Annotated in this window: 50 protein-coding genes (1 of these 50 only partly in view); 26 read left to right on the top strand and 24 right to left on the bottom strand. The window is 74.2% G+C overall.

From position 1 onward, the window contains the following. The 7 genes from ACIRPK_RS04215 to ACIRPK_RS04185 form a co-directional block, all read left to right on the top strand. Positions 1 to 473 carry the final stretch of a cytochrome P450 gene (locus ACIRPK_RS04215; RefSeq protein ID WP_403032649.1) on the top strand. 883 nt of this gene lie to the left of the window's left edge, so 473 of the gene's 1356 nt are visible here — the last part of the coding sequence; its start codon lies beyond the left edge, outside the window; the stop codon is at positions 471 to 473. Positions 474 to 715: 242 nt separating this feature from the next. Next, complete coding sequence (locus tag ACIRPK_RS04210) at positions 716 to 1498, top strand: MHYT domain-containing protein (protein WP_403032647.1); 783 nt, start codon at positions 716 to 718, stop codon at positions 1496 to 1498. A gap of 56 nt (positions 1499 to 1554) precedes the next feature. Further along, positions 1555 to 3999 carry a nitrate- and nitrite sensing domain-containing protein gene (locus ACIRPK_RS04205; protein WP_403032645.1) on the top strand — a complete coding sequence of 815 codons (2445 nt, stop codon included), beginning with the start codon at positions 1555 to 1557 and terminating at the stop codon, positions 3997 to 3999. Then, positions 3996 to 4406, top strand: coding sequence for a roadblock/LC7 domain-containing protein (locus tag ACIRPK_RS04200; RefSeq protein WP_403032642.1), 411 nt, complete (start codon positions 3996 to 3998; stop codon positions 4404 to 4406). The genes ACIRPK_RS04205 and ACIRPK_RS04200 overlap by 4 nt, the downstream gene beginning before the upstream one ends. A gap of 5 nt (positions 4407 to 4411) precedes the next feature. After that, positions 4412 to 4840 carry a DUF742 domain-containing protein gene (locus ACIRPK_RS04195; RefSeq protein WP_403032639.1) on the top strand — a complete coding sequence of 143 codons (429 nt, stop codon included), beginning with the start codon at positions 4412 to 4414 and terminating at the stop codon, positions 4838 to 4840. Then, positions 4821 to 5426, top strand: a complete 606-nt coding sequence (locus tag ACIRPK_RS04190; RefSeq protein WP_403032636.1) for a GTP-binding protein — start codon at positions 4821 to 4823, stop codon at positions 5424 to 5426. Before ACIRPK_RS04195 ends, ACIRPK_RS04190 begins: the two co-directional genes overlap by 20 nt. Before the next feature lie 76 nt (positions 5427 to 5502). After that, entirely contained in the window at positions 5503 to 6471 is a 969-nt protein-coding gene (locus tag ACIRPK_RS04185; RefSeq protein ID WP_403032633.1) for a hypothetical protein, read from the top strand. An 84-nt stretch (positions 6472 to 6555) separates the two neighbouring features. Here the strand turns inward: ACIRPK_RS04185 and ACIRPK_RS04180 are convergent, their stop codons facing one another. Then, positions 6556 to 7914, bottom strand: a complete 1359-nt coding sequence (locus ACIRPK_RS04180; RefSeq protein WP_403032630.1) for a cation:dicarboxylate symporter family transporter — start codon at positions 7912 to 7914, stop codon at positions 6556 to 6558. A 172-nt stretch (positions 7915 to 8086) separates the two neighbouring features. Here ACIRPK_RS04180 and ACIRPK_RS04175 point away from each other — a divergent pair, with 172 nt between their 5' ends. Continuing rightward, on the top strand, positions 8087 to 9700 hold the full coding sequence (locus tag ACIRPK_RS04175) for an ATP-binding protein (protein ID WP_403032627.1): 1614 nt from the start codon (positions 8087 to 8089) through the stop codon (positions 9698 to 9700). After that, positions 9697 to 10392 carry a response regulator gene (locus ACIRPK_RS04170; protein ID WP_403032624.1) on the top strand — a complete coding sequence of 232 codons (696 nt, stop codon included), beginning with the start codon at positions 9697 to 9699 and terminating at the stop codon, positions 10390 to 10392. The genes ACIRPK_RS04175 and ACIRPK_RS04170 overlap by 4 nt, the downstream gene beginning before the upstream one ends. 208 nt (positions 10393 to 10600) lie before the next feature. Here ACIRPK_RS04170 and ACIRPK_RS04165 read toward each other — a convergent pair whose 3' ends face one another. After that, the gene (locus ACIRPK_RS04165; protein ID WP_403032621.1) at positions 10601 to 11200 is read right to left on the bottom strand and encodes a class I SAM-dependent methyltransferase; all 600 of its coding nucleotides are present in this window, start codon (positions 11198 to 11200) and stop codon (positions 10601 to 10603) included. Between the two features lie 183 nt (positions 11201 to 11383). Here ACIRPK_RS04165 and ACIRPK_RS04160 point away from each other — a divergent pair, with 183 nt between their 5' ends. The 5 genes from ACIRPK_RS04160 to ACIRPK_RS04140 all read left to right on the top strand — a co-directional run bounded on the left by ACIRPK_RS04160 (position 11384) and on the right by ACIRPK_RS04140 (position 17070). Next, on the top strand, positions 11384 to 12727 hold the full coding sequence (locus ACIRPK_RS04160) for a diaminobutyrate--2-oxoglutarate transaminase family protein (RefSeq protein WP_403032618.1): 1344 nt from the start codon (positions 11384 to 11386) through the stop codon (positions 12725 to 12727). Then, positions 12724 to 14208, top strand: a complete 1485-nt coding sequence (locus ACIRPK_RS04155; protein ID WP_403032616.1) for a pyridoxal phosphate-dependent decarboxylase family protein — start codon at positions 12724 to 12726, stop codon at positions 14206 to 14208. The genes ACIRPK_RS04160 and ACIRPK_RS04155 overlap by 4 nt, the downstream gene beginning before the upstream one ends. Positions 14209 to 14258: 50 nt before the next feature. Further along, positions 14259 to 14717, top strand: a complete 459-nt coding sequence (locus ACIRPK_RS04150) for a peptidylprolyl isomerase (RefSeq protein ID WP_403032614.1) — start codon at positions 14259 to 14261, stop codon at positions 14715 to 14717. A 394-nt stretch (positions 14718 to 15111) separates the two neighbouring features. Then, on the top strand, positions 15112 to 15843 hold the full coding sequence (locus ACIRPK_RS04145) for a tRNA-dependent cyclodipeptide synthase (RefSeq protein WP_403032611.1): 732 nt from the start codon (positions 15112 to 15114) through the stop codon (positions 15841 to 15843). 30 nt (positions 15844 to 15873) lie between these two features. Next, on the top strand, positions 15874 to 17070 hold the full coding sequence (locus ACIRPK_RS04140; protein ID WP_403032608.1) for a cytochrome P450: 1197 nt from the start codon (positions 15874 to 15876) through the stop codon (positions 17068 to 17070). Between the two features lie 19 nt (positions 17071 to 17089). Here the strand turns inward: ACIRPK_RS04140 and ACIRPK_RS04135 are convergent, their stop codons facing one another. The 10 genes from ACIRPK_RS04135 to ACIRPK_RS04090 form a co-directional block, all read right to left on the bottom strand. Further along, positions 17090 to 17887 (bottom strand): inositol monophosphatase family protein, encoded by a 798-nt coding sequence (locus tag ACIRPK_RS04135; protein WP_403032766.1) that lies wholly within the window; start codon positions 17885 to 17887, stop codon positions 17090 to 17092. Positions 17888 to 18006: 119 nt separating this feature from the next. Then, positions 18007 to 19179, bottom strand: coding sequence for a type III PLP-dependent enzyme (locus tag ACIRPK_RS04130; protein WP_403032605.1), 1173 nt, complete (start codon positions 19177 to 19179; stop codon positions 18007 to 18009). Further along, a complete protein-coding gene (locus tag ACIRPK_RS04125) occupies positions 19179 to 20888 on the bottom strand; it encodes an IucA/IucC family protein (RefSeq protein WP_403032602.1) in 1710 nt (569 codons plus the stop codon). Before ACIRPK_RS04125 ends, ACIRPK_RS04130 begins: the two co-directional genes overlap by 1 nt. Continuing rightward, positions 20888 to 22078 carry an MFS transporter gene (locus ACIRPK_RS04120; RefSeq protein WP_403032599.1) on the bottom strand — a complete coding sequence of 397 codons (1191 nt, stop codon included), beginning with the start codon at positions 22076 to 22078 and terminating at the stop codon, positions 20888 to 20890. Before ACIRPK_RS04120 ends, ACIRPK_RS04125 begins: the two co-directional genes overlap by 1 nt. Continuing rightward, positions 22078 to 23766 carry an IucA/IucC family protein gene (locus ACIRPK_RS04115; protein ID WP_403032596.1) on the bottom strand — a complete coding sequence of 563 codons (1689 nt, stop codon included), beginning with the start codon at positions 23764 to 23766 and terminating at the stop codon, positions 22078 to 22080. The genes ACIRPK_RS04120 and ACIRPK_RS04115 overlap by 1 nt, the downstream gene beginning before the upstream one ends. Further along, positions 23763 to 24959, bottom strand: coding sequence for an acetyl-CoA carboxylase biotin carboxylase subunit family protein (locus ACIRPK_RS04110; protein WP_403032593.1), 1197 nt, complete (start codon positions 24957 to 24959; stop codon positions 23763 to 23765). Before ACIRPK_RS04110 ends, ACIRPK_RS04115 begins: the two co-directional genes overlap by 4 nt. 70 nt (positions 24960 to 25029) lie before the next feature. Continuing rightward, on the bottom strand, positions 25030 to 26034 hold the full coding sequence (locus ACIRPK_RS04105) for an ABC transporter substrate-binding protein (RefSeq protein WP_403032590.1): 1005 nt from the start codon (positions 26032 to 26034) through the stop codon (positions 25030 to 25032). A 133-nt stretch (positions 26035 to 26167) separates the two neighbouring features. Continuing rightward, positions 26168 to 27007 (bottom strand): ABC transporter ATP-binding protein, encoded by an 840-nt coding sequence (locus ACIRPK_RS04100; protein WP_403032587.1) that lies wholly within the window; start codon positions 27005 to 27007, stop codon positions 26168 to 26170. Beyond that, positions 27004 to 28071: a FecCD family ABC transporter permease gene (locus tag ACIRPK_RS04095; protein WP_403032584.1), complete on the bottom strand. Its 1068-nt coding sequence runs from the start codon at positions 28069 to 28071 to the stop codon at positions 27004 to 27006. The genes ACIRPK_RS04100 and ACIRPK_RS04095 overlap by 4 nt, the downstream gene beginning before the upstream one ends. Beyond that, positions 28068 to 29033 (bottom strand): FecCD family ABC transporter permease, encoded by a 966-nt coding sequence (locus ACIRPK_RS04090; RefSeq protein WP_403032763.1) that lies wholly within the window; start codon positions 29031 to 29033, stop codon positions 28068 to 28070. Before ACIRPK_RS04090 ends, ACIRPK_RS04095 begins: the two co-directional genes overlap by 4 nt. 188 nt (positions 29034 to 29221) lie before the next feature. On the opposite strand from ACIRPK_RS04090, the gene ACIRPK_RS04085 reads away from it, so the two are divergent. Further along, a complete protein-coding gene (locus ACIRPK_RS04085; protein ID WP_403032582.1) occupies positions 29222 to 29980 on the top strand; it encodes a (2Fe-2S)-binding protein in 759 nt (252 codons plus the stop codon). A 7-nt stretch (positions 29981 to 29987) separates the two neighbouring features. Here ACIRPK_RS04085 and ACIRPK_RS04080 read toward each other — a convergent pair whose 3' ends face one another. Together ACIRPK_RS04080 and ACIRPK_RS04075 are read right to left on the bottom strand one after the other, a co-directional pair. Further along, entirely contained in the window at positions 29988 to 31214 is a 1227-nt protein-coding gene (locus ACIRPK_RS04080) for an MFS transporter (protein WP_403032579.1), read from the bottom strand. A gap of 298 nt (positions 31215 to 31512) precedes the next feature. Beyond that, entirely contained in the window at positions 31513 to 32253 is a 741-nt protein-coding gene (locus tag ACIRPK_RS04075) for a MerR family transcriptional regulator (RefSeq protein WP_403032576.1), read from the bottom strand. Positions 32254 to 32412: 159 nt separating this feature from the next. Between ACIRPK_RS04075 and ACIRPK_RS04070 the strand changes: the two genes are divergently transcribed. The 3 genes from ACIRPK_RS04070 to ACIRPK_RS04060 are packed head-to-tail and all read left to right on the top strand — an operon-like array spanning position 32413 to position 35746. Continuing rightward, entirely contained in the window at positions 32413 to 33945 is a 1533-nt protein-coding gene (locus ACIRPK_RS04070) for a flavin-containing monooxygenase (RefSeq protein WP_403032573.1), read from the top strand. Continuing rightward, the gene (locus ACIRPK_RS04065) at positions 33942 to 34865 is read left to right on the top strand and encodes an alpha/beta fold hydrolase (RefSeq protein ID WP_403032570.1); all 924 of its coding nucleotides are present in this window, start codon (positions 33942 to 33944) and stop codon (positions 34863 to 34865) included. Before ACIRPK_RS04070 ends, ACIRPK_RS04065 begins: the two co-directional genes overlap by 4 nt. Continuing rightward, entirely contained in the window at positions 34862 to 35746 is an 885-nt protein-coding gene (locus ACIRPK_RS04060; RefSeq protein WP_403032567.1) for an SDR family oxidoreductase, read from the top strand. The genes ACIRPK_RS04065 and ACIRPK_RS04060 overlap by 4 nt, the downstream gene beginning before the upstream one ends. Positions 35747 to 35828: 82 nt before the next feature. Here ACIRPK_RS04060 and ACIRPK_RS04055 read toward each other — a convergent pair whose 3' ends face one another. From ACIRPK_RS04055 to ACIRPK_RS04030, 6 genes are all read right to left on the bottom strand, one after another. Then, positions 35829 to 38048, bottom strand: a complete 2220-nt coding sequence (locus ACIRPK_RS04055; protein ID WP_403032564.1) for an NADP-dependent isocitrate dehydrogenase — start codon at positions 38046 to 38048, stop codon at positions 35829 to 35831. A 35-nt stretch (positions 38049 to 38083) separates the two neighbouring features. Beyond that, on the bottom strand, positions 38084 to 39034 hold the full coding sequence (locus ACIRPK_RS04050; protein ID WP_403032561.1) for a serine hydrolase domain-containing protein: 951 nt from the start codon (positions 39032 to 39034) through the stop codon (positions 38084 to 38086). Then, positions 39031 to 39963: a DUF6895 family protein gene (locus ACIRPK_RS04045; protein WP_403032559.1), complete on the bottom strand. Its 933-nt coding sequence runs from the start codon at positions 39961 to 39963 to the stop codon at positions 39031 to 39033. Before ACIRPK_RS04045 ends, ACIRPK_RS04050 begins: the two co-directional genes overlap by 4 nt. Next, positions 39960 to 40631, bottom strand: coding sequence for a hypothetical protein (locus tag ACIRPK_RS04040; RefSeq protein ID WP_403032556.1), 672 nt, complete (start codon positions 40629 to 40631; stop codon positions 39960 to 39962). Before ACIRPK_RS04040 ends, ACIRPK_RS04045 begins: the two co-directional genes overlap by 4 nt. 87 nt (positions 40632 to 40718) lie before the next feature. Further along, positions 40719 to 40907, bottom strand: a complete 189-nt coding sequence (locus ACIRPK_RS04035) for a hypothetical protein (protein ID WP_403032553.1) — start codon at positions 40905 to 40907, stop codon at positions 40719 to 40721. Positions 40908 to 40921: 14 nt separating this feature from the next. Next, positions 40922 to 41107, bottom strand: a complete 186-nt coding sequence (locus ACIRPK_RS04030) for a hypothetical protein (RefSeq protein WP_403032550.1) — start codon at positions 41105 to 41107, stop codon at positions 40922 to 40924. A gap of 159 nt (positions 41108 to 41266) precedes the next feature. Here ACIRPK_RS04030 and ACIRPK_RS04025 point away from each other — a divergent pair, with 159 nt between their 5' ends. Continuing rightward, positions 41267 to 42034, top strand: a complete 768-nt coding sequence (locus ACIRPK_RS04025) for an SDR family NAD(P)-dependent oxidoreductase (RefSeq protein ID WP_403032547.1) — start codon at positions 41267 to 41269, stop codon at positions 42032 to 42034. Between the two features lie 120 nt (positions 42035 to 42154). Then, complete coding sequence (locus tag ACIRPK_RS04020) at positions 42155 to 44011, top strand: ABC transporter ATP-binding protein (protein WP_403032544.1); 1857 nt, start codon at positions 42155 to 42157, stop codon at positions 44009 to 44011. On the opposite strand, the gene ACIRPK_RS04015 is transcribed toward ACIRPK_RS04020, so the two are convergent. After that, positions 43984 to 44652 (bottom strand): lysophospholipid acyltransferase family protein, encoded by a 669-nt coding sequence (locus tag ACIRPK_RS04015; protein WP_403032541.1) that lies wholly within the window; start codon positions 44650 to 44652, stop codon positions 43984 to 43986. The genes ACIRPK_RS04020 and ACIRPK_RS04015 overlap by 28 nt on opposite strands. 372 nt (positions 44653 to 45024) lie before the next feature. Continuing rightward, positions 45025 to 47199 (bottom strand): CDP-glycerol glycerophosphotransferase family protein, encoded by a 2175-nt coding sequence (locus ACIRPK_RS04010; RefSeq protein WP_403032538.1) that lies wholly within the window; start codon positions 47197 to 47199, stop codon positions 45025 to 45027. A 616-nt stretch (positions 47200 to 47815) separates the two neighbouring features. Between ACIRPK_RS04010 and ACIRPK_RS04005 the strand changes: the two genes are divergently transcribed. The 3 genes from ACIRPK_RS04005 (at position 47816) to ACIRPK_RS03995 (ending at position 48849) form a co-directional block, all read left to right on the top strand. Further along, complete coding sequence (locus ACIRPK_RS04005) at positions 47816 to 48082, top strand: hypothetical protein (RefSeq protein ID WP_403032535.1); 267 nt, start codon at positions 47816 to 47818, stop codon at positions 48080 to 48082. A gap of 103 nt (positions 48083 to 48185) precedes the next feature. Continuing rightward, positions 48186 to 48611: a YjbQ family protein gene (locus ACIRPK_RS04000; protein ID WP_403032532.1), complete on the top strand. Its 426-nt coding sequence runs from the start codon at positions 48186 to 48188 to the stop codon at positions 48609 to 48611. 37 nt (positions 48612 to 48648) lie between these two features. Continuing rightward, the gene (locus ACIRPK_RS03995) at positions 48649 to 48849 is read left to right on the top strand and encodes a hypothetical protein (protein WP_403032530.1); all 201 of its coding nucleotides are present in this window, start codon (positions 48649 to 48651) and stop codon (positions 48847 to 48849) included. 9 nt (positions 48850 to 48858) lie between these two features. Here the strand turns inward: ACIRPK_RS03995 and ACIRPK_RS03990 are convergent, their stop codons facing one another. Together ACIRPK_RS03990 and ACIRPK_RS03985 are read right to left on the bottom strand one after the other, a co-directional pair. Further along, positions 48859 to 51864, bottom strand: a complete 3006-nt coding sequence (locus tag ACIRPK_RS03990) for an AAA family ATPase (RefSeq protein ID WP_403032527.1) — start codon at positions 51862 to 51864, stop codon at positions 48859 to 48861. Then, positions 51861 to 53030 carry an exonuclease SbcCD subunit D gene (locus tag ACIRPK_RS03985; RefSeq protein WP_403032524.1) on the bottom strand — a complete coding sequence of 390 codons (1170 nt, stop codon included), beginning with the start codon at positions 53028 to 53030 and terminating at the stop codon, positions 51861 to 51863. Before ACIRPK_RS03985 ends, ACIRPK_RS03990 begins: the two co-directional genes overlap by 4 nt. Before the next feature lie 172 nt (positions 53031 to 53202). Between ACIRPK_RS03985 and ACIRPK_RS03980 the strand changes: the two genes are divergently transcribed. The 3 genes from ACIRPK_RS03980 (at position 53203) to ACIRPK_RS03970 (ending at position 55823) form a co-directional block, all read left to right on the top strand. Continuing rightward, positions 53203 to 54078 (top strand): hypothetical protein, encoded by an 876-nt coding sequence (locus tag ACIRPK_RS03980; protein ID WP_403032521.1) that lies wholly within the window; start codon positions 53203 to 53205, stop codon positions 54076 to 54078. Between the two features lie 172 nt (positions 54079 to 54250). Next, positions 54251 to 54847, top strand: coding sequence for a hypothetical protein (locus tag ACIRPK_RS03975; RefSeq protein WP_403032518.1), 597 nt, complete (start codon positions 54251 to 54253; stop codon positions 54845 to 54847). A 178-nt stretch (positions 54848 to 55025) separates the two neighbouring features. Continuing rightward, positions 55026 to 55823 carry an SGNH/GDSL hydrolase family protein gene (locus ACIRPK_RS03970; protein WP_403032516.1) on the top strand — a complete coding sequence of 266 codons (798 nt, stop codon included), beginning with the start codon at positions 55026 to 55028 and terminating at the stop codon, positions 55821 to 55823. The last annotated feature ends 134 nt before the right edge of the window (positions 55824 to 55957 follow it).

The following is a 55957-nucleotide window of genomic DNA, read 5'->3' as shown; positions in this document are numbered from 1 at the left end:
TGTTCGCCGACGGGCACCGGCCGACCGCCGCCGACTACAACGACCTGCCGTACCTGACCATGGTGCTCAAGGAGGCGATGCGGCTCTACCCGGCCGCGCCGGTGATCGGCCGGCTCGCGGTCGCGGAGTGCGTGATCGGCGACACCGTGATCCCGGCCGGGGCCAACGTGATGGTCGCCCCGTACGTGGTGCACCGGCACGCCGGGCACTGGAAGGACCCGGAGGGCTTCGACCCCGAGCGGTTCACCCCGGAGGCGGAGGCCGGCCGGCACCGGTACGCCTGGTTCCCGTTCGGCGGCGGGCCGCGCGCCTGCATCGGCCAGCACTTCTCGATGCTGGAGTCGGTGCTCGGCCTGGCCGGCGTGCTGCGGACCTTCGAGGTGGAGGCGCTGGACGCCCGCGAGGTGCCGCTGAGCCACGGCATCACGCTGGAGGCGGCCGGGCCGGTGCGGATCAGGCTGACCCGGCGGTAGGCCCGGAGTGCGGAGTGCCGTCCCGACGGTCGTGGTCGGGGCGGCGCACGGGGCGGGTGTGACGGCTGGTCAGTCGTGCGCCCGGCGCACAACACCCGCTCCAGTGCAGCACATTCGAGCTCCGGCGTGGGCTGTTTTTCACATCTTCGCGTAACCGCCTGTGATCGATCGGTAGCGTCCGGCGCATCCGCATTCGACATCGCACAGGCGACCGGCACCCGGCCGGGTCGTCCGGAGGCCCGATGGGACACCTGGACCACTTCAGCTTCGGCTGGCCGACCCCGGCCATCTCCTACGCGATGGCCTGCGTCGGCGCGGCGCTGGGCCTGCGCTGCACCCTGCGGGCGCTCTCCGCCACCGGCGCCTCCCGGCGGAACTGGCTGATCACCGCCGCCGCCGCGATCGGTTCGGGCATCTGGACCATGCACTTCATCGCGATGTTCGGCTTCACGGTGGACGGCACCGAGCTGCGCTACAACGTGCCGCTCACCGTGCTGAGCCTGCTGGTCGCCGTCCTGGTGGTCGGGCTCGGCGTCTTCGCCGTCGCGTACGGGCGGCACCGGGGCCGGTCGCTGCTGCTCGGCGGGCTGATCACCGGGGTCGGGGTGGCGGCCATGCACTACCTCGGGATGGCGGCCGTCCGGCTGCACGGCACGGTCGACTACGACCTCGGCACGGTCGCGCTCTCGGTGCTGATCGCGATCGGGGCGGCGACCGCCGCGCTCTGGGCCGCCGTCACCATCCGCAACGTATACGCGGCCGGGGCCGCCGCGCTGGTGATGGGCATCGCGGTGAGCTGCATGCACTACACCGGCATGGCCGCCGTTCAGGTCGAACTGCACCCGTCCCGGGCCGAGTTGGGCGGGGCGACGCCGATGCAGTTCATCTTCCCGCTGGCGGTCGGGCTCGGCTCCTTCCTGTTCCTGACCTCCGCCTTCGTCGCGCTCTCGCCGACCGCGCAGGAACGCGCCGCCTACCGGGAGGCCGGCCGGCTGGCGAGCGAGGAGCTCGACCGGGCGGCGTGAGCCCGCCGCCCCGGCCACGTCCGTCGACCACCCACCACCGAAAGGGCCCTGAGCACATGGGAACCCACGCGGGCCCGCCCGCCCGGGAGGCCGCCGCCGTCCCCCGACCCGCCGCGCACGCGCTGCTGCGGCGGCTGCGCCCCCGCACCGTACGCGCCAGGATCGTCGCCCTGCTGATGGTCCCGGTGGTCTCCGTGATGGCCCTCTGGTCCTTCGCCACCGTGACCACCGCGCAGCAGGTCTGGGACCTGCTGCGGCTCCAGCAGGTGAACGGCGAACTGCTCGACCCGGTGAACGCCACCGTGGCCGGCCTTCAGGCCGAACGGGTGGCCGCCGGACTGCAGTTGGCCGCGCCCGGGGCCGGCCGCGAGGCGGCGCTCCGGGAGGCCGCCGAGGCCACCGACCGGGCGGTCGCCCCGCTCGGGATCGGCGTCGGCTACAACCGGGCCGACGCCCGGGGCCTCGGCGCCGAGGCGGCCGACCGGGTGGACGCGCTGGGTGCGGCCGTCAGCGGTCTGACCGAGCTGCGCCGCCGGGTGACGGAACGTTCCGTCAGCTGGGCCGAGACCTATGCCGCGTACACCGCCGCGATCGACCGTGCCTTCGAGGTGACCGGTGCCACCACCTCGCTCCAGGACCACCGGGTGGCCTCGGACGGCCGGGTGCTGCTGGAGTTCGCCCGCTCCCGCGAACTCCTGGCCAGGGAGGACGCGTTGCTCCGCACCGGCCTGCGGACCGGCCTGCTGCTGGAGTCCCAGCGGGTCGAGTTCGCCGCCGCGGTCTACGCCCGCCGGCTGTTCGAGCAGACCGCCGCCCCCGACCTGCGCCCGGCGGACCGGGCCGCGCTGCTCGCCGTCCTGAACGGCACCGACCACCGCGGGCTGGTCCGGTACGAGGACACCGTCCGCTCCGCCGTGGACGGCCGGGCCGCGGTCGACGCGGTGAGCGCCGAGCAGTGGTCGGTGGCCGCCGACAACGTGGCCCGCACCCTGCGCGCGGTGGAGACCAACGCCGGTACGGCCGCCGCCGTGCAGGCCCACCCGTACGGGCTCGGGCTGTTCAGCTCCTCCGGCGCCGCCGTGCTGCTCGGCCTGCTCGCGGTGGTCGCCTCGCTGCTGATCTCGGTGCAGATCGGCCGTGGTCTGGTCACCGAGCTGATCGGGCTGCGGAACTCCGCGCTGGAGCTGGCCGGCCGCAAACTCCCGGGCACCATGCGGCGGTTGCGCGCGGGCGAGGAGATCGACGTGGAGACCGAGGCGCCGCTGCGCCGGCACGGCGCGGACGAGATCGGGCAGGTGCACGGTGCGCTCGGCTCGGTCCAGCGGGCGGCGGTGACCGCGGCGGTCGAGCGGGCCGAGGTGCTCTCCGGCGTCTCCGGGGTCTTCGTCAACCTGGCCCGGCGCAGCCAGGTGCTGGTGCACCGTCAGCTCACCCTGCTGGACACCATGGAGCGGCGTACCGAGGACCCGGCCGAGCTGGAGGACCTGTTCCGGCTGGACCACCTGACCACCCGGATGCGGCGGCACGCCGAGGGCCTGATCATCCTCTCCGGGGCGGCCCCGGGCCGGGGTTGGCGCAATCCGGTGCCGCTGATGGACGTGGTGCGGGCGGCGGTCTCCGAGGTCGAGGAGTACGCCCGGGTCGAGGTGCACCGCCTCCCGTACGCGGCGGTGGCCGGGCAGGCGGTCGCCGACCTGACCCACCTGGTGGCCGAACTGGTGGAGAACGCCACCGGGTTCTCGCCCCCGCACACCAAGGTGCACGTCCGGGGCGAGCAGGTCGGCAACGGCTACGCGCTGGAGATCGAGGACCGGGGCCTCGGGATGGGTCCGGAGGCACTGGCCGACGCCAACCGGCGGATCGAGGCGGCCCAGCAGGTCGACCTGTTCGACAGCGACCGGCTCGGCCTGTTCGTGGTCAGCCGGCTGGCCCGCCGCCAGGACGTCCGGGTCTCGCTGCGGACCTCCGCGTACGGCGGCACCACGGCGGTCGTGCTGCTGCCCAACGCCCTGTTGGAGAACCCCCGTCCGGAGCGCGAGGCGATCGGCTCCGGGCCGGCCGGGGCCGCTCCGCCGGTGCCTTCGGCAGCGGTGCCCGCGGTCTCCGCGCCGCCGGGCCGGGACGCCTTCGGCGCCGGGCTGCTGCGGCCGACCCCGTTCCCGGCCGTCGCGGCGGCGGTGCCACCGCCGCCGAGCGCGCCGCCCTCGCTGCGCGCCGTACCGGACCCGGCGCCGCGCCCCCGGCCGGGTCGGCCTGCGGTCACCGAGCCGGCGCCGGCGCCGGAGTCGGAGGACCTGCCGCGCCGGGTCCGGCAGGCCAGCATGGCGCCGCAGCTGCGGGAGGCCCCGGAGCGCCCGCAGACCCGGCCCCGCCCGGACGGCCCGCCCCGGCTGGGCCGCAACCCCGAGGAGGCCCGCGCCGCGATGTCCGCCTACCAGCGCGGGTGGGCCCGGGGCAAGAACCAACGGACCGTCGACAGCACCGAGGGAGAGACCCGATGACCAACGCTGCGGCCCGACCGGGTGAGTTCAACTGGCTGCTCGACGAGCTGGTCTCCCGGGTGGCCCAGATCAGATTCGCCGTGATGCTCTCGGCCGACGGCCTGGCGGTCGGCACCTCGGCCGGGATCGGCCGGGAGGACGGCGAGCACCTGGCCGCCGTCGCCTCCGGCTTCCACAGTCTGGCCAAGGGGGCCGCGCGGCACTTCGAGGCCGGTGAAGTCCGGCAGACCATGGTGGAGTTGGAGCACGGCTTCCTGTTCGTCGCGGCGGCCGGCGAGGGCAGCTGCCTGGCCGTGTTCGCGCAGGCCGACGCCGACCTCGGGCTGATCGCCTACGAGATGGCCCGGCTGGTCCGCCGGGTCGGGGAGCACCTGTACACGCCGCCGCGCGCCGGTCGGGGGCGGTGAGCCCGATGCCCTACCCGCAACGCCGCCACCTGCCCGACTCCCCGTTCGGCTTCCCGGCCCCGGCCGAGCCGCACACCCACTGGTACGACGGCGCGGCCGGCCCGATGGTCCGCCCGTACGCGCTGACCAAGGGCCGGACCAGGCCCACCGGGCGGGAGTTCGACCTGATCGCCTTGGTGGTCAGCGACGTCCCGGACAGCCCGGAGCTGCCGATCGGCCCCGAGCACGGCGCCATCCTCGACCTCTGCCGGGACAACGCGCTCTCGGTGGCCGAGATCGCCGCCGAGACCGACCTGCCGCTCGGGGTGGTCCGGGTGCTGCTCGGTGACCTGCTGGACGCCGAGTTCATCCGGGTCAGCCGCCCCGTACCGCCCGCCATGCTCCCCGACGAGCACATCCTCCGTGAGGTCATCAATGGACTCCGCGCGCTCTGAACGCCCCGACGACAGCCCGGCGCTGACCCTGAAGATCCTGGTCGCCGGGGGGTTCGGGGTCGGCAAGACCACCATGGTCGGCTCGGTCAGCGAGATCCGGCCGCTGCGCACCGAGGAGCAGCTCAGCCTCGCCGGGGCCGGGGTGGACGACCTCGGCGGGGTGGAGCAGAAGACCACCACCACGGTGGCGATGGACTTCGGCCGGATCACCATCCGGGACGGGCTCTCGCTCTACCTGTTCGGCACCCCGGGACAGGACCGGTTCTGGTTCCTCTGGGACGAGCTGGCCACCGGTGCGCTGGGCGCGGTGGTGCTGGCCGACACCCGGCGGCTGACCGACTGCTTCCCGGCGGTCGACTTCTTCGAGCACCGGGGCATCCCGTTCGTGGTCGCGGTGAACCGCTTCGCGGGCACCCGGGAGTTCCACCCCGAGGAGGTGTCCCGGGCGCTCGACCTGGACGCCGAGACACCCGTGGTGATCTGCGACGCCCGGCGGCGGGAGTCCGGCAAGGAGGTGCTGATCAACCTGGTCGAGCACGCCGGCCGGGTGCACGCGGCCCGGCTGCTCGCCGAGGTCGGCGGCTGAGCGTCCCCGACCGGGGCGCGCCGAGCCCGCTCGTGGCGTTCCGCTGACGGAGCGTCACGGGTCGTACGCTGAAAATGTGATCACCTACGAGTGCCGCAGACTGCGCACCCTGGCCGACGAGGAACGCTGGCCCGAGCTGCTCGGGTTCTACCGCGAGTCCCGGGCGGTCGGCGTCGCGCTGCGCGGCGAGGCCCAGGGTGCGGCCGAGACCGGGCCGCTCGGCCACCTGATCGCGTACGGGGCACCGCCGGAGCTGGCGGCCCGGCTGTTCGACCCGGACGGCGGCCCCGGCTCCGCCGCCACGGTGGCCGACCACGACGCCGGGCCGCTCTGGGAGGTGCTGGCCACCCGTCACTCCTGGCGACGGCTGGCCCCGTTGCTCGGTCCCGCGCGAGTCCGGCGGCTGGTCCAGCACACCCGGGTGCTGCTCGGCGAGGAGCTCGACCACGGTGCCGAACCGGACCGGGACGGCGTCCCGCTGACCCTGGAACCCTGGGAGCTGGCGGGCTGGGAGCCGGGCGCCCGGGTCCGCGAGTACCTGCGCACCGGCGGGGCCAGGCGCTCGCTGCTCAGCCTCCCGGCCGGCCGGGAGGGGCTCGGCCCGGTCGAACTGCCGGAGCCCGGCACGCTGGTCCGCGAACTGGCGGCGACCAGGCTGCTGGCCGCCGCGGTGCCCTGGGCCACCGCCCGCTGTGTCCGCGGCTCCGGCCCGGCCGCCGCCGCCCGACTCGCCACGTCCCGTCGGGTGACCGGCGGCTACCTCCCGCTCGGGGCGGTCTACCCCGCCCTGCTGCAGGCCGCCTCGGACGGCCCGGCCCGGGGCAGCGCCCAGGGCCGGATCGCGGTCTGGCGGCTGCTCGCCGCGATGACGGGCGAGTCGGCGGTCGGTGAGGTGGAGACCCTGGTGTCCCGCCTGCGCTGCTTCACCTGGCACGAGCCGACGGACGAACTCCGCTTCGTCCACCTGGCTCTGGAGGATCCGGCCACCGGCCTGGCCTGGGCGCTCAGCGGCGCGGTGCACGAGGGGGTCCGCGCCGGACGGTGACGGTGCCGGGTCGGTGCGGGCATGGAGCAGGCCCCCGCTCGACCGGGGGCTACCGGGCGGGGGCCTGCCGTTCGAGGGGGTGGGTCAGTGCGTCTTCTCCAGCGCGGGGGCGTCCGACTGGGCGGGGACGGCGGAGGTGTGACTGTCCACCAGGGTGGTCTCGTCGAAGGGGAGCCGGCCACCGAGGACCTGGTCGAGGCGCTCGCGGTCGAGCTCCTTGGTCCAGTGGCCGATCAGCACGGTGGCGACGGCGTTGCCGGCGAAGTTGGTGAGCGCGCGGGCCTCGGACATGAAGCGGTCGATGCCGACGATCAGGCCGACGCCGTCGACCAGTTCGGGGCGGTGCGACTGCAGGCCGCCGGCCAGGGTGGCGAGGCCGGCGCCGGTGACGCCGGCGGCGCCCTTGCTGGCGATGATCATGAAGAGCAGCAGGCCGAGCTGCTGGCCCAGCGACATCGGCTTGTCGAGCGCCTCGGAGATGAAGATCGAGGCCATCGTCAGGTAGATCGCGGTGCCGTCGAGGTTGAAGCTGTAGCCGGTGGGGACGGTGATGCCGACCACCGGGCGGCTGACGCCGAGGTGCTCCATCTTGGCGATCAGGCGGGGCAGGGCGCTCTCGGAGGAGGAGGTGGAGAGGATCAGCAGGAACTCGCGGCCGAGGTAGCGCAGCAGGGCGAAGATGTTGACGCCGGCCACCAGCCGGAGCAGCAGGCCGAGCACCACGACGACGAAGAGCGCGCAGGTGAGGTAGAAGCCGATCATGATGACGGCGAGGCTCTTCAGGGCGGCGGTGCCGGTGGCCCCGACCACCGCGGCGATCGCGCCGAACGCACCGACCGGCGCCAGCCACATGATCATCGACATGATCCGGAAGACCAGGCGCTGCAGGTGCTCCACCCCGCGCAGCACCGGAGTGCCGGCCGGCCCCATCGCCTGCAGCGCGAAGCCGGCCAGCAGGGCGACCAGCAGGGTCTGCAGCACCTTGCCCTCGGTGAGGGCGGAGAAGACCGTGGTGGGGATGATGCCGAGCAGGAAGTCGGTGGTGTCCTGGGCGTGGCCGGCGGTGGCCTGGGCGTGCCCGGCCTTGGCGAGCGCCTGGGTGAGGTGCAGGCCGGAGCCGGGCTCCAGCAGGTTGCCGACCAGCAGGCCGATGCCGAGCGCGACGGTGGACATCAGCAGGAAGTAGCCGAGGGCGAGGCCGCCGACCCGGCCGACCTTGGCGGCCTTGGTGACGGAGCCGATGCCGAGCACGATGGTGCAGAAGATCACCGGGCTGATCATCATCTTGATCAGGTTCACGAAGCCGGTGCCGACCGGCTTCAGGTCCACCGCGAAGTCCGGCGCGGCCAGGCCGACCGCGATACCGGCCAGCACCGCCACGATCACCGCGAGGTAGAGGTAGTGCGTCCGGTCCCGTCTCGGGGCTGCTGTGCTGGTCGTCATGGTGCGGCTCCTTCGCCTGCGGGTGCTGCGGCCCCGGGTGGTTGGGCCGATCCGACTATGGGCTCCGGAGTGACCGGGGTCACGTTTGAGTTCATAGAGTTCACGTCGCCCGGGCCGGATCTTGGGCCGCCGGGAGGACCGGTCCCCGGCCCGGCAGGGCACACTGGCTGGCATGGACGCGCACCCCGACCTCCCGCCGCCCCGGCGCGCACGCAGCCTGGCGGGCCAGCTCTTCGTGCTCCAGGTGGTCATCGTGGCCGCCGTGGTGGCCGGCGGCGCGGTGCTCGCCTACCTGTTCACCACCGGCCGGGCCGAGGACGCCGCCCGCCGGCAGGTCACCGCGGTGGCCCGCTCGGTGGCCGACACCCCGAGCGTCCGGGACGCCGCGCTCGGCCCCGACCCGTCCGCCGAGCTCCAGCCGTACGCGGAGCGGGTCCGCCAGGACACCGGGGTCGACTTCGTCACGGTGATGGGCACCGACGGCATCCGGTGGACCCACCGCGACCCGGCCCAGATCGGCCGCCCCTACCTCGGGCACACCGAACAGGCACTGGCAGGGCGGGTGTTCACCGAGACGTACACCGGCACGCTCGGCCCCTCGGTCCGGGTGGTGGCCCCGGTGCTGGACGGCGGCCGGGTGGTCGGGCTGGTCAGCGCGGGCATCACGGTGCAGTCGATCAGCGCCCAGCTGCGCGGCCCGCTGACCGCGCTGGGCGGGGTCGCGCTCGGCGCGCTGCTGCTCGGCGGGGCGGCCACCTACCTCGCCAACGCCCGGCTGCGGCGGCACACCCACGGCATGGGCGCGGCCCAGCTGAGCCACCTGTACGACTACCACCAGGCCACCCTGCACTCGGTCCGGGAGGGCCTGGTGCTGCTGGACGGCGCCGGGCGGGTGGTGCTCTGCAACGACGCGGCCCGTGAACTGCTGGGCCTGTCGGGTCACTTGGACGGCGTACCGGTCCGGTCGCTCGGCCTGCCGCCCTCGCTGGTCCGGGCGCTCGGCTCGGCCGAGCCGGTCCGGGACGAGCTGCACCTGACCGCCGAGCGGGTGGTGGTGCTGAACACCTCGGCGGTCGGCCCCGGCCTCGGCACCGTGGTGACCCTCCGGGACCACACCGAACTCCAGGGGCTGGTCGGCGAGTTGGACTCGGTACGGGGCTTCGCCGAGGCGCTCGGCGCGCAGGCGCACGAGGCCGCCAACCGGCTGCACACGGTGGTCTCGCTGATCGAACTCGGCCGGCACCGCGAGGCGGTGGAGTTCGCCACTGCCGAACTCGAACTCGCCCAGCAGCTCACCGACCGGGTGGTGGCGGCAGTCGCCGAACCGGTGCTGGCCGCCCTGCTGCTCGGCAAGACCGCCCAGGCCGCCGAGCGCGGCGTCGAGTTGACGCTGACCGAGGACAGCCGGATCGACGACGGCGTGCTGCCGCCCGGCCTGACCCCGCGTGACCTGGTCACCGTGCTGGGCAACCTGGTGGACAACGCGGTGGACGCCGCGATCGAGAACGCCGCCGCCCGGGCCCCCGAGGTCAGCGTCACCGCCCGGGTGGACGGCGCCGAACTGCTGCTCCGGGTCGCCGACTCCGGGGCCGGCATCGAACCGGACGCCGCCGCCGAGGTGTTCGGCCGGGGCTGGACCACCAAGGCGGCCGTCGGCGGCCGGGGGCTCGGGCTGGCGCTGGTCCAGCAGACCGCCCGGCGCAACGGCGGCACGGTGCAGATCGGCCGCTCGGACGGCGCGGTGCTCACCGTCCGGCTGCCGCTCCAGCGGGAGGCCGCGCGATGATCTCGGTCCTGGTGGTCGAGGACGACCCGGTGGCCGCCGCGGCCCACGCGCTCTACGTCGGCCGCACGCCCGGCTTCGTGGCCGACGGCACCGCGCACAGCTGCGCGGAGGCGCTCCGGCTGCTGGAGCGGGCCCGGGCGGCCGGCCGCCCGGTCGACCTGATCCTGCTCGACCTGCACCTGCCCGACGGCCACGGCCTCCGGCTCTGCCGCACCCTGCGCGCCGCCGGGCACACCGCCGACGTGATCGCGGTCACCTCGGCCCGCGAACTGGCCACCGTCCGGCAGGCGGTCTCCGCCGGGGTGGTCCAGTACCTGCTGAAGCCGTTCGGCGCGGCCGCCCTGCACGACCGGCTGGACCGCTACGCCCGCTACCGCTCCACCCTCGGCCGGACCGGCGAGGCGACCGGTCAGGACGAGGTCGACCAGGCCTTCGCCGCCCTCCGCACCCCCGACCGCACCGCCCTCCCGAAGGGCCTCAGCGCCGCGACCCTGGACACCCTGGCCACCGTCCTGCGCACCACCCCCGACGGCCTGTCCGCCGGCGCGGCCGCCACCGCGACCGGTGTCTCCCGGATCACCGCCCGCCGCTACCTCGAACACCTGGTCGCCACCGGCCTGGCCGACCGCGAGCCCCGGTACGGCCAGGTCGGCCGCCCGGAGCTGCACTACCGCTGGCGGACCGGACGCTAGGGCCGGTCGTCGGACTCCCGCCTGCCCCACGACGTCTGGCACGCACTCTCGCCGCACCGGACGAAAGCCCGGGTACGACCCAGCTCCAGTCAGGCGCGTCGAGCGCACGCACCGGACGCCGCAGGGCCGCCCTCCGGGCGACGACGGGAGTTCGACGACAGGCCCTGGCGGCCGCACCCGCCGGTCGCGGCGCGCGGCGGGCGGTCGGTCACCGGGCCCGCTCGGCCACCGCGAGGAAGCGGTCGTCGGTGTCGGTGTAGCTGACCAGCCGCCAGCCGTTGGCGGCCAGCAGCGGGCGGAGGTTGGGCTCGGCGCGGCGGTCGTCGGGGGTGAGTTCGCGGCCGTGCCGGGCCGCCAGCACGGCGCGGCCGATGGGGTGGAAGAGCGCGAGGCGGCCGGTCGGGCGGCTCACCCGGGCGAGCTCGGTGAGGCCCAGGCCGGGATCGGGGAGGTGGTTGACCAGGCCGGCCGCGAAGACCAGGTCGACGGTGCCGTCGGGCAGCGGGAGGTGGGCGCAGTCGGCCAGGGCGACGGCGGCCACGATGGCATGGGCCTGGGCCCGGGCCACCATCTCGGGGGTCACGTCCACCCCGAGCACCCTCCCGGTGGGGCCGACCGCCGCCCGCAGCAGCGGCAGCGCCCGGCCGGTGCCGCAGCCCGCGTCGAGTACGAACGCGCCCTCGGCCGGGCCTAGTTCGGCGATCGCGGCGGCGTAGCGCGGGCTGTCGTCCGGGTACTTGGAGTCCCAGGTGGCGGCGCGGGCGGCGAAGAACTCACGGGTGGCGGCCAGTTCGGCTTCGTACGACATACGGGCAGCCTACGACCCGGGGGCCGGCCGGTGCGTTCACCTTCGCGCGGCCCGTTTCCCCGGCGGCCGACGCTCGTTGATGGGGTGTCGGGTTCACTCGGACGGGTGGAAAGCGGGCCCGAGGCGGAGCGCGCGATTCCAGAGCGGTAAAGTTAGGCTTACCTAACCAAAAGGGAGTCTGCCTTGGCCCTCACCGCCGCCCCCTCGGCCGGCGACGCGATCCTGCGCCGCCAGCGCATCCGCGAGTCGGCTGCCCGCACCTACGCCCGTTCCTTCCCGATCGTGCCGGTCCGGGCTCACGGGATGACGGTGGAGGGCGCGGACGGCCGCCGCTATCTGGACTGCCTGTCCGGCGCCGGGACGCTGGCGCTCGGCCACAACCACCCGACGGTGCTCACCGCGATCCGCCGCACCCTGGACAGCGGCGCCCCGCTGCACCTGCTCGACCTGGCCACCGCGGAGAAGGACGACTTCACCACCGCGCTGTTCGACAGCCTGCCGCCCGGCTTCGGTGACCGCTCCCGGGTGCACTTCTGCGGGCCGGCCGGCACCGACGCGGTGGAGGCGGCGCTCAAGCTGATGCAGACCGCCACCGGCCGCCGCGGCGCGCTCGCCTTCACCGGCGCGTACCACGGCATGACGGCCGGCGCGCTGGCCGTCACGGGCGCCGTCGAGGTGAAGTCCCCGCTGCCCAGCGGGGGAGAGGTGACCCGGCTGCCCTACCCGTACGCCTACCGCTGCCCGTTCGGCGAGGGCGCGCGCGGGGCCGAGCTGTCCGCGACGTACGTGGAGCGGCTGCTCGACGACCCGTCAGGGGGCGTGCTGCCACCGGCCGCGATGATCCTGGAGGTGGTCCAGGGCGAGGGCGGGGTGGTCCCCGCGCCGGACGGCTGGCTGCGCGAGATGCGGCGGATCACCGCCGAGCGCGGCATCCCGCTGATCGTGGACGAGGTGCAGACCGGGGTCGGCCGGACCGGCGCGATGTGGGCGGTCGAGCACAGCGGGATCGTGCCGGACGCGCTGGTGCTGTCCAAGGCGATCGGCGGCAGCCTGCCGCTCGCGGTGGTGGTCTACCGGGAGGAGTACGACGGTTGGCTGCCCGGCGCGCACACCGGCACCTTCCGGGGCAACACGCTGGCGATGGCGGCGGGCGCGGCCACCCTGCGGTACGTCGCCGAACACGGCCTGGTCGAGCGGGCCGAGCTGCTCGGGGCCCGGCTGACGAGCCGTCTGGACGCGCTCAAGGGGCGGCTGCCGGTGATCGGCGACGTGCGGGGCAGGGGCCTGATGATCGGCGTCGAGCTGGTCGACCCGAGCGGCGAGCCGGACCGCTGCGGCGCCCACCCGGCCGACCCGGAGCTGGCCCGCCGGGTCCGGGCGGCCTGCCTGCAGCGCGGCCTGATCGTGGAACTCGGCGGCCGCCACGACGCGGTGCTCCGGCTGCTGCCCCCGCTCACCGTCACCGACGAACAGGTCGAAGCGGTGCTGGAGCGGCTGGCCGACGCCATCGAGGCCGCCTCCCGATGACCGGCGGCCCGGCGGAGCCGGCCCGGCCGGCGGCGCTCGCCCGCCCGGCGGCGCTGCGCCCGCTGCTCGACCTGGTGCTGACCGCGATCGAGGTCGGCACCGCGCACCGGGGCGGGCCGCTGCCGCCCGGCGGCCCGGGCCCGATCGCCGATCGGACCCGGCTCGCGCTCTCGGTCCGGGACGACCCGGACGCCCTGCTCCGGCTCACCGAGTTCCTCGCCTTCGGCACCGCCGACCCGGCCGACCCGGCCTGCGCGGCGCACCTGCACTGCCCGCCGCTGGCCGTCGCGGTCGCCGCGGACCTGGCGGTCAGCGCCCTCAACCCCTCGCTCGACTCCTGGGACCAGGCCCCGGCGGCCACCGGCCTGGAGACCGCCCTGATCGCCGAACTCGCCGAGCTGGTCGGCTTCGACCCGGCACCGGCCGCCGGGGTGCTGACCACCGGCGGCACCGAGTCCAACCTGATGGGCCTGCTGCTGGCACGGGACCAGGTGCTGGGCGGCGAGGTCGGACTGCACGGCCTGCCGCCCGGCGTCCGCCCGGTGATCCTGGCCTCCGAGGCCGCGCACTTCTCGGTCCAGCGCGCCGCCGCCCTGCTCGGCCTGGGCGAGCGGGCGGTCCGTACCGTCCGGGTCGACCGCGAGCTGCGGATGGACCCGGACGCGCTGGCGGCGGAGCTGCGCGCCGCCGTCCGGGCCGGGCAGCGGCCGATCGCCGTGGTGGCGACCGCCGGCACCACCGACACCGGCGCCGTCGACCCGCTGCACCCGGCCGCCGAGCTGGCCGCCGAGTACGGCGCCTGGCTGCACGTGGACGCCGCGTACGGCGGCGGGGCCCTGCTCAGCGACCGGCTGGCCCCGCTGCTGGACGGCATCGCCCGGGCCGACTCGGTCTCGCTGGACTGGCACAAGTTCGGCTGGCAGCCCGCCGCCGCCGGGGTGTTCCTGGTCCGCCGGGCCGAGTCGTACGGGTCGCTGGCCCGCCGGGCGGCCTACCTCAACCCGGCCGACGACGAGCGGGCCGGGTACCCGAGCCTGCTCGGCCGCTCGCTGCGCACCACCCGCCGGGCGGACGCGTTCAAGCTGCTGGTCACGCTGCGCACGCTGGGCCGGGCCGGTCTGGGCGCGCTGGTGGACGCCTGCCACCAGCTCGCGCTGGCCACCGCCGAGTCGGTCCGGCAGGCGGACGAGCTGGAACTGCACTGCCCACCGGTGCTCAGCACGGTGGTGTTCCGCTACCGCCCGGCCGGGGCCGGGCCGGAGGAGCTGGACCGGCTGAACGCCGGGCTGCGCCGCGCGCTGCTCCGATCCGGCCGCGCGGTGGTCGGCCGGACCGAACTGCCGGGCCGCGGCCCGGGCCGGGTCCGGCTCAAGCTCACCCTGCTCAACCCGCACAGCACCCCGGCCGACACCCGGGCCCTGCTGGCCGCGGTGCTGACAGCCGGACAGCGCGTCAGAGACCGGGGCGGCGAAGAACAGTGACGTAGGGTGACAAATCAGGACAACCCTCCAGTGAGGACAGGCGGTCAACAGTGGCAAACCGAACCGTGGTGATCGAGACCACCAAGGGCGCGATCACGGTCGAGCTGTACGAGGACAAGGCTCCGATCACGGCCGGGAACTTCGCCGACCTGGTCGAGCGGGGCTTCTACGACGGGCTGAAGTTCCACCGCTACGAACCCGGCTTCGTGATCCAGGGCGGCGACCCGCTGGGCAACGGAACGGGTGGATTCATCGACCCGGAGACCAAGCGCGAGCGGACCATCAAGCTGGAGGTCACGCCCGAACTCAAGCACGGCGAGGCGGGCGCCCTTTCGATGGCGCGCAGTCAGAACCCGAACAGCGCCTCCAGCCAGTTCTACATCACGCTCGGCCCGGCGGACTTCCTGGACATGAACTATGCGGTCTTCGGCCGGGTCACCCGGGGTCTGGACGTGGTCCAGCAGCTCAGGGCCGGTGACCAGGTGACCAGCGCCAAGTTCGCTGCCTGAGAAGCGATGTGGCGAATCTGACAGCCGGATTCCCGGTCCGGCTGTCAGAATTCGTAGGAAAGCGCGAGCGGAGCGCGCCCCGTGGTGATGTCCGGGGCCGTTCCGGGAAGCCTCCGTGGACATACCGTCCCGATGCTGTCCAGCTGTTTTCGGCCGCTGTACGGCGCGATCTCGCCAACCACCGGGCCATGGTTGCGGATCGGACGAAGCGCGGCGGTAACTTCTAGTAGCCGCCGCCACACCAGGAGCACACGGCTCCTCGGGACTCGCGGCGCGAGGGAGTAGTGAACCCGCCGTCATCCGGCGTGGCCTCTCCTGTCGCCTCTGTGGCACGAACTCCTTTGGTATCGACACCACTTCCCTGTACTCAGTCCTGCGACGCGGAGGCCGCGGCATGACCGAAACACTCCTGAGCTCCACCTTCAGCACCTTCCAGGCGCTGCCGTTCTCCGACCGCTGCCACCTGGTCTGGCAGCGCGGCGACCATCTGCTGATCGGGGTCAGCCCGGGCAACAGCTACTTCAGCCATCTCCGGATCGCCCAACTCGTGCGCTGGGGGCGCCAGTTCTTCGAATCGGTGGACTTGGTCCACGCCGATCTGCACGTGGACACCCAGTTCGCCGCCTTCGGTTACCCGGCCGACCAGGCCCGGCGGCGGGCGGCCAAGGAGACCAAGACCACCCGGCGGCGGATCGAGCGCGGCGTCGAGCTGGCCGGCCGCTCCGGGGTCGGGGTGCACGCGCTGTCCGAGTTCGCGGACACCCCCGCCTACCGGCGGCTGTCCGCCGAGGTGGCCCAGGCGCTGGCCGAGGACGAGGACTTCCGGCTGGCCACCGAGGGGATGGCGGCCGGCTTCCTGGCGGCCCGGCTGCCGGCGGGCCAGGCCCCCTCGGCGGAGCAACTGGCCGCCGGGGTGGCCTACATAGCCGCCGAGCTGCCGTTCTTCCTGGACACCCCCAGCCTGCTGGAGGTGCCGACCTCGGTCTCCTGCTACCACGTCGAACTGCCGCTCACCCCGGTGCTGTTCGGCCGCGACCGGGGTCTGCGGGCGGCGCCCGGACAGGGTTACGCGGTGGTCCGGCCGAGGGACGTACCGCAGCTGCCCCGGGTCGCCACCGCCGCCTGACCCCTTCCACCCTCACGAGGAGCGAGCCCGATGACCACGAGTGCACAGCGCGAGTTCACCTTCCCCCTGTCCCGGCGCGGCGACGTGCTGCCCGAGGAGGCCACCCTGCTGCGCGAGCAGCAGCCGGTCGCCAGGGTCCGCACGCTGACCGGTGACCCGGCCTGGCTGGTGAGCAGCTACCAGCTGGCCAAGCAGGTGCTGGAGGACGAGCGGTTCAGCCTCAAGGACACCGCAAACCCGGGCGTGCCACGCCAGTACGCGCTGACCATCCCGCCCGAGGTGGTCAACAGCATGGGCAACATCAACAGCGCCGGGCTGCGGGACGCCGTGATGAAGACCCTCTCCCCGCGCGCCGACAAGGAGCTGGCCGGCTGGCTGGAGGCCGAGGCGCACCGGCTGCTGGACGAGCTGGAGCGGCAGGGGCAGCCGGCCGAGCTGCGGGACGGTTTCACCGAGCCGTACTCGGCCGCGCTGCACTGCCGGCTGCTGGGCATCCCGACTGACGACTGGCGCCGGCTGATGGGCGGCATCGACGTCGCCTTCCAGACCAGCCCGGTGCCGTTCGAGGGCTCGACCCCCAACTGGTACAAGGACCTCGGCTACATGCTGGACCGGCTGAACGCCGACCCGGCCCCGACCGAGGGCTTGCTCGGCCGGTTCGTCCGGCTGCGCGCCGAGCGGGCCGAGCTGGAGGACGACGAGCTGCTGGCCACCGTCGCGCTCTCGCTGTTCGGGGCCGGGGCGGTCTCCACCTCCTCGTTCCTGCTGCACGCCGTCATCGCGCTGGCGCAGCGGCCGGAGCTGGCCGAGCGGCTGCGCAAGGAGCCCGAGCTGATCGGCCGGGCGGTGGACGAGCTGCTCCGGTTCAACCTGTCGATCGGCGACGCGCTGCCCCGGATCGCGCTGACCGACGTCCAGGTCGGCGAGGTGCTGGTCCGTCAGGGTGAACTGGTGCTGGTGCTGATCGAGGGCGCCAACTACGACCCGGCGGTCTTCCCCGACCCGGAGCGGATCGACTTCGACCGGGCGGAGAACCCGCACCTGGCCTTCGGCGCCGGGCGGCACTTCTGCCCGGCCTCCGCGCTCGGCCGCACCCACGCCGAGATCGCGCTCCAGGTGCTGGTCGAGCGGCTGCCCGGGCTGCGGCTTGCCTTCCCGGCCGAGCAGCTGGCCTGGCGGCCCGGCTTCATCAAGCGGCTGCCGGAGCGGCTGCCGGTGGTCTGGTGAAGCGGGGCCGACGTCGGCCTCAACCGCCCAGCAGCACCGCTCTGACCCGCTCCCAGACCGCCGGATCGGCCGCCACCAGCAGCCCGTCCGGACCACCGGGCGGCTCCGGCCGGTAACCGGTGCCGTCGAGGCGGGCGGCGACCCCGCCCGCCTCGGAGACCAGCAGCGAGCCGGGGGAGTGGTCCCACGGCAGGGTGCGCCAGTAGAGGATGAACTCGCTCTCCCCGTCGGCGATCTGCGGGTACTCCATGCCCGCCGAGCGCAGGCCGTCGCCGGTCTTGCCGAAGACCCGGACGGCGGTCTGCATCCGGTGGTGCTCGGCCGGGGCGAGGTAGCGGCTCTTCACCGAACCGCGCCACTTCTCGGGCGCGTCGGTGACGGCCGGCCGGGCCAGCCGGTGCCCGTCCCGCCAGGCGCCGGAGCCCAGCTCGGCGGCGTACGCGGTGCCGGTGACGGGCTGCCAGATCCAGGCGGCGACGGTCTGTCCGGCCCGCACCAGCGAGGCCATCACGGCGAAGTCGGGGCGGCCCGCGACGAAGTTCGAGGTCCCGTCCACCGGGTCGACCAGCCAGACGGCCGGTTCGGAGCGGAGCGCCTCGGCCAGCGCCGGGTCGGCGGCCACCGCCTCCTCACCCACCACCGGGACGGGCAGCAGCTCGCGCAGCCGACGGGAGATGATCACCTCGGCCTCCCGGTCGGCGATCGTGACGATCTCCCCGGGGGCCTTCTCGATCACCTCTCCGGCGGCCAGTGCCCGGAAGCGCGGCTCGACCACCTCTGCCGACGTCTCGGCGAGGATCTCGGCCACCTTCTCCATCAGCACGTGCGCGCTCCCTTCGCTGGGTACCACTCTCGCACGTCCCTCCGGCCCCGACCTGCGGCGCCCCACCGACAGGGGTGGGCTGCGGCAGGTCGGGGCCGGCCCGGTGCCCGGGGTCAGCCGAGGAAGTGGAAGCCCGGCCGAGGGTGCATCAGGAACTCGTGGTGCGAGATGTTCCAGGCGTAGGCCCCGGCCATCGCGAACACCACCCGGTCGCCGGCCCGCAGCTCCGCGACCGGGACGCCCGCCGCCAGCACGTCCTTGGGCGTGCAGAGCTGCCCGGCCACGGTCACCCGCCCGGTGGTCACGGCGGGCCGTTCCCAGGGGTGCGGCCAGTCGGCCACCGGGAGCACGCCGAACGGCTGGTCGTGGCCCCGGGTGGCGGGGGTGCGCAGGTGGTGGGTGCCGCCCCGGACGATCGCGAAGTCCTCGCCGTGGCTCTGCTTCACGTCCAGCACCTCGGTCGCGTAGTGGCCGCAGTACGAGGTGAGCGCCCGGCCCGGCTCGATCCGCAGGGTCAGCCCGGGGTGCCGGTCCAGCAGCTTCGCCAGCCCGGCGCCGAAGGCCGTCCAGTCGAAGCGGGCCGCCGGGTCGGCGTAGTCCACGGCCATCCCGCCGCCGACGTTGACCTCCGCCAGGGTGATCCCGTGCCGTTCGGCCAGCGCCACCGACCACGCCACCACCTGCTCGGCGACCGCGAGTTGGGCCTCGGCGGCCAGGCCGCTGGCCAGGTGGGCGTGCACGCCCGCCAGCCGCAGCCGCTCGAAACCGGGCTCCGCCAGCAGTTGTACGCAGCGCGAGACCAGCGCCGGGTCCAGCCCGAACGAGGTCGGCCGGCCGCCCATCGCCAGCGGCACCGTGTCCAGCGAGCCGTCCGTCACCGGCAGGTTGGCCCGCAGCAGCACGTCCACCGGGCCGTCGGCGAGCGCGGCCAGCAGGCGCAGTTCGTGCTCGCTCTCCACGTGCCAGCGCCGTACCCCGAGCCGTAGCGCGGCGGCGATCTCGGCCGGGGTCTTGCCCGGTCCGCCGAAGGCCAGCGGGTGGTCCGGAACGGCCGCCCGGACGTGCGCCAACTCGCCTCCGGAGGAGACCTCGTAGCCGTCCACGGCGGGGCCGAGGGCGGCCAGGATCTCCGGCTCGGGGTTGGCCTTGGCCGCGTAGTACAGCTCGACCCGCTCCGGCAGCGCGGCCCGGACGGCGGCGGCGTGCGTGCGCAGCGCGGCCAGGTCGTAGACGTAGACCGGGAACTGCTCCGGCGTCAGCGAGGCGATCAGGGCGGTGACGGACATCAGGCGCTCCAGCTCAGGGCCAGCACGGACTCGCCGAGCGGCGAGGGCAGCGGGACGTACCCCGCCTCCCGGTCGGCCTTGCGCTCCCAGCGGGTGAGCAGGTTGGCCTTGGCGGGCAGCGGGACGCCCGCGAGCAGCGCGGCCAGCCGGGGCGGGCAGCCGTGCGCGTCGCCGAACTCGCCCAGCACGGTGCGCAGTTCGTTCCAGAACGCGGCCTCCAGGGCCGGGTGCTGGTCGGCCAGGGCGGAGACCAGCTCGGACAGGTGGTTGACCACCAGGCAGTACACCACCCGGTCCCAGCCGCGCTGGGCGTCGTAGGACATCGGCCCGGCCACCTCCGGGGGCAGGCCGGCCAGCAGCTCGGCGTTCCGCTCCGGCAGCAGCTTGGTGCCCTCCAGGTCGCGGAACAGCACCTGGGCCGGGCGGCCCCGGTCGTCCACCCCGAGCACCACGTTCTGCAGGTGCGGCTCCAGCACCACGCCGTGCTCGAAGTAGGCGGCCAGCACCGGCGGCACCACCAGCCGCAGGTACGCACCCCACCAGTCGAGCGCCCCGGTCGGGCCCGAGTCGCCCAGCAGCTCGGCCAGTTGGGCCGAACTGGTCGGGTACTCGTCGGCCACCGCCGCCGCCAGCAGCGCGGTGACGCCGGGCCGGAGCTTCTGCTCCAGCCCCTCCCGGACGATCAGGCCGAAGCCCTCGAAGAGCGAGTTGTCCAGCACGCCGTCCGGGCCCGGCAGGGCCAGGGTACGGAAGGCGGGCTCGCGCAGCATGGCCGCGTCGGGGTACTGCTCGGCCAGCGTGGCGAAGGGCTCGGCCAGCAGCCTGGTCATCGAGACCGCGCCGGTCAGCTCGTAGGCGGAGTTCTTGCGCAGGCAGTTGGTGATCCGGACGTTCAGGCTGAACTTCAGGAAGGCGCCGGCACCGTGCAGGGTGCGCACCGAGGCGGTGGCGGTGAACGGCACGCCCCGCTCGCCGAGGTCGAGCACGTCGCCGCGCTCCAGCGCGGCGGTCAATCCCGGGTGGTCGCACAGCAGCTCGTACTGCCAGGGGTGGGCGGGCAGCAGGGTGTAGCCGGCCGGCACCTCGCCCAGCGAGTCCAGCAGGGCCAGCGCGTCCGGGTCGGTGGTGTCCTGCGCGACGTACTCGGAGCGCACCGCGAGGTGGCGCAGCCGGAACGCGGCGCGGGCCTCGGGGGCGTAGTCGTCCCAGGAACCGCGCTCGGCGTAGCGGGACTTGGGGGCCGGGTGGAAGCGGTGGCCGAACAGCAGGGCCTGCTCGGACTCCAGGTAGCGGTCCGGCCCCGGGGCGGACCGGCGGTCCAGTCCGTGGGACACCCCGGCGTGGCTGGAGGTCAGCTGGGTGAGGAACTCCTCGTTCCGCACCCCGGTGCGCAGCGTCAGCTCGGCCTGGACGTGCTCGGCCAGCTCCCGCCAGCCCAGTTCCCGCCAGCCGTCCGGGCCCTCCTCGAAGACCGGGCCGGTGAAGCGGTGCGCGCCGGTGAGCGAGGTGCGGCGCAGCGTGATCCGCAGCGCGACGCCCCGGCGGGGCAGCTGCAGGTGCAGCCGGCCGTCGGCGATCGCGGTCTGGTGCTCGGGTCCTGAGACCTCGCGGAGCAGGCAGTTGAGCAGGGTGTGGGTGACGGCGTGGTCCGCCGTGGGCAGCGTGCTGGGCCCGGCGTCGGCCGGGGCGATGTCGATCGGTGAAGGCATCAGTTGCTCCTGCGGGAGAGGAGGACGAGGGAGGCGGCGGCGAGTGCGACGGCGGTGCCCGCCAGCACGGGGGCGGTCGGTCCGAAGGCGCTGTTGACCAGCGCGGCGACCACCCCGGCGGCGACCGCGCCGCCCTTGGAGACGAATTCGAGCGAGCCGAACATCCGGCCCGGGGCCCGCCCGCGGCACGCGTCGGCGGCGAGCACCGAGAGGCAGACCAGACCGAGGGTCAGGCCGATGCCCAGCAGCAGCCGGGCGAGGGTGAAGGTGAGCAGCGAGGCGGCGGGGCCGTGCGCGGCCAGACCGAGCGCGACGAAGCCGAAGCCGATCGCCAGGCCGGTGCGCGGCCGCTCCAGGAAGCGGGTGTGCACCCGTCCGGCGGCTGCCAGGTAGCACAGGTGCGGCAGCGCGAAGAGCAGGCCGGTGACCGTGCCGGAGACGCCGGGCAGCTTCTGCTCCACCAGCGCGACCAGGTACGGGAAGGAGATCACGGTGGCGAAGACGAAGGCGAACTCGACGGTGTAGAGCAGCTTGAGCGACCCGGGCACGACGTCGGTGGGCTCGGCCTCCGTGGTCGGCCGGACCGGCCGGGACGGTTCGGGCAGCAGGGCGAGCAGCCCGGCGGCGAGCAGCGGGAGGACGGCCATCACCAGATACTGCCGGTGCGGGGATATCCAGGGCGAGAGGGCGCCCACCAGGATCGGCGCGGCCACCAGCGAGGCCCGGGCGCTGCCCTGCATCAGGGTGAGCGCCCTGGACAGCCGGGGTCCCTCCAGCGCGGCGGCCAGATAGCCGTTGGTGGCGGCGAAGGTGCCGCCGAGGAAGCCCTGCAGCACCAGCGCGACCGTGAAGGCCGGCAGGCTCTCGGCCCAGCCGGCGATCAGGAACGAGACGGTGAGCCCGAGTTGGGCCCGGAGCAGCAGCCGCTTGCGGCCGAACCGGTCGGCCAGCCGGCCCCAGAGCGGGGCACCGAGGCCGCTGAACACGGTCGGCACGATGTACAGCACCCCGGCCCAACTGCCGTCCTGGTCACCCAGTCCGGGCAGGATCCGGGTCAGGAACGGCGGCAGGCCGAGCGCCGCGAACGAGGCGACGAAGTAGCAGGCGGCGATCGCGTGCACCTGGCGGCGGTCCAGCCCGGCCGGAGTCGGGGCGGCGGTCACCGTGCGCTCGGCTGCTGCGGTGCTCATCAGACCTCCAGGCGAAGGTAGTTCGGGCCGCTGGTGTAGTGCTTGTTGATGTCGGTGGCGCCGGAGCGCTCCTTGCTGAGCAGCGACCCTGCGGTGACCATCGCCTTCACCGGCAGCCGCTCGGCGTCCAGCAGGGCGGCCCGCAGCGGGTCGCCGGCCGGGCCGAGCCGCCCGATCGAGCGCTCCAGCTCGGCCCGGAGCAGGCCGAGCAGCTCGGCCAGCGGAGCCCGGCCGTGGGCGGCCAGCCCGAAGGCGAGCGAGGCGGTGCACAGGTGGCCGGTGATCGTGGTGAACAGGTCGGTGAGCGCCAGGTCGCTCGACGAGAAGACCCGGGCGTCGTCGAACTCGCCGACGAAGGAGCCGAGTCCGCCGAGCCGCTCGGTGTTCACCCGGGGGCCGTCGTTGTCCTTGTAGAGCAGCCGCAGCCGGGTCGCGCCGTCCACCCGGTCGAGCACCAGCGAGGTGTTCTGCTGGTGCGACTCCAGGGCGACGCCGTACCCGAACAGGGTGGTCTGCCAGTCCAGCAGCAGCGCCAGCAGGTCCCGGTAGAGGGCGGTCACCGAGCCGTCGTAGAACCGGTCGGCCAGCAGGTCGACGACCAGGCCGCCGGGTGCCGGGGCGAGCAGCGCGGCCAGCGGCACGGTCAGGGCCCGCTCCAGGCCGGCCGGGTAGCGTCGGACCAGGACCGCCAGCAGCTCGTGGCCGGTGTGCGCGTAGCCCTGCTCGTCGGCGTGCAGGATCCGTCCGGCCAGTCGCGGTTCGCGGGCCAGGACGGCTTCGAACAGCCGCTGCCCGGCCGCGCCGTCCTCCAGGGTGCCCGGCTTGATGGTGCGCCGGTTGCGCAGCCCCAGGGTGGCGGTGGTCAGCGGCAGCTTGAGGTGCCACTCGGGGTGCTCGGCCAGCGCGACGGTGCGCATGGACAGGGTCGGCACCACCGTCAGGTACGTGACCTCGGCGAGCACCGCGCCCGGCGCCGCGAGCAGTGCCTCACCCGCGCTCAACGGGTGCACCGGGAACAGCACATGGCTGTCCGTCAGGTCGGCCAGCCCCAGCTGTGCCGGGCTCGGCCACCAGTCAGGGCGCGGCCCGATGGTGTCGACGGCCGGCGCCCCGGCCGGTACGGCCAGCCAGTTCAGTTCGAAGCTCGGGTGGAACTCCGGTGCGTAGGAGCGCAGTTCGTCCTGGCTCAGACCGGACCGGCCGCGCGCGGTCGGGTACACCGGGTGGTCCAGGAAGGCGGCCAGGGTGTCGAAGCCGAGCGAGCTGCCCAGGCCGGTCCAGTCGGCGGGGTGCCCGCCGTACCGGAGCGCCAGCAGGTCGTGCACCCGGTCGCTGATCTCCGCGTGCAGCTCCATGGTGGCCAGGGTCTGCCGGCACTCCTCGGCGAAGGCGAGGTAGCCGTCCCGGTCCTGCGGATCGGCCAGCTCGGTGAGGTGGGCCAGGATCTCCGGGAGTCCGTCGAGCGGCTTGTCGTCCACCGTCAGCAGCGGGAGCCGGGCGGTCAGTTCGCTCTGGAAGCCGTCGGCCTCGACCGGCAGCGCGAGCGCCCCGACCCGCAGCCAGCGGCCGTCCGCCCGGTCCTCCACGGTGCTCGCGGTGCGCAGGCCGAGCACGTCCTCGCGGAGCAGGGCGCCGAGCACCCGCAGGGTCAGCTGCCCGGCCTGGGCGGAGCGGGAGTCGACGCTCATGCGGAGATCTCCCAGCGGTTGGCCGCGATGAACCCGGCGACCGCGCGGTCCACCGCGTCCTGGTCGGTGCCGACCGCCCAGATCACGCCCAGGTAGTCGCGGTTGGTGCCGTAGTGGTCGTGCCGCTCGCCGACCGAGCGGAACGGCCGGTAGCTGAGCCGGACGCCGTCCCGGTCCTGGTCGAAGGCCTCGGGAGCGGCGCTGAGCACCCCGGCCCGGTCGGCGCAGACCGCCTCGTTGCGGGCCCGGCGGTCGGTCCGGGCACCGAGGTCGGCGGGCAGCGGCACCCCGAGGTGGGCGCGGAGCACGTGCTCGAAGAACGGGATCTCCAGCAGCTGGGCCAGCATCAGGTCGCACTGGTCCCCGATGGCCCGGTAGTTGATCTCGATGATCCGGGCCCGGCCGTCGGCCTGCAGGACGAACTCGGTGTGGCAGGCGCCGAGTCCGACGCCGACCGCGTCCAGCTGGGCGAGCACCTGCTCGGTCACGCCCTGCGGGTGCGCGGGGACGAACTCCAGCACCTCCTCGATGAAGTTCGGCGGTGGTGAGAGCCGGGTCCGGAAGCCGCCGAGCACGTGCCGGACGGTGCCGTCGCCGAGCGTCTCCAGGGTGTGCAGCTCGCCGGCCAGGAACTCCTCGACCACCAGCGCCGTACCGGCCCGGCGGGCCCGGATCGCCGCCACCCGCTCGGCGAGTTCGGCCGCGTCGGCGACCAGGGCGACGTCCTCGCTGGCCACGCCCTCGCGGGGCTTGACCACACAGGGGAACGGCGGGTCGAGCTCGGCCGGGTCCTGACCGGGCGCCAACTCGCCGGACCAGACCGCGTCCAGCCCGGCGGCGGCCAGGTGACGGCGGAACTGGGCCTTGTTCTTGGCCCGCAGGGTGGCCTTCCAGTCCTTTCCGGGCAGCCCGAAGTACTCGGCGGCCAGCGCGGTCTGGGTCTGCAGATGGTCGCTGTTGCTGAACACCGCGTCCGGGGCTTGGAGTTGCGAGATCAGGCCGATCACCTCGCGATGGTCGTGCACCGCGCACTCCACCACCTCGGGCACGAAGTCCCTTCCGGCGTAGGCCTTCCGGTGCGCCTCGGGGGAGTCGGTGAGCACGGTCACCGACAGGCCGAGCCGCCCGGCGGCGGGCAGGAAGCCGTCGGTGACGGAGTCGGTGGGGTTGAGCGCGAGCAGGTACATCCGCATGGCGAGGTGTCCTCTGTGTGATGCAGGAGGGTCGAGCGGGCCGGGGCGCCGTGCGCCCCGGCCCCGGGGACTACTTGGGCGCGTCGACGCCGGCTGCCTTGGCGATGTCGCCGAGCATCTGCTCGGCGGCCTGCACACCGATACCGGACATCCAGGTCTCGTCCGGCACGTTGAAGACCTTGGCGTTCTTGACCGCGGTCAGGCCCTGCCAGACCGGGGTGGCCTGGACCTCGGCCTGCTTGGTCTTGGTCGGGTCGGTGGCGACGGTGACGAACACCAGGTCGGCGTCGGCCTGGTTGATCAGCTCCGGGCCGACCTCCAGCATCGCCTTGTCGACGTCCTGCGGCGTCGGGCGGGCCAGTCCGGCGTCCTTCAGCACCACGCCGCTGAACGAGGCCTTGGCGTACAGCCGGGTCGGACCGGCCACGAAGCGGACCACCGAGACGGTCGGCGCCTTGCCCGCGTTCTTCTCGGCCACCGCCTTGCCGAGCTTGGCGGCCTTCGCCTCGTAGTCGGCCAGCGCCTTCTTGGCCTCGGCCTCCTTGCCGAGCGCCTGGGCGTGCAGGGCCAGGTTCTCCTTCCACGGGAAGCCCGTGGTCTCCGACATCACGGTCGGCGCGATCGCGTTGAGCTTGTCGTAGACCTTCTCGTGCCGGACCTTGGAGGTGAGGATCAGGTCGGGCTTGAGCGAGGCGATCAGCTCCAGGTTGGGCTCGGCGCTCGGGCCGACGTCCTTGGTGCCGTCCACCTTGCCCTTGAGATAGGCCGGGAAGCCGCCCTCGGTCTTCAGGTGCGGGGCGACCGCGCCGACCGGTGTGATGCCCAGCAGGGTGACGTCGTCCAGCTCGCCGCTGTCCAGCACCACGACCTTCTTGGGCTGGGCCTTGATCTCGGCGGTGCCCATCGCGTGCTTGACGCTGCGCGGGAAGACGGCGGCGTCGGCGGCCTTCGAGCCCTCGGCCGGCTTGGCGTCCGAGGAGCTGCCGCTGCTGCCGCAGGCGGCCAGCGAGACGGTCAGCGCGGCGGCCAGCAGGACGGCGGGGATTCTGCGCAGGTGGGTGGTGGGCTGGGACATGGTCGGGTCCTTGCTGTGGGAGGTGCGGGCAGGGTGGGGCGACCGGCGCCGCGGTGCGGTCCTCGGGACGGTCCGCCGGGTCGGCGGTCGGTGCTCGGGGCGGAGGGGCCGGAAGTCGGAGGGTGAGGGGGCGTCAGACGCGCGCCGGGCGGCGGCTCCTGGCCCGTGGGACGACCAGCGGGGTGCCGGTCTCGGGGTCGGGGATCACCTGACAGCGGACCTGGAAGACGGCCTCCACCAGCTCCGCGGTGAGCACCTCGGCGGGCGGCCCGGCGGCGGCCAGCCGGCCGCCGTCGAGCACCACCAGGTGGTCCGCGTACCGGGCGGCCTGGCCCAGGTCGTGCAGCACCATGACCACGGTGCGCCCGGCCTGGTCGTGCAGGTCCGCGACCAGGTCGAGCACCTCCAGCTGGTGCCGCAGGTCGAGGAAGGTGGTCGGCTCGTCCAGCAGCAGCAGCTCGGTGTCCTGGGCCAGCGCCAGTGCTATCCAGGCGCGTTGGCGCTGGCCGCCGGAGAGCTGGTCCACCGGGCGGTCGCGCAGCTCGGCGGTGCCGGTGCGGGTCAGCGCGTCCTCCACGGCCGCCTGGTCGGCGGCCGACCAGGGGCTGAGCATCCGCTGGTGCGGGAAGCGGCCGAGCCGGACCAGCGACTCGACGGTGATCGCCTCCGGGGTGACCGGCTGCTGCGGCAGCAGGCCGAGCCGCTTGGCCAGCGACCGGGCGGTCATCCGGTGGATGTCGGAGCCGTCCAGCGTGACGGTGCCGGCCGCCGGGGCGAGCAGCCGGGTCAGGCCGCGCAGCAGGGTGGACTTGCCGCAGGCGTTCGGGCCGACGATCGCGGTCACCGAGCCGCCCGGCAGGGTCAGGTCGAGCCCGGCCACGATGGTCCGGTCGCCGTAGCGCAGGTCCAGTCCGGTGGCGGCGAGCTGATTGCCGGTCGGTGCGGCGGTGGCGGTCGGCTGGTCGGCGGTCACGACTCACTCCTCTGGGGCGGCCGCCCCTGGCGGATCATCAGGACGAGCAGCCAGGGCGCTCCGAGGGTGGCGGTGACGGCGCCCACCGGAAGGCCGTGGACCGGCAGCAGGTTCAGTACGGCGTAGTCGGAGCCGAGCAGCAGCAGGGCGCCGGTGAGCGCGGTCAGCGCCAGGGTGCCCGGGGTCGGCGGTCCGGCCAGCAGCCGGACCAGGTGCGGGACGGCCAGGGCGACGAAGGCGACCGGGCCGCACAGCGCGGCGGCCATCGAGGCCAGCACCACGGCGAGCAGCAGCAGGCCGAGCCTGGCCCGGTTCGGGTCGAGGCCGAGGCCGCCCGCCGAGTCGTCGCCGAGGTCCAGCACCGCGACCCGGCGGTACAGCGCGAAGACCGCGAGCACGGTCAGCACGATGGCGGCGCCGCCGATCCTGACCTCGGTCCAGTTCCGGCCGTAGAGCGAGCCGGTGGTCCACTGGAGCGCGGAGGAGGCGAGTTCGGCCGGGAACCGGACGATCATCAGGTTGACCGCCGCGGCCAGCCCGGACTGGACGGCCAGGCCGACCAGCACCAGCCGGTTGACGGCCATCCGGGAGCGCCAGGCGAAGGCGCCGAGCAGCAGCGCCGCCAGCACCCCGCCGCCGAGCGCGGCCAGCGGGATGAACGCCTGGCTCGCGCCGAGCGCCAGCATCAGCACCGCGCCGAACGAGGCGCCGCCGGTCACCCCGACCACGTCGGGGGAGGCCAGCGGATTGCGGAAGAGCCGCTGCAGCAGGGTGCCGGCGACCGCCAGCCCGGCCCCGGCGATCAGCGCCGAGACCACCCTGGGCGCCCGGAACTCCTGCACCACCAGGACGTCGCCGGGGTCGCCGAGGCCGATCAGGGCGCGCAGTGCGTCGAGCAGCGGGAGTTGGAGCTGACCCGTGCTCAGCGCCAGCCCGGTGAGCAGCAGCAGAGCGAGCGTCAGGCCGAGGCCGAGCAGCAGCGAACGGCGCCGCCGCCGGGCGATCGCGCCGGTCCCGGTCCCGGTCCCGGTCCGGAGGCCGGTGACCGGCAGGACGGCGGTCACCGGGCGGCCTTCCGGGCCAGCAGGGCGAGCATCGGGGCGCCGAGGAAGGCGGTGACGATGCCGACCTCGATCTCGGACGGCCGGACCACCAGCCGGCCGAGCACGTCGGCGGCCAGCAGCAGCACCGCGCCGCCGAGCAGGCAGCCGGGGATCAGCCAGCGGTGGTCGTGGCCGAGCAGCGGCCGGACCAGGTGCGGCGCGGCCAGCCCGACGAAGGCGATCGGCCCGGCCACCGCGACCGCGCCGGCGGCCAGCAGCACCACCGCGAGCCCGCCGAGCACCCGGATCCTGGCCACCGGCACGCCGAGCGCCTGGGCGGCCTCGTCGCCGAGCGCCAGTGCGTTCAGGGCGGGCGAGACCAGCAGCGCGAGCAGCAGGCCGGTCAGGATCAACGGCAGGACGGGAGTGAGCACTTCGAGGCTTCGGGTGCCGATCGAACCGGCCAGCCAGAACCTGGCCTCGTCCAGCGTGCGGTGGCTGGCCAGCATCACCGCGGAGGTCCAGGAGGTCAGCACGGCGGTCAGCACGGTGCCGCCGAGGGCGAGCCGGACCGGGTCGAGGTCACCCGAACGGCGGGCCATCGCGTACGCCAGCACGGCGGCGGCCGCGGCACCGACGACGGCGAACCAGACGTACTGCAGCGGGTGGGTGAGCCCCAGCGCGAAGATCGCCACCACCACGGCGAGACTGGCGCCGGCGTTGATGCCGAGGGTGGTCGGCGCGGCCAGCGGGTTGCGGGTGACGCCCTGGGCGACCGCTCCGGCCACGCCGAGCGCGGCCCCGACGGTCACCCCGATGATGGTGCGCGGCACCCGAAGGCCCGTCACGACATCGGCGTCCCCGCCGGTCAGTCGCCCCGAGAGGGCGTCAAGAACGGTCCCCAGCGGGATCGGACGCGATCCCAGGGCCAGGCTGAGCGCCGCGCACAGTGCGAGCGCCGCGAGCCCGGCGAGCAGCAGCAGGGGCTGTCTGTACGTCGCCGTGGTCCGCCGCGCCGGGGCTGTGGACTCCGGCTGTTCGGTGGTAAGCACGAGATGGAAGCTTAGGTTAGGTTGCCCTAAGTTTTCAACCCGCCCCCCAAGTGGGCAACTTCCCCGGCTCGCTATAAGGTGAGCCTCACCTTATTCGATCGAGAGAGTGGGTGTCCCGGATGACGGCCGTGCTGGTCTCGCCGGACGAGCGGTTGGCCGAAACCTATCGGTCGGTGATCAGTGCCTGCGGCACGCTCCGCGTCGCCCTGCAGCACGGCCCGACGCCCGGTCAGGGCTGGCTGCGGCTCAGCGAGCTGGGCTCGGGCCTGGACGCGCTGGTGGCCGCCGAGGCGGCCCGGATCGAGGCCGCGCACGGCACCGCCCCGCGCGCCCATGTGGCGGGTTCCCGGCTGCTGCACCACTACCTGTGGTCGGCCGGGCTGCTGTTCAGCGGCCCCTGGTACCTGACCGGTGAGCTGCCGGTGCTCCGGCCCGAGGACGTCTGGATCGAGATCGCCACCGGTGACCTGCTGGTCCGTCCGAGCGGTTCGGCCCCGGCCGACGAGGCCGGCCTGCGGGCCGCCGTGGCGGCGCACGTCGAGCCGGTGCTGACGGCGTTTCAGCCCATCGTGAAGCGCGGACCTCGGGCGCTCTGGGGCATGGTGACGGACGATCTGGTCTCCGGGATCTGGTACCTCGGCCGGATGCTGGGCGAGGAGGCGTACGCCGTCCGGGTGGCCGAAGCCGTCCTTCCGGGTGACACCGCGCCGTTCCCGGGCGCCGCCGACTTCCGCCGGCTGGCCGGCACCGAGGGCCGCAGTCATCTGACCAGGACCAGGCTCGGCTGCTGCCTCTACTACGCGGTCCAGCCGCCGGACGCCTGCGTGACCTGCCCGCGCACCTGCGACGCCGACCGGGTGCGCCGGCTGGAGGTCTGACGGCCGGTCAGGCGACCGTGACCGGCTCGGCCGCCGGTGCGCCCGCCGGAACGCGCCGGTAGCGCCGTCCGGTGGCGGTGCCGGCGGCCAGCGCGCAGGCGGCCAGCGCGGCCGCGCAGGTGATCCAGAACGGCGCGGTGGTGCCGTGCCGCTCGGCCAGCAGACCGGCCAGCAGCGTGCCGCCCGCCTGGGCCAGCGTGATGCTGGAGACCAGCGCGGCCATCGCCTCGCCCAACCGGGCGGCCGGGACGGTCCGTTCGACCAGGCCGAACATCGTGATCATCTGCGGTGCGACCGCCAGCCCGAGGCCGCCGATGGCCAGTGCCAGGCCGCCGACGCTGCCGACCGCGAGCAGCGGCAGCGAGACCGCGAGCAGCAGCGCGGTGCCGACCCGCAGCCGCAGCGGCAGGTCCCAGCGGGCCGGCAGGGCGACGGTGGCCAGTCCGGCCAGTGCGCTGGTGCCGCCCATCAGCCCGTAGATCAGCCCGGCCGCGCCCGGCTGCCCGAGCGCCCCGGTGGTCGCGGTGACCCCGACCTGGACCGAGCCGAAGCAGGCGCCGAGCAGCGCCATCCCGGCCAGCAGCAGCACGTACGGCGTGGTCAGCAGTCGTCCGGCGGCGCGTTGTTGGGCCGGGTTCCCGGGTGCGGCGGTCGGGTGCAGGGCGAACAGGGTGGCGCAGACCGCGACCAGGGCGGCGCCCACCAGCAGGCCGGCCGCCGGGTCGACCAGGGTGGCCAGCAGGCCGATCACGGCCGGTCCTGCGGTGAACGAGATCTCGTCCACGGTGCCGTCCAGCGAGAGCGTGGCAGTGGTCAACTCGGCGTCGCCGTCCGCCAGTCGGATCCAGCGGCTGCGGGACAGCGGCCCGACCGCCGGGACCGACAGGCCGATCAGGGCGGCGGCGACCAGCTGTTCGGGCAGCGGGCGCCCGGTCTCCGAGGCGCCCACCAGGGTCAGGATGGCCAGCGTGTTGACGACGGCGGTGGCCAGGCCGATCCGGCGCTGCCCGTGCCGGTCGGCGAGCCGTCCGACCAGCGGGCCGCCGACCGCCTGGCCGATCGCCAGCAGTCCGGTGGCGGCCGAACCGCGCCAGACGCTGCCGGAGTTGTGGGTGACCAGCAGCAGCACCCCGATCGGGCCCATCGCGTTCGGCAGCCGCCCGAGCGCGGACCAGAGCAGCACCCGCCCGCCGGTCAGTCCGGCGGCGGTCCGGAACGCGGTGAACACGGCCATGCTGGCTCTCCCGTACGGGCCGGGCTCGGGGCGCCCGCCTCCCGTCCGCCGGCCCTGACAGGTGATCGTCCCGCGGGTGGGTCTCGACCGTACGGTGTGCCCGGCCCGGCCCGGAAGGGTGGCTTCGCCCAGGGTGGCGGTGCGGTCACGGTGTGACACCTGTAGGACCACCCAATGCGCCGCGCCCTCCTGATGGACCGTCATCAGGAGGGCGCGGTGGGTGTGCGGCGCCGAGGCGAGACCCCTCACGCTTCGACTTAGGTAAGCCTAACTTGAAGCACGGGAGGGGTGCAAGGGGTCAGAGGTGCTGTTCCAGCACGGCCCGGTACTCCGTGGTCACCCGCCGGTCCATCGCCAGCGTGAACTGCGCGTCGGCCACCGTCCGGGCCAGCGGCCGTACCCGCTGCACCTGTTCGGTCAGCCGGGCGGCCTCGGCGGGGGTGAGTTCCCCGGCCTGCTCCAGTGCGCCGAGCAGCTGCTCGCGGATCAGCGAGGTGAACACCTCGGCGACCGCGTCGGCGTACTCCTGCGATCTGCGGCTGGCCGCCAGCACCGCGCCGAGCGGGATGCCCTCGGCCACCAGGGCGGTGGTGGCGTCCATCAGCCGGCGGCTGACGTGGGTGATGCCGTCCTCCTCGACCGTGATGTAGCCCTGGTCGATCGACTCGGCGGTGTTGCGCTCGGTGAGCTGGTCGCCGAACGCCCGCTCCAGCTCGGCCCAGCTCAGGTGCACCGGGGTCTCGTCCGACCAGGGGGCGGTGATGGCGGCCTTCAGGCCGATCAGCCCGGCCACGTCCTGGCCGTTCTCGCCCGCGCCGATCAACTCGGTGATGCCGCCCAGGGTGTGGCCGCGCTCCAACAGCTCGCCGATCATCCGCAGCCGGGTCAGGTGCCGCTCGCCGTACCAGGCGATCCGGCCCTCCCGGCGGGGCGGCTGGAGCAGCTTGCGCTCGCGGTAGAAGCGCAGCGTCCGGGTGCTGATCCCGGCCGCCTCGGCCAGCTCCTCTGCCCGGTACTCCCGGTGCTCCTCGATCTCCACGGCGCCCAGCATAGGACCGACCGGCCGCAGGGGAGCCGGGAGAACCGATCCGGTCGGGCTTCTTCCACTCGGTGTCAGCAAGGACTACCCTGCCAATCGCGCCAGCAATTACTGGCGCGGTTCTAATGGACAGGACCCAGCCCCCCAGGAGGCCGACGCATGGCAGCCAGCCCCAAGCGCACCAAGCAGCGCCCGACCGAGGGGACCCCGCACGTCCGGGTCGCCGTGGTCGGTTCCGGATTCGGCGGCATCGGCGCCGGGGTCCGGCTGCGCCGGGCCGGGATCACCGACTTCGTGATCCTGGAGCGGGCCGACGCGGTCGGCGGGACCTGGCGGGACAACAGCTACCCGGGCTGCGCCTGCGACGTCCCCTCGCACCTCTACTCGTTCTCCTTCGCGCCCAACCCCGACTGGCCGCGCAGCTTCTCCGGCCAGCCCGACATCAGGGCCTACCTGGAGCGGGTCACCGACACCTTCGGGCTCCGGCCGCACCTGCGGTTCAACGCCGAGGTGACCGAGCTGCGCTGGGAGCAGGAGCACACCCGCTGGCGGATCACCACCGCCGCCGGGGTGTGGACCGCCGACGCGGTGGTCTCCGCCTCCGGGCCGCTGGCCGACCCGCAGATCCCCGAGCTGCCCGGCCTGGCCGAGTTCCCCGGCAAGGTCTTCCACTCCTCCCGCTGGGACCACGACTACGACCTGACCGGCAAGCGGGTCGCGATGGTGGGCACCGGTGCCTCGGCCGCCCAGATCATCCCGCAGATCCAGCCGAAGGTCGGCAGGCTGACGGTCTTCCAGCGCACCCCCGCCTGGGTGCTGCCGCGCCGCGACCGGGAGATCTCGGCCGCCGAGAAGTGGCTGCACGCCAAGCTGCCGCCGACCGGCACACTCCGTCGGGCGGCCCTGTTCGCGCTCCGCGAGCTCCAGGTGGACGCCTTCGTCCGGCGCCCCGGCACCCTCAGGCTGGTCGAGCAGCTCGCCGTCCACAACCTCCACAAGGGCGTCGCCGACCCGGAGTTGCGGGCCCGGCTGACCCCGGACTACCGGATCGGCTGCAAGCGCATCCTGCTCAGCAACACCTACTATCCGGCGCTGGCCGCGGCCAACACCGAGGTGGTCTCCGCCGGTCTCACCGAGCTGCGCGGCTCCACCCTGGTGGCCGCCGACGGCAGTGAGCACGAGGTGGACGCGATCGTCTTCGGCACCGGTTTCCACGTCACCGACATGCCGATCGCGCACCGGGTGTTCGGCATCGACGGGGTCAGTCTGGCCACCGAGTGGAAGGACGGCCTGGAGGCGCTGCGCGGCTCGACGGTGCGCGGCTTCCCCAACCTGTTCTTCGTGATCGGCCCGAACACCGGGCTCGGCAACAGCTCGATGATCCTGATGATCGAGTCCCAACTGAACTACCTGGTCGACGCGTTGACCACGCTGGCGGCGCTCGGCGGCGGCGCGCTGCAGCCCACCGCCCGGGCCCAGCGGCAGTGGAACCTCGAGCTCCAGCACCGGATGAGCCGCACCGTCTGGTCCACCGGCGGCTGCCGGAGCTGGTACCAGGACGAGGGCGGCAAGAACACCGTGCTCTGGCCCGCCTCCACCAGCAGCTTCCGCCGGGCCACCCGCCGGCTCGACCTGGCCGAGTACGAGGTGGTCCGGCAGACCGCCCCCGTCGCCGAGGAGGCGCTCGCATGACCACCCTGCCCGCCGACTGCCTGCTGCCCGCCGCCGCCGAGGAGTACCGGATCCGCTCGGCCGACGGCCACTGGATTCACGCCGCCGCGTACGGCCCCGAGGACGCCCCGTTGGTGGTGCTGGCCCACGGCTGGACCTGCTCCACCCGGTTCTGGGCCCCCGTGATCCACCAACTGCTGCCCGACCACCGGGTGGTGGCGTACGACCAGCGCGGCCACGGCCGCAGCGACCGGCCGGTCACCCCGGCCGGGTACACCACCGTGAAGCTGGCCGACGACCTGGCGGCCGTGCTCGGCCGGGTCGTCCCGGCCGGCCGCCGGGCCGTGCTGGCCGGGCACAGCATGGGCGGAATGACCATCATGGCCGCCGCCGACCGGGCCGAGGTGGCCGACCGGACCGCCGCCGTCGCCTTGGTCAGCACCGGCGCGGGTGACCTGCTGGCCGAGCTGAAGGTGGTGCCGGACGCCGTCCGGGGCGGCCTGCGCCGTTTCCTGGGGCGGCAGTTGCTGCACTCCCGGCTGCCGCTCGGCCCGGTCACCCCGCTCAGCCGGGCCGCCCTGAAGTACGCCACCATGGGCCCGGCCACCCCCGCCGACCGGGCCGAGGTGAACGCCCGGATCGTGCACGCCTGCCCCGCCGGGGTCCGCCACCGGTGGTCCCTGGTGCTCGGCAGCCTCGATCTGTACGCCCAGCTCGGCAGGTTGGCCGCCCCCACCGCCGTGGTGGTCGGCACCCACGACCGGCTCACCCCGCCGGTGCACTCGCACCGGATCCTTGCCGCGCTGCCCGTGCCCGAGGGTCTGCTCGAACTCCCCGGGGTCGGCCACATGTCCCCGGTCGAACGCCCCGCCGAGGTGGCCGGCGAGATCCGCCGCCTGGTCCGCTCGCACCTGAACACCGCCCGGAAGGTGGCCGAATGAGCCCGCAGCTGACCGGTCAGGTCATCGTCGTCACCGGAGCCGCCCGGGGCGTCGGCGCCCTGACGGCCCGTAAGCTCGCCCAGCGCGGCGCCAGGCTCGCGCTGGTCGGCCTGGAGCCCGAGGAGCTCAAGGCGGTCGCCGCCCAGTGCGGCCCGGAGGCCGGCCACTGGGTGGCCGACGTCACCGACCTGGCGGCGCTGCGCAGCACCGCGCAGGCGATCGAGGAGCGGTACGGCCGGATCGACACCGTGGTCGCCAACGCCGGGATCGCCCTCGGCGGGCCGCTGGTGGACAGCGACCCCGACGCCTTCGACCGGGTGATCCAGGTCAACCTGCTCGGCAGCGTGGCCACCGCCCGGGCCTTCCTGCCCGCGCTCACCAGGAGCCGGGGCTACCTGCTGCAGATCGCCTCGCTGGCCGCGATCACCCCCGCCCCGCTGATGTCCGCGTACTGCGCGAGCAAGGCCGGGGTGGAGGCGTTCGCCCACTCGCTCCGCGCCGAGGTCGCCCACCAGGGCGTCAAGGTCGGTGTGGGCTACCTGAGTTGGACCGACACCGACATGGTGCGCGGCGCCGACCAGGACGAGGTGCTGCGGCGGATGCGGGCCGGGCTGCCCTGGCCCGCCAACAAGACCTACCCGCTGCCGCCGGCCGTCGACCGGCTGGTCGCGGGCATCGCCCGGCGCTCCGCGCACGTCTACGCCCAGCCCTGGCTGCGCGGCATGCAGCCGGTCCGCTGGCTGCTGCCCAGCCTGATCGCGGCCGTCGGCTCGCGGGACGTGGCCAAGCTGGCCCCGCAGCTGAAGGCCACCGCGGCCTCCCGGCTGCGCCCGGTCGGGGCCGGCGGCGAGGCCGACTCGGCGGCCCGCAGCACGCCCTGACCCGGCCGGAACGCGCCGAAGCCCCGCCCGCCAGAACGTGAGCTCTGCGGGCGGGGCTTCGGCGTCAGCGGGTGACGGACCGTCAGCCGAGGGTGGCCAGCGCCTCGTTGAAGGTCGCCGAGGGCCGCATGATCGCGGCGGCCTTGGCGGCGTCGGGCTGGTAGTAGCCACCGATGTCGGCGGGCGAACCCTGCACGGCGATCAGTTCGGCCACGATGGTCTGCTCCTGCGCGGCCAGCGTCTTGGCCAGGCCCGCGAACGCCTCGGCCAGCTCGGCGTCGACGGTCTGAGCGGCCAGCTCCTGGGCCCAGTACAGCGCCAGGTAGAAGTGGCTGCCACGGTTGTCGATGCCACCGAGGCGGCGGCTCGGCGACTTGTCCTCGTTGAGGAAGGTGCCGGTGGCCCGGTCCAGGGTGTCGGCGAGCACCTGGGCGCTCGCGTTGCCGGTGGTCTGCGCCAGGTGCTCGAAGCTCGCGGCCAGAGCGAAGAACTCGCCCAGGCTGTCCCAGCGCAGGTAGTTCTCCTTGACCAGCTGCTGGACGTGCTTCGGGGCGGAGCCGCCCGCGCCGGTCTCGAACAGACCGCCGCCGTTCATCAGCGGCACGACCGACAGCATCTTGGCGCTGGTGCCCAGCTCCAGGATCGGGAACAGGTCGGTCAGGTAGTCGCGCAGCACGTTGCCGGTCACCGAGATGGTGTCCTCGCCGCGGCGGATCCGCTCCAGCGAGAAGGCGGTGGCCTCGACCGGGGAGAGGATCTCGATCTGCAGCCCGGTGGTGTCGTGCTCCGGGAGGTACTGCTTGACCTTCTCGATCAGCACGGCGTCGTGCGCGCGGGTCGCGTCCAGCCAGAACACGGCCGGGTTGCCGGTGGCGCGGGCGCGGGTGACGGCCAGCTTGACCCAGTCCTGGATCGGCAGGTCCTTGGTCTGGCAGGCGCGGAAGATGTCGCCGGCCTCGACGGCCTGCTCCAGCACGACCGCGCCGGTGGCGTCGACCAGGCGGACGGTGCCCGCGGCGGCGATCTCGAAGGTCTTGTCGTGGCTGCCGTACTCCTCGGCCGCCTGCGCCATCAGACCGACGTTCGGGACCGAGCCCATGGTCGACGGGTCGAAGGCGCCGTGGGCGCGGCAGTCGTCGATGACGACCTGGTAGACACCGGCGTAGCTGCTGTCCGGCAGCACGGCCAGGGTGTCGGCCTCGGCGCCGTCCGGGCCCCACATGTGGCCGGAGGTGCGGATCATGGCCGGCATCGAGGCGTCGACGATCACGTCGCTCGGCACGTGCAGGTTGGTGATGCCCTTGTCCGAGTCGACCATCGCGAGCGCGGGGCCCTCGGCCAGCTCGGCGTCGAACGAGGCCTTGATCTCGGCGCCCTGGGGCAGCGCGGCGAGGCCGTCGAGGATGCCGCCGAGGCCGTTGTTCGGGCTCAGGCCGGCCGCGGCCAGCACCTCGCCGTGGGCGGCGAAGGTCTTCGGGAAGAAGGCGCGGACCACGTGGCCGAAGACGATCGGGTCGGAGACCTTCATCATGGTGGCCTTGAGGTGCACCGAGAACAGCACGCCCTCGGCCTTGGCCCGGGCCACCTGGGCGGCCAGGAACCCGTTCAGCGCGGCGGCGCGCATGACCGAGGCGTCCACGACCTCGCCCGCGAGCACCGGCACCGACTCGCGCAGCACGGTGGTGGTGCCGTCGGCGGCGAGGTGCTCGATCCGGAGCGCGCCGGCCTCGGTGACCACGGCCGACTTCTCGGTGGAGCGGAAGTCGTCGGTGCCCATGGTGGCGACGTTGGTCCTGGAGTCGGCCGACCAGGCGCCCATCCGGTGCGGGTGGGTCTTGGCGTAGTTCTTCACCGAGGCGGGGGCGCGGCGGTCCGAGTTGCCCTCGCGGAGCACCGGGTTGACGGCGCTGCCCTTGATCTTGTCGTACCGGGCGCGGACGTCGCGGTCCTGCTCGGTCTTCGGGTCGTCCGGGTAGTCCGGCAGCGCGTAGCCCTGCGCCTGGAGCTCGGCCACGGCAGCCTTGAGCTGCGGGATCGAGGCCGAGACGTTCGGCAGCTTGATGATGTTGGCGCCCGGCGTCTTGGCCAGCTCGCCGAGCTCGGCCAGCGCGTCGGCGATCCGCTGCTCCGGCGCGAGGAACTCGGGGAAGCTCGCGATGATGCGCCCGGCCAGGGAGATGTCGCGAGTCTCCACACTGACGCCCGCTGTCGAGGCGTAGGCCTGGATGACCGGCAGGAGCGAGTACGTCGCCAGGGCCGGGGCCTCGTCAGTGTGCGTATAGATGATGGTCGAGTCAGTCACCGGTGCTCCGCTCCATGTCTACTAACGTCTTGATATCAAGATATCTCGTCTTCGGCCGTTCCCGACACCAACCCCCTCTCCGAAGGGAGGGCGAGCAGTGCGTCGTACGCCGTCTGGACGAAACGGCCGCCGAGCGAGGGGCCGGCGTTGGCCAGCGCGGCCAGCGCGGTGCCGCGTTCCGGGTCGAATCCCACGAGGTCGGTGCAGCCCCGGGTGCCGCCGGAGTGGAAGTAGGTGCTCCGCCGCAGGCTCCAGGCCAGCGGCAGCCGGACGGCCCGCAGCGCGGGGGCGAGCGGCCCGGCCGGGGCGAGGTGGGCGGTCAGGTAGCCGAGCAGGTCCCGGCCGGTGGAGCGGAGCGCGCCGGCGGCCGGCAGCCCGGGGATCCGCCAGGGCGGCAGTGGGCGGCCCCGGCGGTGGCCGAGCGCCCGGCCCGGGGCCTGCTCGGCACAGTCGGTGGCGGTCAGCCCGAGCGGTCCGCAGACCAGCCCGGCCAGCAGCTCCGGGTACGGCGTCCCGGTGCGTTCGGCCAGGGCGCGGCCGAGCAGGGCCATCCCGAAGTTGGAGTAACGGACCCGGCCGGGCGACCGGGGCCTGATCGGGGCGGCCAGCAGCCGGTCGTCGCCGAAGGCCGCGTACGGGTTGCGGTACCACTGCGGCAGGGCGGAGCTGAGCAGGCCGGGCGGCAGCCGGGGCAGCCCGGCGGTGTGGGTGGCCAGGTCGCGCAGGGTGCAGCGGGCGGTGACCGGCAGATGGGCGGAGAGCGGGTCGTCCAGGGTGACCTCGCCGCGGGCGGCCAGCTCGGCCAGCAGCAGCCCGGTGAAGGTCTTGGTGACCGAGCCGAGTTCGTAGCCGGTGTCCGCGGTCACCTCCGGACCGCCCGCGAACTCCCTTCCATGGCAGAGCACTTCACCGCGTCCGCCGGCGAAGGTGACCAGTGTCACAGCGGTCGCCCCGGGTGCGGCGGCGACCAGGGCGGCCAGTGTCACACCGTCACCGGCGAGCCGCCGAGGGCGCGGGCCAGCGTCACCGTCCCGGCGATCGCCGCGACCACTGCCGTGTGCTCGTGGTCCTTGAAGGCCCGGGCCGGGTCCTGGTCGACCGGTTCGGCGTCCCGGGGGGTCAGGCCGTCGGGGTGCTGGGCGCCGGCCAGCCGCTCCCAGGGGTCGAGGCCGCAGACCGGCTCCCCGGTGCAGGAGTCCACGATCAGCAGCTCGCCGACCAGGTCCCACTGGCCGACCTCCAGCCAGATGTCGACCCAGACCGGCAGCCAGTCCCGCAGGTACGAGCGGAGCGGCGCGGGCAGGCCGTCCGGGCGGGCACCCCAGTCGGTCAGGTGGAAGACGGTGTGGGTGAGGTCGTAGCCGGTGCTCCAGTCGATCGCCCAGGGCTCGGGGGTGGCGCCGAGCCAGGTGGCGTCGGCCAGCGCGGCCCAGTCCGGCCGGTGGTCCAGGCCGACCACCCGGCGGGCGTTGGCGACCGCGAGCCGCCGGTTGGGCACCAGCTCGGCGGCGTGGGTGGCGCGGAGCCGGGTGAGCGAGCCGAGCAGCTCGTCCAACGGCCGGTGCCGAAAGCCGGACCGGGCGAAGTGGGCGTACGTCTCCAGCGGGTCGGACAGGTTGGGGAAGCGCAACTGCCGTTCGTAGAGCAGGTTCCCGCTCTGCAGCTGGTGCCAGCAGAACTCGATCAGCTCGCCCGCCGCCGCCAGGTCGCGGGCCCCGGCCACGCCGTCCCGCAGGATCAGCGAGGCGGCCAGTGCGGACTCCCCGATCGGCTTGTAGGCGGTGTCCGGGTCGGAGAGGTCGATGGTGGTGTCCGGCGGGAGGGTGCCGTGGCCGTCCTGGTGGGCCCGGTGCAGCCAGTGCAGGGCGTTCGAGCCGAGCCGTTGGGCGGTGCTCAGCAACCGGGTCTCCGTCATCGCCGACCCTCCGTCAACAGGCTTTCGGTGATGGTGAGTTCGAGCGCGGTCCGGCGGGAGTCGTCGCCGACCAGCCGGAGCCGGTCCAGCAGTGGCGGCAGTTCCAGCGGGGCCGGGGCGTCGAGCCAGGCCAGCCAGCGGGTCAGCCGGAGCGCGGTCCGGTGGTCCCGGCGGAGCATCGCCCGGGCGGCGCCACGGGCCAGCGCGAGCGGCTGCTGCCGGGCGGCCCGGTGCACCGGGCCGTCGAGTCCGGGCAGTGCCAGCGGGGCGAGCTGGGCCATCCGTACCGACCAGCGCGGCCAGTGTTCCGGGTCGGGGACCTCGCCGGGCTGCGGGCCGGCCCGGCCGGCCAGGAAGCCAGCCACGTGGTCCAGCCAGGCCACCACCAGGTCGTCCTGGCCGACGGGGGCGTCCTGGCCGGGCGGGAAGGCCAGCAGGGCGGCGGCCAGCGAGGCCGTGGTGACGCTCGCCAGCGGTGCCCGGGCGAGGAGTTGGGCGGCGAACAGGTCGGGGCCGAGCACCCGGAGCGCGGCGAGCTCGGCGGTGCTGGTGGGGTCGGTGAGCGCGACCGGGCCCCCGGCGCCGGTGACGGCGTCGAGGGCGCGGCCCGCCACCTGCTCGACCGCGGCGGCGTACGCGTCGCGCAGCGAGGTGTCGGTGAGCGGCATGGTGGTGAAGTCTCCTGTGGTGGCGGACCGTTCGGCAGGGCCGACCGGTCCTGACCGGGCCGGGTGGCCCGGTCGGGACCGGCGTGGTCAGCCGCCGGTACGCCTCGGGCCCGTCGGCTCCCTGGGGGACAGCGGGAGCAGCGGGGCGAGGGCGGTGGCCGGGCGGTGCAGCGGGGCGCCGCTGACCGGTGCCTCGGCCTCGGTGGGCAGGGCGGTCACGACCGCCCGTCGGTGCGGTGCGGTGGCCGGGCGGACGATGCCGGGGGACGCGGACATCGGACCGCCTCGGCTCAGCTCCGGTCCTTCGGGGGCTTGGGCGAGAGCAGCAGGAGCAACAGCAGCAGTCCGGCGGCCTCGGGCCGGTGGACCGGTGCCGCGCTGACGGTGGCCTCGCCCTCGGCCAGCAGCCCGGCCAGCGCGGCGCGTTCGGCCGCAGTGGCCTGCGGCCGTACCGGGGTGTGGATCTGAGTGGGCATCAGATACCTCCTTGTCGTCCAGGAGCGACGTCGGCTCGACGCCGCACGGCAAAGCTACGAGTACGAATCGTCCGGATCGGCGAGGGCTCGCCGAACGAGTCGTCAGATCAGCTGCGACGCGCCGGTGCACGGGTGATTACCTGCGAGTACGGTCGGCACATGACGACTGCTCTCATCACCGGCGCGACCGCCGGAATCGGCGCCGCCTTCGCCCGCCGCCTCGCCCAGGACGGGCGGGACCTGGTCCTGGTCGCCCGCGACGCCGGACGGTTGGCCGACACGGCGGCCGAGTTGACGAAGACGTACGGCGTCGAGGTCGAGGTGCTCCCCGCCGACCTGGCCACCGACGCGGGGATCGGCGCGGTCGAGGAGCGGCTGCGCGACGCCGGCCGGCCGGTCGGCATCCTGATCAACAACGCCGGCTTCGGCAACCAGGGCGCCTACCTGACGGCCCCGCTGGAGCAGGAGCTCGACATGCTCAAGGTGCACGTCGAGGCGATCCTGCGGACCACCTCGGCCGCGCTGCCGGGCATGCGCGAGCGCGGCTTCGGCGGGATCGTGAACGTCGCCTCGGTGGCGGCCTTCCTGCCGCGCGGCACGTACGGCGCCAGCAAGGCCTGGGTGGTCAGCTTCACCCAGGGGGCGGCCCGCGACCTCGGCGGCACCGGGGTCCGGCTGATGGCGCTGGCCCCGGGCTTCACCCGGACGGAGTTCCACCAGCGGGCCGGGATGGGCACCTCGGGCATCCCCGCCTGGGGCTGGCTCTCGGCGGAGCGGGTGGTGGACGAGGCGCTGCGCGACCTGGCCAGGGGGCGCTCGCTGTCCGTCCCCGGCCGGCGGTACAAGGCGGTCGTGGCGATCGCCAGGCTGCTGCCCGCCGGGAAGCTGGGTGGGATCTCCAGCAAGGCGGCGCGGACGTACAAGTGAGACGCTGTGGTCCAGGGTTCGAGACCTCGGCTCATTATTAGCCCGTCTAACTATGAGCTATGCTCGGTACGTGGGCAGGGGGACTCCTGCCCACGTACCGACACCACGGGGAGGTCGCCTGTGCGCGACGAGATCAACTGGACACCGCCGCCACGGGCCAAGGGCGAACCGCGCCCGCCGGCCGAGTGGCGCCGCATCCTCGCCCTGTTCCGCCCCTACCGGGCCAGGCTCGCCATGGTCGGCCTGCTGGTGGCGGCCTCCGCCGTGGTCGGCGTGGTCACCCCGTTCCTGCTCCGCGCGGTGCTGGACACCGCGATACCGCAGGGCCGCACCGGGCTGCTCAGCCTGCTCGCGCTCGGGATGATCGCGGCCGCCGTGGTGAACAGCATCTTCGGGGTGCTGCAGACCCTGATCTCCACCACGGTCGGCCAGCGCGTCATGCACGACCTGCGGACCGCGGTCTACCGCCACCTGCAGCGGATGTCGCTGGCCTTCTTCACCCGGACCCGCACCGGCGAGGTGCAGTCCCGGATCGCCAACGACATCGGCGGCATGCAGTCCACCGTCACCTCCACCGCCACCTCGCTGGTCTCCAACCTGACCGGCGTGATCGCCACCGTGGTCGCCATGGTCGCGCTGGACTGGCGGCTCACCGTGGTCTCGCTGCTGCTGCTCCCGCTGTTCGTCTGGATCAGCCGCCGGGTCGGCAACGAGCGCAAGAAGATCACCACCGAGCGGCAGAAGCAGCTGGCCGCGATGAGCTCCGCCGTCCAGGAGTCGCTGTCCGTCAGCGGCATCCTGCTCGGTCGCACCATGGGCCGCTCCGGCTCGCTCTCGCACGAGTTCGACCGGCAGTCGGACGAGCTGGCCGAGCTGGAGGTCCGTGCCAGCATGGCCGGGCGCTGGCGGATGGCCACCATCGGGATCGTGATGGCCGCGATGCCCGCCGTCATCTACTGGGCCGCCGGACTGGCGATGGCCGGCGGCGCCCCGATCGTCTCGGTCGGCACCCTGGTCGCCTTCGTCTCGCTCCAGCAGGGCCTGTTCCGACCCACCGTCAGCCTGCTCTCCACCGGCGTGCAGGTGCAGACCTCGCTCGCGCTGTTCCAGCGGATCTTCGAGTACCTCGACCTCCCGGTCGAGATCGCCGAACCCGCCGATCCGGTCCGGCTGTCCGTCATCCGCGGGGACGTCACCTTCGAGAACGTGGACTTCCGCTACAACGCCGACCAGGACCGCCCGACCCTGACCGGGATCGACCTCAAGCTCCCGGCCGGCGGCTCGCTCGCCGTGGTCGGCGAGACCGGCTCGGGCAAGACCACTCTCAGCTACCTGGTGCCCCGGCTCTACGACGTGACCGGCGGCCGGGTCCTGATCGACGGCACCGACGTCCGCGAACTCGGCTTCGACACCCTGGCCGACGCGATCGGCGTGGTCTCCCAGGAGACCTACCTGTTCCACGCCTCGGTCGCCGACAACCTGCGGTTCGCCAAGCCGGACGCCACCGACGCCCAGCTGGTCGAGGCCGCCCGGGCGGCCCAGATCCACGAGCTGATCGCCGGGCTCCCCGAGGGCTACGACACCGTGGTCGGCGAGCGTGGCTACCGGTTCTCCGGCGGCGAGAAGCAGCGCCTGGCGATCGCCAGGACGGTGCTCCGCAACCCGCCGATCCTGATCCTGGACGAGGCCACCAGCGCACTCGACAACCAGACCGAACGGGCCGTCCAGCAGGCCATCGACGCCCTGTCCGCGGGCCGCACCACGATCACCATCGCGCACCGGCTCTCCACCGTGCGGCGGGCCGACCAGATCGCCGTCCTGGACGCGGGCGAGATCGCCGAACTCGGCACCCACGAGGAACTGCTCGCGCGGAACGGGCGGTACGCCGCGCTGCTGCGCCGTGAGCTGCCGTCAGGCGGGCCCTCTGACGGGCCGTCGGACGACGACGGTCAGGCCGCCATCGGGCGCTCGTTGTAGACCTCGGCCAGCTCCTGGCCGGACAGCTGGTGGATCGCCGCCATCACCTGGTCGGTGACCTCGCGACGGGCCCGGGCCGAACGCGCCTGGCCGTGCAGCTCGTCGAAGTGCAGCGGCTCCCCGAAGCGCACGGTCACCTTGCGCACGCGGGGGATCCGCTTGCCGACCGGCAGGATCTCCGCCGGCCCCTCCAGCGCCACCGGAACGACCGGCACCCCGGCGGTCAGCGCCAGCCACGCCACCCCGGTCTTGCCCCGGTACAGCCGCCCGTCCAGCGAACGGGTGCCCTCCGGGTAGATGCCGAACGCCTTGCCCTCGCGCAGGATCTCCAGCGCCGAGTCCAGCGCGGCCTGGGCGGTCTTGATCTCGCCCCGCTCCACCGGGACGGCGTTGAGCGCCTTGAAGAGCGCCCTGGAGAGGGCACCCTTGAGGCCGGTGCCGGTGAAGTACTCGGCCTTGGCGAGGAAGTACACCCGGCGCGGCGCGGTCAGCGGGATCACCACGCTGTCGATGAACGACAGGTGATTGCTCGCCAGGATCACTCCGCCATCACACGGCACGTTCTCCAGCCCCTCGATGACGGGGCGGTAGACCGCCTTCGCCACGGGCTTGAGCACGAGCTTGGTGATGAGGTTGATCATCTAGTCTCCCTGGCCGCCTCCACCCCCACCCCGGAACACCGCGGCGAGGCCAGACCGCAGATTACGTCATCCACCCCGCCCGCCGTCCACCACTCCGCTCACCGGACGGATGCGATCCTCGTCACGACGCTCCGCCGCACGGGCGGCGCCTCGATTTTTTGGCAGGTGCTTCGGGTCTACGGTCAGGGGCTCGGGGAACTGCGACGCCGGCCTCGGAACAGGTGATCCGTTCAGGGGTGGTCGGGCACTTTCGCAGTGACCCGAACGCCAGATCTCCTCGCAGTTCCCCGAGCCCCTGACCGTAGATGCCCGAGCGCCTGCCAAAAGTGCAGCTCCGAGCCCCTGGGTAGAGCGCTTGCCCGGGGTGCGGGTTCAGTCGACCGGGAAGATCCGGCGGACCACGCGCTCCGCAGCGCCGCCGTCGTCCCAGGGGCAGAACCGCTCGCGGAAGGCGGCCCGGGCGTCCGGCGCCGGGTCGCCGGCCAGCAGGGCCTGGCTCAGGGCGTCGGGGTCGGTGGCGACCGCGCCGGGCGGCGAGGCGAGCAGGTCGAAGTAGACGCCCCTGGTCCGGCGGTACTGCTCCCAGTCGGGGGCGTAGACGACGACCGGTCGGTCCAGCACCGCGTAGTCGAACATCATCGAGGAGTAGTCCGTGACCAGGACGTCCGCCGCCAGGTAGAGGTCCTCGACCACGGGGTGGGCGGAGACGTCGACCACCTCGGCCGCGCCCGGGCCGGTGGCGAGCTCGCCGGGGCCGTCGGCGTCGAAGTAGTGGGTGCGGACCAGCAGGGTGTACCCGGGGCCGAGCTGCTCGGCCAGCTCCCGCAGGTCGAGCAGCGGGACGTAGCCGCCCTGCCCCTCCCGGTGGGTCGGGGCGTAGAGCACCGTGCGCCGCCCGGGCGTCAGCCCGAGCCTGGCCCGGACATCGGCGACCTCCGCGGGGCCGGCCAGCGCGAGCCGGTCGTTGCGCGGGTAGCCGGTCTCCAGCAGCTCGTAGTGGCCGGGGAAGGCCCGGCTGAAGTGCTCGCTGGTGTGCGGGTTGGGGGAGACCAGGAAGTCCCAGCGGTCCACCGCCTCGCGCAGCCGGTCGAAGTCCATGCCGTCGGCGGCGGCCGGGTAGTCCACCAGGTCCAGGCCCATGGTCTTCACCGGCGTCCCGTGCTGGGTCTGCACGTGCACCGTGCCGGGCCGCTTGACCATGGTGTGAGGGAAGTTGACGTTGTTGACGAAGTACTTGGCGGTGGCCATCAGCCGCAGGTACGCCGGGGTGTTCACCAGCACGTACGGCACCCCGTCGGGCAGTGTGGCGGCCTGCGCCCGGGTCTCCACCACCCACACCCCGCGCACCTGGGGCGCCAGTTCGAGCGCCTTCCGGTAGATCGCGGCCGGGTTGCAGGCATAGCCCCGGTGCCAGTACGCCGCGTAGACCGCGAGCCGGTCGTCCAGCGGGAGCCGCCGGAAGGTGTTGTACGCGGTGTACCTGGCCCCGCCGCGGACCCCCTTGCGCAGGGCCGGGGCGACCGCGCCGACCCCGCGCTTGACGGTGCGTGGCAGCTGCCCGCCCCGGCGCAGCTCGCCGTATGCGATCCGGGCGCCCCGGGCGGCCAGCCGGTACTGGACGCCGCGCAGCCCGCCGGGGAAGCGGTAGTCGGCCGGGCGGTGGCGGGCGAAGTGGTCGGCGATCCGGGCGAAGAAGTCCGCCCGCAGGTCGGTCGGCACCAGGCCGGGCGTGTCGTAGACGGTGAGCGCCTGCCGGACCGTCCGGTCGAAGACCAGGCGGCGCAGGGCCGGGCCCGGGTCGGCCGAGGGGCGGTCGAGCACCCGGAAGATCGCGTCGTACTGGGCGAAGGCGTCCGCGTGCTTGGGGGAGGCGGTGGCGGTGATCGCGCCGGGGCGTCCGCGCCGGTAGTTGTAGCAGGAGCGGTCGAGGTAGCGGAGCCGGCCGGTGAGCAGGGCCGGGTAGGTGACCGAGATGTCCTCGTAGTAGCCGCGGCCGAAGGCGACGTCCAGGTCGAGCAGGAACTGCCGGCGGAAGACCTTGTTCCACACCGACAGCACGCTCTGGAACAGCGCCGGGTGGTCGGCGGCCCGGCAGCCGGCCACCAGCGGGGAGTCGCGCAGCACGTGCCGCCAGGGGTTGGGCTCGGTGCTGCCGTCGGGGTAGACGTGGGTGAAGTCGGTCAGCAGCACGTCCACCGGCGCCTCGGCGGCCTGCTCGGCGCGGAGCTCGGCCAGCAGCGCGTCCAGGGTGCCGTCGGGCAGCCAGTCGTCGCTGTCGACGAACCAGACGTACGTCCCGGTGGCCTGGGCCAGACCGACCTCGCGGGCGCCGCCGAGGCCCTGGTTCTCCGTCAGGTGCAGCACCCGCAGGCGGGGGTCGCGGGTGGCGTGCTCGTCCAGGATCGCGCCGCAGCCGTCGGGGGAGAGGTCGTCCACCGCGATCAGCTCGACCGAGCCGTCCGGCGGGCCGGCCAGCGAGTCGAGGCAGCGCGGCAGGTAGCGCTCAACGCCGTGGACCGGCAGCACGATGCTGAGGAGGGGGCTCACGCTGGTTCACTCCGCTGGGGATGCCGGGGCGAGGGGCGGCCGCCCGGTTCTGGCGCCACTCTACTGGGCCCGGCGGGACGGGCGACGGCGAGGCGCCCCAGGTCGGCCCGGGTGGGGCCGGTCGCGGAAAGACGACCGCCGGTGCCGCGCTGTGCGAGCGCGGGCACCGGCAGTCCGGGGTTGGCGGTCCGACCGACCCTCAGCGGTCGACCACCGGTCCGTCCACCAGTTCGAAGCCGGGCCGCCGCAGCGTCGAGACGGCCGGACAGTGGCTCACCTGGGGTCGGAAGCAGTTTTCCCTTCATCTGTCGAACGTACTCGACCGACTCCGGGCCGCCTTTCGGCGTCGATACAGATATTGCTTGTAGGTTTCGGTGGCGTCAATCCCCTGGATGTGTTCACTTCCTGAATTTCACCAGGTGAGACTCGGCGGTTCGCCGGCCGATCGGACCGACCCGGCCGATGCGCAGTCGTGACCGGGGTCGCCGAGATCTGGTGGGGCGTCAGTTCACTTCGCACGATACGGTGGCAGAACACCAGGACGGTTGCGCGAAGCCCGCCACTCACGGATAGTCTTCGCCTCACGGCCCTGGCGCCTCGTAGGGGTGGGAAACTGATGGAACACATGCAAGTGCGGTCCCGGCCCCGAGTGCCGGCGATCCAGTGCGGCGTCGGCTCGACCGGCCGCCGGCTCGACCGCCATCTCTCGGTGCTCGGTGCGCCGGCCCTCTCGGCCGTCGACACCGCCGAAGCGCTCGGCCTGATAAGGGAGCTGACGCCCCGTGGGGTGAGCACCCCGGCCGCGCCGCGTCGGACGGCTCGGGTGATGCTGCTGGCGCCGCTCCGGCGGCTCAAGCGCAGCCTGTTCGGCAGTCGGGGCTGAGGCTGGTCCGACCAGCCCTGCTGCCCCGCCTCCGGGCGACCCGATGGACCTGCCGGTCCGTCGGGTTTTCCGCGTACCCGCCGCGGGGTGCGAGGATGATCCCATGGCGGACACCTCCTTCCACTCCCACACCGTCGACCTCACCACCGGCAGTGGTGAGGTCGCCCTGGACATCACCCGGCACTGCACCGACTTCCTGGCGAACGTGGCCCCCGGCCGGGACGGTCTGCTGAACGTCTTCGTCCCGCACGCCACCGCAGGGATCGCGGTGATCGAGGTCGGGGCGGGCAGCGACCACGACCTGCTGGCCATCCTGCGCGAGCTGCTCCCGGCCGACGACCGCTGGCGGCACCGGCACGGCAGTCCGGGCCACGGCCGGGACCACGTGCTCCCCGGCCTGGTCGCCCCGCACGCCACCCTGCCGGTGATCGGCGGCCAACTGGCGCTCGGGGTCTGGCAGTCGGTGGTGCTGGTGGACACCAACGGCGACAACCCCCGGCGCACCGTCCGGCTGTCCTTCCTGGGCTGAGCCCCGGTACCGGGGCCGGCCGCCGTAGGGTGGCGGTATGAGCGACGAGACCCAGCAGTGCGACCTGGCACCCGGCGTCGACGCCGTGGCGGCGCTGACCCCGGCGGTGGGGGACGGCCCCCGGGCCGACTGCGTGCTGTGCGGCGAGCCGACCGAGTTCCCGGCCGACCGGCCGGGAACGACCCTGTGCCCGGTCTGCGCCTGGCAGGAGGCGCAGCGGATCGCCTGCTCCGGCTGAGCCGCCGGGTCAGTGCTCCTCGCGGTCGGCCAGCCGCAGGGTGGAGCCGTGCCGCCCCTTGTGGACCAGCAGTTGGGCCGGGATGCGCGAGCGCAGGTCGGCGACATGGCTGACGATGCCGACGGCGCGGTCCCGCTCCCGGAGACCGTCCAGGACGTCGAGCACCTCCTCGAGGGCCTGCTCGTCCAGGCTGCCGAAGCCCTCGTCGATGAAGAGGGTGTCCAGCGGCATTCCGCCCGACTCGTCGGTGACCACGTCGGCCAGGCCGAGGGCGAGCGCGAGCGAGGCGAAGAAGCTCTCGCCGCCGGAGAGGGTCGCGGTGTCGCGGTCCAGTCCCGTCCAGGCGTCCACCACCCGCAGGGCCAGACCGGAGCGCCGGTTCCCCGCCGCGCGGCCGTCGCTGTGCACCAGGGTGTAACGGCCGCTGGACATCCGGACCAGCCGGCCGCTGGCCGCCGCCGCGACCTGCTCCAGCCGGGCGGCCAGCACGTACGACTCCAGCCGCATCCGCAGCGTGTTCTCGCTGGACGTGCCGGCGGCCAGCTCGGCCAGCCGCTTGATCCGCTCGTACTGCTCCAGGGCCGGGCCCAGCGCGACGGCCAGCTCGGCGAGTTGCCGCCCCAGCCGGGCCAGCGCGGCCACCCGCTGGCGGGCCGCGCTGTCGGCGGCGGACGCCTCCCGGAGCCGGTCGGTGGCCTGCTGGTACGCCAGCCGGACGCCGGCCGGGTCGGCGGCGGGCAGGGCGGCGGCCGCGACCAACTCGGGCTCGGCCAGTCGGCGTTCGACCGCCTCGCGGTCGGCCCGGTCGCGCTCCAGGCGGTCCCGCAGGGCCCGGGACTCGGCGGCGGGCAGCAGGGCGGCCGCCGCCTCGGCCGGGGAGTCGAACCCGGCCCCCCTGCTCACTTCGGCCAACTCCCGCTCGGCCTCGGTGAGCCGGCCGGCGGCCTCGGCCCGGGCCCGGGTGGCGGCCAGGGCGGCGGCGACCGTGTCGGCCAGTGCGGTCAGGGCGGCGGACCGGGCGGCGACCGACGGGGCGCCGCCGAGCACCGCGCCGAGCCGGGCGGACAGCTCCTGCTGGTCGGCGGCCAGCGAGCCGAGCCGGGTGGTCAGGGCGGCGGCGCGCACCCTGGCCTGCTGCTGCCGGTCCTGCCGGTCGGTCTGCTCCTGGGTCAACCTGTCCAGCTGCCGGTCGAGTTGGCCCAGCGAGTCGGCGCTGCCGAGCGCCTCGCGGTGCTGCCGGTCGGCCTCGGCGAGGGCCGTCCGGAGCTGGTCGGCCGGCTGTTCGCCCGCCGCGCCGACGGCCTTGGCCTCGGCCACCCGGAGGGTGAGCAGGGCCTGCTCGGCGCTGTCCCGCTGCTGCTCGGCGCGCTGCTGGGCGGCGGTGGCCCGCTGCTCGTCCTCGGCCCGGACCAGGCCCTCGGCGGGGCGGGCCGGGGCCGGGTGCTCGGCCGAGCCGCAGACCCGGCACGGGTCGCCGCCGACGAGTTGGCCGGCCAGCTCGGCGGCCATCCCGGTGAGCCGGCGTTCGCGCAGGTCGAGGCTGCGCTCCCGGGCGTCGTTGGCGGCGGCCCTGAGGGCGTCCAACTCCCGCTCGGCGGTGGTGATCCCGGCCCGGAGGCGGTCCCGCTCGGCGGCGGCGGCCAGCCGGTCGCGGAGCTCGGAGCGCCGGGCGTCGAGCTGCTCGACCCTGGCTTCGGCGGCCCGGGCCTCGGCCTGCTGCTCGTGGAGGCGCTTGAACCGGCCCTCGAAGTCGGTCAGCCAGTCCGCCGCCTCGTCCGCCAACTCCTCGGTCCGGAGCAGCTCGTGGCCCAGCTGCTCGCGCTCGCGGACGGTCTCGGCGAGCCGCCGCTCGTCCACCCGGGCGGCGTCGAGCCGGCCGAGCTCGCCGCGCAGCTCCCGTTCGTACCCGGCGAGTTGCCCGGCGTCGGCGTCGGCGGTGGCGGCGGCCAGCGCCGCCCGGTGGTGCTGCTCGGCCCGGACGGCGCTGGTGTGGGCGTCGGCCGCGGCGGCGTGGTGGCGGAGCACCGGCTCGACGGTGGCGGCCTGCTGGGCGGTGCCGAGCCGCTCCCGGTCCTGCCGGTACCGGTCGGCGCTGCGGGCCAGCTCGGTGGCGGCCAGCACGGCCTGCCGGTGGCGCTGCTGACGGTCCGCCAGCTCGGTGGCGCGCTGGAGCGCCTGCTGGGCCGCGCCGTGACCCCGCTCGGCCGCCGCCAGCGCGAGCGCCGCGACGGTGGCCCGCTCGGCCGCGTCGGTGCGCAGGACCGCCGCCCAGCCGAGGAACTCCTCGGCCCCGGCGCCTTCCTGCACCAGCTCGGCCAGCGGGACGGCGCCCGCCCCGGCCGCCTCCTCGGCCCGGGTGGCCAGCGAGTGCAGCCGCTGCCTGCCCTCCCGGACGGTGGCCTCGTGCCTGGTCCGCTGCTCGGTGAGCCAGCGCTCCACCTGGTCGAACCGGCCGGTGTCGAAGAGCTGCCGGAGCAGCTTGGCCCGCTCGTTGGTGTCGGCCCGCAGGAAGCGGGCGAAGTCGCCCTGCGGCAGCAGCACCACCTGGCAGAACTGCTCCCGGCTCATCCCGACCAGCCGGTGGATCTGCTCGCCGGCCTCCTGGTGCGAGCGGCTGAGGGCCCGCCAGCCGGGCTCGCCCTCGCCGGTGTCGGTGACCCACTCGCTGAGCAGGGTCTCCGGCTTCATGGTGGTCAGCCCGCTGCCGCGGAGCTTCGGCCGGAGCTGCTCGGGGCTGCGGACGATCCGCAGCCGCTGCCCGCCGAGGGTGAGCTCCAGCTCGACCTGGGTCGGCACGCCGGCGGCCGCGTGGTCGCTGCGCAGCGGGTTGCCCTTGCGGGCGCCCGGCACCTCGCCGTAGAGCGCGAAACAGACCGCGTCCAGCACGCTGCTCTTGCCCGCGCCGGTGGCGCCCCGGAGCAGGAACAGACCGGCGGCGGCCAACTCGTCGAAGTCGACCCGCTCGCTGCCCGCGAACGGGCCGAACGCGGTGACGGTCAGCTGGTGGAGCCTCATCGCGGCAGCTCCGCCTTCCGGTCGCCCTGTTCGCGGACGGTCTCGAAGGCCGACCGCAGCCAGCCCTGCTCGGTCTCGTCCGGCTCGGTGCCGGGGCGGACGTGGCGGACGAAGCCCTCGGCGATCTCCAGGTCCGTCCGGCCGCTGACCCGGGCGGCGTACGACTCCTGCCGGTCGCCGGGCACCGGGTCGGGATCGAACAGCAGTTGCAGGGTGTGCGGGAAGCGCTTGCGGAGCTGCTCCATCGGGTCCGCCGGGCGGGCCGGGTCGGTCAGGGTGGCCTGCACCCAGGCGTCCGCGTGCCGCGCGTACTTCTCCTCGGTCAGCAACTCCTCCAGCCGGCCGCGCAGCCGGGCCAGCGGGCGGGGCACCGGGCAGTCGATCCGCTCGGCCGCCACCGAGCCGTCGGCGGCCAGGTCGACCAGCCACATGGTCTTGCGGTGGTCCGCCTCGGAGAACGAGTAGGCGATCGGGGAGCCGCTGTAGCGCAGGTGCGGGGCGATCGTCTGGCTGCCGTGCAGGTGACCCAGGGCGGCGTAGTGCACCCCGCCGAAGACGGCGGACGGCACGCTCGCCACCCCGCCGACGGTGAGGTCTCGCTCGCTGTCGCTGACCTCGCCGCCGGTCACGAAGGCGTGCGCCAGCACCACCGCCCTGGTGCCTGCCGGACGGGTCGTCAGATCGACCCTGACCTGGTCCATCGCCGCACCGAGCACCTGCTCGTGGCCGCCCTTGGCCAGCCCGAACCGCTCCCGGGTCAGCGCGGGCTCCAGGTACGGCAGGCCGTAGACCGCGACCGGACCGTGCTGGTCCGCCAGCAGCACCGGGGCGGCGACCGCACCGGGATCCGTCCGCAGGTGGATGCCGGCCCGGCCGATCAGACCGGCCGCGACCCCGAGCCGGCGGGCCGAGTCGTGGTTGCCGCTGATGAAGACGGTGGGCACGCCCAGCTCGGCGAGCCGGTGCAGCACGTCGTCGAAGAGCTCGACCGCGTCCAGCCCGGGCAGCGCCCGGTCGTAGACGTCGCCGGCGACCAGCACCGCCTCGACCCCGTGCTCCCGGACCACCGCCACCAGGTGGTCGAGGAAGGCGCGCTGCGCCCCGATCAGGTTCTCCCGGTGGAACGACCGGCCCAGGTGCCAGTCCGAGGTGTGCAGCAGCCGCACGTACCCAACCCCCACACGCTCGTACCCACCAGGACCGTTCCCGAGTATCACAGCTCGCACGGACAAACCCCGAAGAGGGTAGCTGAGCGTGGTTGTCAGTGACGCTGTGTACGTTTCCCGGCATCGGGGGTCGGGCGTGGTCCGGCCGTCGGATTCCACTTCGGGAGGGTGCATGACCAGCAGGGACAGGCGCGGCGGCCGGCGGCGGGCCGGGTGCGGGGAGCGGGGCCGGGTGCGGCAGACGGTGGCGCTGGCGGTGGCGGCCGACGAGGCGGCGTACGTGCGGTTGCGGGGGTGCGGCCTGTTCGGGCCGGCGGACTACGGGGCGTACCTGCGGTGCACCGAGCAGCGGCTGCGGGCGCTGCACGGGCACGGGGTGGCGGTGCACCTGAGGGTGCTGGAGCCGGCGGACTTCGAGGACTTCTGCGCGGAGCACCTGCTGGACCCAGCCGACCCGGTGGCCGAGGTGGCGTACGCGGCCGACCCGGAGCTGGCCGGTGAGCCGTTCGCCTACACCGGGCAGCGGCTGGCCGAGCTGCTGCCCGCGCTGACGGAGGACCACCTGGCCCGGGTGCGGATCTCGATCGGCTGCGCCGCCCTGCTGGCGGCGGTCGGCTGCGAGCGGCAGCCGGAGGAGCGGGTCACGGCGGTGCTCCAGTACGTCTCCGAGGTCTGCCTCGCGCTGGCGGCGGGCGCGGGGGACGGGCGGCACCGGCTGACGCTGCGTTCGCTCGGCCTGCTGGACGGGGAGGAGCTGACGGCGGCGGCCGAGCTGCTGGTGGCGGCGGGGCGGCCGGTCGAGCTGGGGCGGGAGGCGGAGGCGTTCTGCGTCACGCTGGCCGCGGCGGTGGCCGGGTACGGGTCGGGCGAGCTGCTGCTGCACCGGGCCGGCGGCGGGGCCTCCGGCTGGGTGCTGGTGGACGGCTGGCTGCGGCCGATGTCCGCGCTGGAGACCCAGGCGGTGCTGGGGGCGGAGGCCGGGGGGCCGCCCGGCGGGGTCGGCCGGGCCGGTTTCCCGCTGCCCCCGCCGGAGGTGACCGAGGGCTGAACGGCGGGCGGCGGGCCGTGCCCCGGGCGGCGGCCAGGACTGTTCATCGACCGGATGTTCGGGGAAGATCAACAGGCGGGGCGTGCTGTGATGGGACGGCCTGCCCGCGCGCACCACCAGGAGCGTGCCACCCACCGCACGCCTACCGGCGCCCGAGACCGAAGGGGGACGCATGAGCCGGATCGAGTACAGCGCGGAGATCGCCGAGCTGCTCGGCCGGGTCCGGCGCCGTCCGACGGCGGGGTGGCCGTGGCGGCCGGGGGAGCAGGTGCCGGAGGGGCTGCCGGTCAAGCAGTCCTGGGGCTGGCTGTTCGTGCCGGACGGCCGGGTGCTGACCCTGGTGAACCCCAGGGACGGTGTGGTCAGCCTGCCCGGCGGCTCGCTGGAGCCGGAGGACGTGGGCGATCCCGGTACGGCACTGGCCCGGGAGGCGGGGGAGGAGGCGCAGGCGGCGATCGGCCCGGCGCACTACCTCGGCTACCTCTACGACCGGGTCGGCTCGGCCAACGGCGGTCACGAGTGCGCCCGGGTCCGGATGGCCGCCGCGCTGCGGTCGGTCGGCCCGACCGCGCCCGACCCGGCCTCCGGGCGGCACTACCGCCGGCTGCTGGTGGCGCCCGGCCTCGCGGTCGAGCTGCTCGGCTGGGGCGGCCCCGGCCTGCGGCAGGCCAGGGCGGCGGTGGACCTGGCGGTCCGGCTGCTCGGTGTGCCGGCCGCGGCCGAGGAGGCCATCGAGGAACTGCCGCCCACCGGGCTGGCCTTCCACTGATCCACGGCGCCCGACGCCCCGGTCCGACGTCCCGGCCCGACGTCCCGCGCCTGACACCCCGTCGAACTGACGGTGCCACATGGGCGAACCCTCGCAACAGTTTTGGCATGGCCACTGTTGCTCGAAGCTACTCCCTGGTACACAAAATGTGACCCGCGTCACTCCAGTGGAGGTATCCGTGCGCTCAGCCCGTGCCGTGTCCGTCGCCACCACGGCGATCCTGCTCACACTGACCACCCTCTTCGTGGCCCCCTCGGCCAGCGCCGCCTCGGCCCGCTACGTCGCGCTGGGCGACTCCTACTCCTCCGGAGTGGGTGCGGGCAGCTATACCAGCGAGAGCGGCAACTGCAAGCGCAGCACCAACGCCTATCCGTACCTGTGGAAGAACGCCAACTCACCCGCCTCCTTCGCGTTCACCGCCTGCTCGGGGGCGCGGACCGGCGACGTGCTGAACAACCAGCTCGGCCCGCTGGACGCCTCGACCACCCTGGTCAGCCTCAGCGTCGGCGGCAACGACGCGGGCTTCGCCAGCACCATGCAGACCTGTGTGCTGAACAGCGAGAGCTCCTGTCTGACGGCGGTCGCCAACGCCAAGGCGTACGCGACCAACACCCTGCCCGGCCTGCTCGACAACCTCTACACGAAGATCCACCAGAAGGCCCCCAACGCCCACGTGGTGGTGCTGGGTTACCCGCACCTCTACCAGGTCGGCGGGAGCTGCATCTTCGGCATCGGCGACACCAAGCGGGCCGCCATCAACAGCGCGGCCGACGTGCTGGACGACGTGATCGCCAAGCGGGTGGCGAACGTCGGCTTCACCTACCAGGACGTCAGAGGCCGGTTCACCGGCCACGAGATCTGCGCCAGTGGCACCCAGTGGCTGAACAGCACCGTGCTGCCGGTGGACGAGAGCTACCACCCCAAGGCGGCCGGCCAGTCGGGCGGCTACCTGCCGGCCTTCACCGCCGGCGTCTGATCCACCGACGGTCGTGGGCCCCGGCCCCCCCCCCCGGGGGGGGGGCCCCCCCGGGGGGGGCCCCGGGGGGGGGGGGGGCCCCGCCCCCCGCCGTCGCGCGGCGGGGGGGGAGGGGTGGGGCCCGGGGGGGGGGC

This window comes from Kitasatospora sp. NPDC101801 (genome assembly GCF_044766665.1).
Classification (GTDB): Bacteria; Actinomycetota; Actinomycetes; order Streptomycetales; family Streptomycetaceae; genus Kitasatospora.
Note: the sequence above shows the minus strand (reverse complement) of the source record. Positions and strands in the feature narration are given on the sequence as shown.

Bases quoted from the DNA above. Each gene is read 5' to 3' on its own strand.
- ACIRPK_RS03975 (WP_403032518.1), top strand. From the start codon at position 54,251: ATGAGCCGGATCGAGTACAGCGCGGAGATCGCCGAGCTGCTCGGCCGG.
- ACIRPK_RS04005 (WP_403032535.1), top strand. From the start codon at position 47,816: ATGGAACACATGCAAGTGCGGTCCCGGCCCCGAGTGCCGGCGATCCAG.
- ACIRPK_RS04115 (WP_403032596.1), bottom strand. From the start codon at position 23,766: ATGAGCGTCGACTCCCGCTCCGCCCAGGCCGGGCAGCTGACCCTGCGG.
- ACIRPK_RS04210 (WP_403032647.1), top strand. From the start codon at position 716: ATGGGACACCTGGACCACTTCAGCTTCGGCTGGCCGACCCCGGCCATC.
- ACIRPK_RS04125 (WP_403032602.1), bottom strand. From the start codon at position 20,888: ATGCCTTCACCGATCGACATCGCCCCGGCCGACGCCGGGCCCAGCACG.
- ACIRPK_RS04110 (WP_403032593.1), bottom strand. From the start codon at position 24,959: ATGCGGATGTACCTGCTCGCGCTCAACCCCACCGACTCCGTCACCGAC.
- ACIRPK_RS04060 (WP_403032567.1), top strand. From the start codon at position 34,862: ATGAGCCCGCAGCTGACCGGTCAGGTCATCGTCGTCACCGGAGCCGCC.
- ACIRPK_RS04080 (WP_403032579.1), bottom strand. From the start codon at position 31,214: ATGGCCGTGTTCACCGCGTTCCGGACCGCCGCCGGACTGACCGGCGGG.
- ACIRPK_RS04015 (WP_403032541.1), bottom strand. From the start codon at position 44,652: ATGATCAACCTCATCACCAAGCTCGTGCTCAAGCCCGTGGCGAAGGCG.
- ACIRPK_RS04085 (WP_403032582.1), top strand. From the start codon at position 29,222: ATGACGGCCGTGCTGGTCTCGCCGGACGAGCGGTTGGCCGAAACCTAT.
- ACIRPK_RS04200 (WP_403032642.1), top strand. From the start codon at position 3,996: ATGACCAACGCTGCGGCCCGACCGGGTGAGTTCAACTGGCTGCTCGAC.
- ACIRPK_RS04105 (WP_403032590.1), bottom strand. From the start codon at position 26,034: ATGTCCCAGCCCACCACCCACCTGCGCAGAATCCCCGCCGTCCTGCTG.
- ACIRPK_RS03995 (WP_403032530.1), top strand. From the start codon at position 48,649: ATGAGCGACGAGACCCAGCAGTGCGACCTGGCACCCGGCGTCGACGCC.
- ACIRPK_RS04205 (WP_403032645.1), top strand. From the start codon at position 1,555: ATGGGAACCCACGCGGGCCCGCCCGCCCGGGAGGCCGCCGCCGTCCCC.
- ACIRPK_RS04135 (WP_403032766.1), bottom strand. From the start codon at position 17,887: ATGGAGAAGGTGGCCGAGATCCTCGCCGAGACGTCGGCAGAGGTGGTC.
- ACIRPK_RS04145 (WP_403032611.1), top strand. From the start codon at position 15,112: ATGACCGAAACACTCCTGAGCTCCACCTTCAGCACCTTCCAGGCGCTG.
- ACIRPK_RS04140 (WP_403032608.1), top strand. From the start codon at position 15,874: ATGACCACGAGTGCACAGCGCGAGTTCACCTTCCCCCTGTCCCGGCGC.
- ACIRPK_RS04030 (WP_403032550.1), bottom strand. From the start codon at position 41,107: ATGCCCACTCAGATCCACACCCCGGTACGGCCGCAGGCCACTGCGGCC.
- ACIRPK_RS04165 (WP_403032621.1), bottom strand. From the start codon at position 11,200: ATGTCGTACGAAGCCGAACTGGCCGCCACCCGTGAGTTCTTCGCCGCC.
- ACIRPK_RS04065 (WP_403032570.1), top strand. From the start codon at position 33,942: ATGACCACCCTGCCCGCCGACTGCCTGCTGCCCGCCGCCGCCGAGGAG.
- ACIRPK_RS04190 (WP_403032636.1), top strand. From the start codon at position 4,821: ATGGACTCCGCGCGCTCTGAACGCCCCGACGACAGCCCGGCGCTGACC.
- ACIRPK_RS04120 (WP_403032599.1), bottom strand. From the start codon at position 22,078: ATGAGCACCGCAGCAGCCGAGCGCACGGTGACCGCCGCCCCGACTCCG.
- ACIRPK_RS04045 (WP_403032559.1), bottom strand. From the start codon at position 39,963: ATGACGGAGACCCGGTTGCTGAGCACCGCCCAACGGCTCGGCTCGAAC.
- ACIRPK_RS03990 (WP_403032527.1), bottom strand. From the start codon at position 51,864: ATGAGGCTCCACCAGCTGACCGTCACCGCGTTCGGCCCGTTCGCGGGC.
- ACIRPK_RS04175 (WP_403032627.1), top strand. From the start codon at position 8,087: ATGGACGCGCACCCCGACCTCCCGCCGCCCCGGCGCGCACGCAGCCTG.
- ACIRPK_RS03980 (WP_403032521.1), top strand. From the start codon at position 53,203: ATGACCAGCAGGGACAGGCGCGGCGGCCGGCGGCGGGCCGGGTGCGGG.
- ACIRPK_RS04130 (WP_403032605.1), bottom strand. From the start codon at position 19,179: ATGTCCGTCACCGCCCTGATCGCCTCGCTGACGCCGGAGCAGTTCCCG.
- ACIRPK_RS04170 (WP_403032624.1), top strand. From the start codon at position 9,697: ATGATCTCGGTCCTGGTGGTCGAGGACGACCCGGTGGCCGCCGCGGCC.
- ACIRPK_RS04040 (WP_403032556.1), bottom strand. From the start codon at position 40,631: ATGCCGCTCACCGACACCTCGCTGCGCGACGCGTACGCCGCCGCGGTC.
- ACIRPK_RS04070 (WP_403032573.1), top strand. From the start codon at position 32,413: ATGGCAGCCAGCCCCAAGCGCACCAAGCAGCGCCCGACCGAGGGGACC.
- ACIRPK_RS04035 (WP_403032553.1), bottom strand. From the start codon at position 40,907: ATGTCCGCGTCCCCCGGCATCGTCCGCCCGGCCACCGCACCGCACCGA.
- ACIRPK_RS04180 (WP_403032630.1), bottom strand. From the start codon at position 7,914: ATGACGACCAGCACAGCAGCCCCGAGACGGGACCGGACGCACTACCTC.
- ACIRPK_RS04155 (WP_403032616.1), top strand. From the start codon at position 12,724: ATGACCGGCGGCCCGGCGGAGCCGGCCCGGCCGGCGGCGCTCGCCCGC.
- ACIRPK_RS04000 (WP_403032532.1), top strand. From the start codon at position 48,186: ATGGCGGACACCTCCTTCCACTCCCACACCGTCGACCTCACCACCGGC.
- ACIRPK_RS04195 (WP_403032639.1), top strand. From the start codon at position 4,412: ATGCCCTACCCGCAACGCCGCCACCTGCCCGACTCCCCGTTCGGCTTC.
- ACIRPK_RS04025 (WP_403032547.1), top strand. From the start codon at position 41,267: ATGACGACTGCTCTCATCACCGGCGCGACCGCCGGAATCGGCGCCGCC.